The organism is Leisingera sp. G5_S3_59_S7, assembly GCF_054968485.1.
Genome location: NZ_JBQKUH010000031.1, coordinates 1 through 51,760, shown reverse-complemented (window position 1 = coordinate 51,760; position 51,760 = coordinate 1). Strand labels below are relative to the sequence as shown.

The window sequence follows — 51,760 nt, the reverse complement described above, 5'->3', positions numbered from 1 at the left end:
GGTTCATCCTTGGCGCGGCGCAGGCGAATCACAATTAGCACGGCGCTTCAGGGCGCTTATCTCACTCAATCACGGATCCGCGCGGCGCGGTGCTGCGCCCGACTATGCAGGGCATCTGTGACGCCCGGAATTGGCGGGAGTGCCCCACGCTGCGTTACTGTTCGGCGTTGAAGACAAACAGCGTCTCGCCGTTGATCCGGTAGCCGTTGATCAGCTCCTTCGCCTTGTCAGAGACCAGCCAGCCCTCCAGCTGCATCGCCAGACCGTTCTTCACGTGGCCGTGCTTTTCCGGGTTCACCGGGATGTAGGCATACTGGTTGAAAAGCACCGGATCCCCGGCAAACAGCAGCCCCAGCCCGGCTTTGTTGCCGAAGTTCAGCCAACTGGCGCGGTCCGACATGATATAGGCGTCCATACCCGCCGCCGTGTTCAGCGCAGCGCCCATGCCCGCGCCCACGGCGCGGTACCAATCCCCGAATCCATTTGGCTCCAGCCCGGCAGCGTTCCACAATGCCAGTTCTTTCTTATGGGTGCCGCTGTCATCGCCGCGGCTGACGAAAATTGCTTCGGCCCCGGCAATCCTTTGCAGGGCCGCTGCCGCGTCCTCAGAGCCGGCCACCCCGGCCGCATCGCCTTTGGGACCGATGAAGACAAAGTCATTGTACATGATCTCGCGCCGGTGGGTGCCGTTGCCGCCAGCCAAGAACTTTTCCTCAGCCTTCTTGGAATGCACCAGGATCGCGTCGACGTCGCCCGCCTCGCCCAGCCGGATCGCCTGGCCGGTGCCAACCACCAGCAGCTGCACATCCAGGCCCAAGTCCTTCTTGATCTCCGGCAGCAGGATCTCCGCCAGACCGGAATTGTGGAAGGACGTGGTAACCGCCATCTTCATCTCTTCCGCCAGAGCGGCAGAGGCCAGGGCCACAGATGCAATTGCACCAATAATCAGACGTTTCATTCGACAATATCTCCGTTCAGAAATGCACGGCCCTGCGGCGTTTGCGGCCCGGTAAAGAATGCCTCCGCCGGGCTGAATTCGTGGATGCGGCCGCCTAGGACAAAAATCACCTCATCGGCCAGCCGCCGCGCCTGCCCCATATTGTGGGTAGACATGATCAGCCGCGTACCACTCTCGGCGGCATGGGCCAGGATCTCTTCGATCTCGCGGGTGGCGCGCCCGTCCAGCGCGGCGCAGGGTTCGTCCAGGAACAGCACTTCCGGCTCGCGTACCAGGGCGCGGGCCAGGGCCAGCTTCTGCCGCTCGCCGCCCGACAGCATGGTGGCCTGGCGCTGCAGGATTCTCCCCAGGCCGACACGGGCCGCCCAGTCCGCTGCCCGCGTGCGCGCCTCGTGGCGGCCCACGCCCGTCAGCCGAAGCGGGTAGGCAATGTTCTCGATCACCGTGCGGCGCATCATCACCGGGGTTTGAAACACGAAGGCCTGCCGCTTCTGCGCCTCTTCCAGCGGGCATGCCCAGTCCAGGCTGCCGCCATTCATCCGCACAATGCCATGCAGCATTTTCAGCAGCGTGGTTTTTCCGGCCCCGTTGGGACCGATGACGATAGAGGTCCCCTGCCCGCCAAGCGTCAGATCGACCGGCCCTACCAACACCTTGCCGCGGCGGCGCACCTGAGCGCCCTGGGCCACCAGCGGGAACATCTGCATTACCAGCGCCCCTCGCTTTCGGTGCGGCCCAGCCAGTGGATTGTCAGGTTCACTGCAATCGCCAGCGCGATCAGCACAAACCCAAGCCCCAGCGCCATGGCAAATTCGCCCTTGCCGGTCTCCAGCGCAATCGCCGTGGTCAGCACCCGGGTGGCGTGGTCGATATTGCCGCCCACCACCATGATCGCGCCCACCTCACCAATTGCGCGGCCAAAGCCCGCCAGCGCCGCAGTCAGCAGCGCCCTGCGCCCGTCCCACAACAGCGCCTGGATGCGTTGGAACTGGGTGGCGTTCATCGAGATCAGAAGATCGTGGTAATCGCTCCACAACTCGCGCAAGGACTGATGCGCAACCGAGGCCACCAAGGGCACAACGATGATCACCTGCGCGATGATCATCGCCGTGGGGGTAAACAGCAGGCCGAATACGCCGAACGGACCGGCGCGGGACAGGAACACATAGACCACAAGGCCGACCACCACCGGCGGCAGCCCCATCAGAGCGTTCAGTACCGCAATCGTGGCGCGGCGCAGCCGGAACCGGCGCACCGCCAGAAAGGCCGCCAGCGGCAGCGCAATGGCACAGGCGATGGCAAGCGCGGTCAGCGTCACCCGCAAGGAGCGCAGGGTGATTTCCACCAGATCCGCGTCCAGCGTCACCAGAAGCCAAAAGGCCTGGCACAGTCCTGCCCACAGATCAGTCATGCCGCTCGCTCAACTCCGCTTCAGCCGGTCAGTCCGGTCAGTCCGGGTCTAACACCCTCTGACGAATTTCAAAATCACAGGAGGAGGCATTGGAACAGCCAAAAGCGGCAGTGCTCTGGAAAAAGACCCTATCGAACACCATATCACTAGCGTCAGTCAAAGACTTAGCACTGAAACCCCGGTTCCGGCGGGGTCATGCGGCGCAGGCGTGCAAACCCATGCCGCCTGTTAGCGCCAAATCACCGCATTTGGCCGCAAATCCCTTCACGCGCGCTTGCGTGCGCGATTTGAACGTGAAACAACCCCCGCCCAAAGTGTCACACCGGACGCAACCTTGAGGAAACGCCATGTTCGACCTGCAATCCATGCGGGATCAGCTCGCCGCCCACTATGATCTGGCCCCGAATCCGGCCCTGGCCGAACAGATGGCAGATATCTACGCCCGCATGGACCGCGTGGTGAACCCAATCGAATGGGCCACCCATGCGCCTTATGTTGCGGCGATTCTGGAGCTGAAGAAGCAGCGCAACGCGGTGATCCTGGCGCATAACTACATGACGCCGGAAATCTATCACGGGATCTCGGATGTGGTCGGTGACAGCCTGCAGCTGGCAATTGAGGCCACCCGGGTCGAGGCCGATGTGATCGTGCAGTGCGGCGTGCATTTCATGGCCGAAACCTCCAAGATCCTGAGCCCGGAAAAAACCGTGCTGATCCCCGATATGGAGGCTGGCTGTTCCCTGGCCGAAAGCATCACCGCCGAAGGCGTTGCGGAAATGCGGCGCCGCTACCCCGGCGCGCCGGTGGTCACCTATGTGAACACCACGGCTGAGGTGAAAGCCGCATCCGACATCTGCTGCACGTCCTCCAACGCGGCGCAGATCGTTGCGGCGATGGAAGAAGACACCATCATCATGACGCCGGACCAGTATCTGGCCCAGAACATTGCCCAGCAGGTTCCGGAAAAGAACATCGTCTGGTGGGAGGGCTCCTGCATCGTGCATGAGCAGTACACCGCCAAGGATCTGCGCGACTTCCGCGAATGGAACCCGGGCACCCGGCTGATTGCGCATCCCGAATGCCCGCCAGATGTGGTGGCCGAGGCCGATTTCTCCGGCTCGACCAGCGGTATCGTCAAATACGTGACCGACGAAAAGCCGGAAAAGGCTCTGCTGATCACCGAATGCTCGATGGCGTCGAACATCGCCGATCAGCTGCCTGAGGTGGAATTCGTCGGCCCATGCAACATGTGCCCCTACATGAAGAAGATCACGCTGGAGAAAGTCCTGTGGTCGCTGCACACGATGACCGAGCCGGTCGAGGTTGATCCCGAAGTGGCCGAAAAGGCCCGCGTCGCGGTGCAGCGGATGATCGACCTTTCGCAGAAACTGGGCATCTGATCCGTGGTCGAAACCGGCCGCATCGTCATTGCCGGCGCAGGCCTGGGCGCGCTGTACGCTGCTCTTGAGCTGGCCCCCAGGCCGGTCCTGGTGATCTCCCCCGAAACCCTGGGTGAAGGCGCAAGCTCGGCCTGGGCCCAGGGCGGCGTTGCGGCTGCCATGGCCAATCACGACACGCCGGAAGCGCACGCCGCGGATACTCTGCAGGCGGGCGCTGGCACCGTCGACCCCGAGGTCGCCGCCATGGTCACCCGCGTGGCCCGCGAGCATATCGTCGACCTGACCGAGCTTGGCACTCCCTTCGACCGTGACGCCGAAGGCAACTATGTCATGAGCCGCGAGGCCGCCCATTCCGCTGCCCGCGTGGTTCGGGTAAAGGGCGATCAGGCCGGCGATCAGATCATGCGGACGCTGATTGCCGCGGTCCGCGCTGCGCCCTCCGTGCAGGTTCTGGAAAACACCCAGGCCGTGCGGCTGGAGACCGAGGACGGCACTGTCACCGGCATCTGGATCTCCCGCGCTGACACGCCGTCAGCGCCGGTGCTGATCAAGGCGCCGGGCGTGCTGCTGGCGGGCGGCGGCTCCGGCGGGCTTTATGCCCACACCACCAACCCGCCCCGCATCCGCGGCCAGGTGATCGGCTTTGCTGCCCGCGCAGGCGCCCGCATTGCCGATCCGGAATTCGTGCAGTTCCACCCCACTGCCTTTGACATAGGCGAGGACCCTGCCCCGCTGGCCACAGAGGCCCTGCGCGGCGAAGGCGCGGTGCTGATCAATGCGGACGGCGAGCGCTTCATGCTGGCAGCTCACCCCGATGCGGAGCTTGCCCCCCGTGACATTGTCGCCCGGGCAATCTTTGCCGAGACCCAAGCAGGCCGCCGGCCGATGCTCGACACACGTGCAGCGCTGGGGTCCGAGGTGCTGACCCGCTTCCCAACCGTGGCCGAAACCTGCGCCCGCGCGGGCATCGACCCGGTGCAAGAGCCGATCCCCGTGGCCGTCGCCGCCCATTACCACATGGGCGGGGTCGATGCGAACATGAATGGCCGCACCAGCCTGGCAAATCTCTGGGTCTGCGGCGAGGCGTCCTCCACCGGCCTGCATGGCGCCAACCGGCTCGCCTCCAACGGATTGCTGGAAGCGCTGGTCTATGCCCGCAACGCGGCGCAGGACATGTCCGCCCCGCAAACCCCGGAACACGCAGAACAGGTCCGCCTCAGCTTCCCCGCCGGCGGGCAAGAGCTTGACCGGGAGGCGGTGAACACCCTGCGGAAGACCATGACTGCCCATACCGGCGTGCGCCGCACCGCTGCAGGTCTGAAACAGGCGCTCTCCACCATAGCCCGGCTTGAGGCCGAACAGTCTGCGGACGAAAACTTCCTCAATATGTGCGCCACCGCCACGCTGATCGCTGCCGCGGCGCTGAGGCGAGAGGAAAGCCGCGGCGGCCATTTCCGCGACGACTTTCCCATGGCGGACCCGGCACAGGCCCACCGCACCCGCATCACCCTGGACGAGGCCCTGGCCATCCGCGCCGGGGCCGTGAAGGAACTGACATGAGCACCCACTTCGCCACCCTGCCCGACCTGATCCTGGAACCGATGGTGCGCGCCGCCCTGATGGAGGACCTGGGCCAGAACGGCGATATCACCACCCGTGCGGTGATCCCGGCCTCGGCAACCTACGCCGCCCGGCTGAACGCCCGCGAGGACGGTGTTGTGTCGGGAATGCAGATTGCCCGCATCGCCTTTCACCTGGTGGATGCCGGACTGAAGGTGGAAACGCTGCTCCCCGATGGCAGCCCTTGCAAAAAGGGCGACACGCTGATGACTGTCGAAGGCTCTGCCGCCTCGATCCTGTCGGGCGAGCGCGTCGCGCTGAACTTTGCCGGCCGCCTGACCGGCATCGCCACGCTGACCTCCGCCTTCGCCGCGGAAACCCAAGGCACCTCCACCCGCATCACCTGCACCCGCAAGACCACCCCGGGCCTGCGCATTGCCGAGAAACAGGCGGTGCTGCACGGAGGCGGGTACAATCACCGTTTCGGCCTGTCGGATGCGATCCTGATCAAGGACAACCACATCGCCGCTGCCGGCGGTGTAAAAGCGGTGCTGGAAGCCGCCAAGGCCAGCGTCAGCCACATGATGAAAGTGGAAATAGAAGTCGACACCCTGGACCAGCTGGCCGAGGTGATCGCCACCGGCGGGGCAGACGTTGTCCTGCTCGACAACATGGATACCCCCACTCTCGCCAAGGCAGTGGAGATATCCAAGGGTCATGTGGTGACCGAGGCCTCCGGCAACATGCGGCTGGAACGCATTGCGGAAGTGGCAGCAACCGGCGTCGACTACATCTCGTCCGGTGCGCTTACCCATTCGGCGCGCACGCTGGATCTGGGCCTCGACTTCTGATTTCCCCGGTCAGCTGGCAGCGGCTGGCGGGCCTTCGCTTGCCAGCTCTGGTCTGTCTCTCTAATCCGACTGGCGCAACTGACGGGCCGCTTCAAGCTTGTCCTGCCGCAGCGCCTCGGGCGACAGCATCAGCACTGAACCGCCTTCAACCTGGCGCACCTCGAACCCTTTGCGGCCCTGCAACCCGGCGCGCAGTTCGTCCGGCAGCGCTGCGCAATCCTCAGGACGGCTCTCGCACATCACGATCTCGCGCCCGGTCAGATGATGCAGGCGGAATGCAACCGAATGGTGCTTTTGCAGATCCGATTTCCGGGTCGCCTCCAGCGACAGATAGGTGCCGGTGACGTAAACCGGACCCTGCCCTTCTGCCAGCTCCGCGGCCATGACCTGGCTCACCCTGTGCCATTCAGTGAGAACCCGGTGCGTCAGGCCGCCAAAAATCACATAAACCGCGGTCACGGCAAACAGCAGGTTCCGGCTCAGCCGGGCCCCGCCGCTGTCGCGCAGTGCAATGGCGAACAGCCCGATGAAAACAGCGCCAAAGATCCACAGAAACCCGCCAGAGCGCACCGGCATGTCAATACCGCTGCGGATCACTTGCACGCAGATCAGCGCCACCCCCATGGCAGCGCCGGACAGCAGGTAGAGCGCCCGCCATTTATCCTGCCGCAGCACAACCCAGACCGCGCAGGCCAAAAGCACGGCCTGCATGAGCGCCAGAACCCAGTTGTTATAAGCACCCTTCTGCGCCAGGCTGGCCAGGAACTGCCAGGCCAGTTTGGAATTTTCGAGCGCCGACGCCAGATCCCGCGCCGGGCTGGGATTGCGCCATTCCGCCATCGGCACGCCGAACACCCCATGCACGGCATAGTTCAGCGAATAGATCGCCAGCATGCCGAGCGCGAAACTGGCAATGAACAGCGCCAGCAGCCCCGCCAGGTCCCGGGCCGATCGCGCGACGCCGGCGCGGGTCAGGCTCAGCCCCAGGATCAGGAACGGATAGGTCGTGTAGGCCATTAGCGAGACCGGAACAAAAATCAGCATCAGCCAGCGGCAGGCCCGCTCGCTCAGCCTTGTGGTCAGCCAGGCATAAAGCGCGACAATGGCCAGCCCCGGGATCAGCGTGTTGAACCACAATGAGATCAGCACCCAAGGCAAGCCGAGACCTGCGATCAGCGCAACCATCACCCGCTGCCAAGTCTCTGCCTCGCGCCCAAAAGCGTTGTGGACCAGGCAGCCAAGATAGACGGCCCATAACAGCTGATAGACCAGGTAATTCAGCCATGCCGGCGTCACGTATCCGCGCAGATGCCAAAGGTAATTGATCCAGCGCCCCTCAGTCAGGGTCTTTGAGTAAAACAGCGATGGGTCTGACAGCAGCGCCGGGTAGTCATCATGCCGGATCATCGGGTCCGGCAGCTGGAACAGCGCCGTCAGCAGCAGCATCGCAAAGATTGCAGCCACCGTGACCGGCAGCTGCGGCAGGGCGCGCCGCTGCGCAGCGCTGCTGCCGGCCGAGACCAAGGTCATCCTGCGGTCTCCTGCAGGCGGCGGGCGCGGCGGGCCAGTACAGCGGCCTGGATCTGGGCAATCTTAGTCACCATCGGCCGCGGCATCAGCGACACGATTCCGCGCCGCATCCGCCAGCTCAGGCTACCAGCCAGCGGCACCTTCTGACCGGCCGGAACTGCCGCGGCCAGCACCTCTTGCGGCAAACCTTGCCGGCCTGCTTCATTGGCATAAAGCACAGTGTTGTAGCGGTACCAGGGCGCGACGCCTTGCATGTGTCTCAGCCGGGGGCGGGCAAAATCGAAGGCGGTGAAACCGCGCGCCGCAAACATCTCCTGCCAGAAGGACAGCGGCTTCTCATTGATATGAAACTCGCCCCCCTGTCCTGGTACCGCGGCGGAAAACAGCACCCGGTCGGCATGGCGGGTCAGGCTGTCGACCAGCTTCTCCGAAGCCGCTTCAGGCAGGTGCTCGCCCACCTCAAGGCTTTGCGCCAGGTCAAACTTGCGGCCCAGGTCAAAGGTTTTGGTCAGGTCTGCTGCGTGGAACTGCTGGCGCGGGATCGCCAGCTGATCACGATCCACATAATCGCCGTCAACGCCGGCGACATCGGTCACACCGGCCTTGATCCATTCGCTCAGCCACACACCGCGGCCGCTGCCCAGGTCCAGCACGCTGCCCGCCTGCAGTTGCGGCTGCACCACAGAGATCATCGCCTGCGCCGAAGACCGCGCGCCCCGCTCGATATAATCGTAAAATTCGTTGGAATAGATATGAGACATGATTGCTCCGAACTTTAGTCAGCCAGCCGCGGCATACACCCAGAGGCGGAAGATGATGAAATTCTGTACCGGCAAGATCACCGTGACGGCAGCGGCGGACAGCCAGTCCGCCCAGCCCAGCGCAGGGCCGAACACGCCGGTGATCAGCGCCGAGACGGCAAAACCCGCGGCAATGGTGCAGGCAAACCGCGCCATCTGGTCCGGCAGGCCCAGCGGGCGGCGGAAGGTCCACCAGGTTTGCAGCACATATTGCACCGCAACCGCGCCAGCAAAGGCCAGGGCATTGGCCGGCGCCTGCGCCATGCCCGCCGTCAGCAGTGCGGTGTAGGCCAGCACATAAAGCCCCGCGACCGTCGCACCGACGACGGAAAAGCGCAGGATTTGCCCGGTGTCCGCCATACTCACGACGCTTCCTTGCGCAGCGGTGCGGGCTCGATCTGCACCGGCTCTGCAGCTTTGCCTTCGCCGGTTTCCTCTGACAGAAAGTACATCGGGCGCTGCTTGCTCTCCATATAGAGCCGCCCGATATATTCCCCCATGATCCCCAGCGTCAGCAGCTGGATCCCCGAGAAGAAGGAAATCGCCAGCAGCATCGAAGCCCAGCCGGGTGCGGTGTTGTAAAGGACCAGCGACAAGAACACGTAGACCGCCATCAGAAAGGTCACATAGAGGCTCAGAAACGCCAGCCGCGTCGCCATCTTCAGCGGTTTGGTGGAAAAGCCGGTCAGCGCATCCGTTGCAAAGCGCAGCATCGCCCGGAACGGGTACTTTGTTTCGCCCGCAACCCGCGCATCGCGCACATACTCCAGCCCGATCTGCTTGAACCCCGCCCAGGCGAACATGCCGCGGATGAACCGCGCCCGCTCCGGCATCGCCAGCACCGCATCCAGCGCGCGGCGGCTGACCAGGCGGAAGTCGCCGGTGTCCTTGGGAATATCCACATCCGACAGCGTGTTCAGGAAGCGGTAGAACAGATAGGCGGTGGCCTTCTTGAACAGGGTTTCCCCCTGCCGTTCGGCCCGGCGCCCGTAGACCACGTCATAGCCGCGGTCCATCATCATCATCATGTCCGGCAGGATCTCCGGCGGGTCCTGCAGGTCGGCGTCCAGCATAAAAATGCGCGCGCCGCGCGCCGCCTCCAGTCCCGCGGTCAGCGCCACCTGGTGGCCGCGGTTGGCCGACAGCCGTATTCCCCGCACCACCGGGTATTTGGCATGGGCGGCCTCGATCGCCGCCCAGGTACCGTCGCTGGAGCCGTCATCCGCCAGGATGATCTCGGCGTCCTGCGCCCATGGTTCTATGGCCTGCACCAGCCGTTCCACCAGCAGCGGAACCGACTCTTCTTCATTGTAGCAGGGCACAACAACGGAAAGCTGCACTTTCTCGCCCTCATGTCTGTTTGTTAACCGCTCGTTAACCGCGATACTGGCCGATCCGGCGCGGACAGGGCAACGGCGGCCTGCTGAGAGTTAAATTTGCAATCAAATGGTTAAGGGCCTGTGTGCTTTGGGTAACGCACTTTGGCGAAACCAAGGCAAATGCGGACGAATTGCCTAAAATCCGCCGACATCCCGCCCCGGTTTACAGCACGCCGCGGGGAATCGTTTCCCGCCACTCCTTGGTCAGCACCACATCCCGGTCCGCGCTCTCATAAGCGGTCACCTTGCGCCAGAGATAGAAATTCTCCCGGTCGCAGGTCATCTTGTTCTCAGTGTCAATCGCAACCTGCCAGCCCCCGCGCTCGAACTCGAAGATCCAGTCACTGGCAAAAGCTGCCGTGGCCGGGTCATCCGGATGCACCTCGTAGTGCATGGTCACATGGCTGCCCGCGCACATCCCGTGATAGGGATCCACCGCCTTGCCGTAATCGTCAAAGGTATCCAGCACCAGCGCGCCGTCCTCCCGCGTCCAGGTTCTGGAGGTGCCGCCTGGCGGGCGCAGCTGCTCTGCCTGCAGCACCGGATATTCCCGCGGCGCTCCGGGGTTCTGCGGTTCGACCTCCTGGTCCGCTTTGCGCTCCGGCAGTATCAGGGCGCAGCCCTCCAGATGCAAAGTCACCTCCGCCGCCTCCGGCGCGGGCCAGACAATCGGCCAGTAGGACGCTGACAGCGCCAGCCGCAGCACATGCCCCGGCTTCAGGCGGTGCGCGCATTCATTCAGCTCAATCTCCGCCTCATAGCGCTGCCCAGGCACCAGCTTTTGCGGCGCTTCAAACCCGTTGCGGCAGGTCAGATTCAGCGGCCGGAAAGTGATCCGCTGCGACACGCCCTCGGGTGAAACATCGCACAACCGCGCCACAAGCTGCGCCACCGGCTTGTCGGCGCTGAACGCCACCTTGACCCGCGGCCTGCCCAGCAGTTCCAGCGGGTCCGTCAGAGGCACGGTATCGAAACAGGCGGACAGCCTGTCATCTTCCCTCTGATCGCCCGCCAGCTCATTATCGAACCGCATCCCCGGGCAGAAATAGCCGGAGGCCTGTCCGACCGTCGCGGGATTGCTGACCACGGTGACACCTCTGCCCGGCTGATCCGCCAGCCCGCCCTGCGCCACATGCATCACCCGGTCCCGCACATTCGGCGAGGGCCACTCAGCCTCTGCCACCCATCGGCCCTGGCGCGGCTTGTTCTGCATGGTTGGGTTGAAGTGCTCCTGCATGAAAACGCGGTAATCCGGCAAGGCTTCGGCGCCGGTCTCTTTGCCCTTCAGCCACTTGCCGAACCAGCGCAGTACCTCGCCATGGAAATCCGCCGGATCCAGCTTGGCGACATGGGCATAGCGGTGTTCCCAAGGGCCGATCATGGCCTTGGCGGGCACAGTCAGATTGGCCGCCAGCGCAGACGGTGCGTTCACATAGGCGTCGGCCCAGCCGGTGATCGCCAGCACCGGCGCCTGGATCGCCGACCAGTCCTCGCAGACCGAGCCGTGTTTCCAGAAATCCCCGCGTGTCTGCCGCCGCAGCCATTCGGCAGCCATGAAAGGCATACCCTCGATCCGCTTGATCCAGTCCTCGCGCCAGTCCGGCCGGTGCTGCGGGTCCGCGGGGCGCGACTGATAGGCGAACATCTGGCTGCCCCAGTTGGCGTTGTCGCTCAGCAGACAGCCGCCCATGTAATGGATGTCATCGGCGTAGCGGTCCACGGTCGAGGCCACCGAGACCACCGCTTTCAGCGCCTCCGGACGGCGGAAGGCCAGTTGCAGCCCGTTAAAGCCGCCCCAGGAAATACCGATCATGCCGATATTGCCGTTGCACCACTCCTGCGAGGCGATCCAGGCCAGCACCGCCTCGCCGTCGCTCAGCTCCTTTTCAGAATATTCATCGTCAAACACGCCCTCGCTGTCACCGGTGCCTGCAATGTCCACCCGGATACAGGCGTATCCTTCGGCGGCAAAGACCGGATGCGTGGTCTCGTCCCGGGGCGCGGTGCCGTCGCGCTTGCGGTAGGGAAGATACTCCAGGATCGCCGGAAACGGCCCCGCGCCCTCCGGCATCCAGGTCCGCGCGGACAGCCTGCGGCCGTCTGGCAAGGTGATCCAAGTGTTCTCGATGATGCGGTAAGCGCCGGGCATGGGCATGTTCCTGTTGTTAGTTTAGCTTCAGCCACACCCAGCAACCTCTCCAGATCACCCGCTCATGAAAAGGGCGCACTTGTGAGCGGATGTAAGCGAATTGACGCAGGTTAGGTCCAGGTTGAGACGACCTGCCCGGCACACCTCTGCCTTTTGGGAAATTTTAACCGCCACAGCCGCATGCACACGGCGGCGCAGGACGGAGCCGGTTTGCCGCCGCAGACGCCTAGGGCGCGGTTACTTCGGCAGCTTCGGCGCCGACTTTTCCAAGGCCAGTTCCGCGTCCGAGAACTTCCACGGACCCCGCACTCCCTTCACTCCTTCAGGAGCGATCTGCATCTCCCGGTGCTTGATTTGCGGATCCTCGAAGGCCTGTCCGATGGTGTTGATCGGTCCCGCAGGCACCGTCGCCGCCTCCAGCGCCGCCAGCAAATCCGCCTGGGTCCACTCTGCCAGAACTTGCTCCAGAATTGCCGTCAGCGCCTTGCGGTTGGCGACCCGCAGCTGGTTGGTCTGGAAGCGCGCATCCGCCTTGGACTGCGCCAGACCCAGCACATCGCACAAACGCTGGAACTGCCCGTCATTGCCCACCGCCAGGATCACATGGCCGTCCTTCACCGCCATCACCTGGTAAGGCGCGATGTTCGGGTGGTCATTCCCCAAACGCATGGGGCTATCGCCGGTCGCCAGGTAGTTCATCGCCTGGTTCGCCAGCAGGGCCGTTGCGCAATCCAGCAGCGACATGTCCAGATGCTGGCCGCGCCCGGTCCGGTGGCGCTGCTCCACCGCTGCCAGAATGCCGATGGTGCCATAAAGCCCGGTGACGATATCAGTGATCGCCACACCGACCTTTTGCGGCTGGCCATCCTGCGCTCCAGTGATCGACATCAGCCCGGACATGCCCTGCAACAGAAAGTCGTACCCCGCCCGCCTGGCATAAGGCCCGTCCTGACCAAAGCCGGTCACTGAACAGTAGATCAGCCGCGGATTGATCTTGCTAAGGCTGTCATAGTCCAGCCCGTATTTCTTCAGCCCGCCGACCTTGAAGTTTTCGATCAGGATGTCTGCATCCTTGATCAGCTCAATGACCCGCTGCTTGCCTTCTTCCGTGCGGAAGTCAGCGGTTACGCAGCCCTTGCCGCGGTTGGCGGCATAATAGTAGGCGGCCGTCCTGTCGCCATCGCGCTCGATGAACGGAGGCCCCCACTTGCGGGTATCGTCACCCTCCGGGCTTTCCACCTTTACCACTTCGGCGCCCAGGTCCGCCAGCGACTGGCCGATCCAGGGCCCGGCCAGGATGCGCGCAAGTTCAACCACCTTGAGGCCTGCAAGCGGGGTCATGGGCACTCCTCCCTGTTGGTGCCTTCGTCTTTGCCGGTATGCTTAGCCGCTGCGCCGCTCTCCTGCAAGATTTGATCAAATCCAGGTCCGGCGAAAACGCCCAAGGCTGAAAGCCTGCCCCGGAAAATTTCCCGATGGCACCGGCTGCAACAATATGTTAGCGATAACTCAACTTTAACCGGCCATGTGCCAGCTGAGGCAATTGAATTGCCCCGTCCCAGGCGGCACAATGGCCCGGCCTCTGGCCCCAATGGAACAGCGATGTAAAATCAATGGTTTCCCGCGTCATACCCGTCCAGCCTTTTGACCTCGTGCTGTTTGGCGCGACCGGCGACCTGGCCCGGCGCAAAATCCTGCCGGCCTTGTTCCACCGCTTCCAGATAGGCCAGTTCGACAGCAACTGCCGGATCATCGGCAGTTCGCGCAGCGACCTGACAACGGAGGAGTTCCGCAGCCAGACCGCTGATGCCATCCGCGACTTCGGCCAGGACGTGGAGACCACGCCGGAAGAGATTGCCGGTTTCACCGCGCTTCTGGACTATGTCGCGGTAGATGCGCGCGGCGATAACGGCTGGGCCGAAATCCACGGAAAACTGCGCGACGATGCCGTCCGCGCTTTCTATCTTTCCGTGGGCCCATCCCTGTTTCCCGACATTGCCCGCCGCCTCAGCGAAACCGGGATTGCCACGCCCGAAAGCCGTATCGTGCTGGAAAAACCCTTTGGCCATAACCTCGCCTCGGCCCAGGCGCTGAACGCGGCGCTGCGGGAGCACTTCGAGGAGCAGCAGATCTACCGGATCGACCACTACCTCGGCAAAGAGACGGTGCAGAACCTGATGGCGCTGCGCTTTGCCAACTCGCTGTTTGAACCGCTCTGGAACTCCTCCCATATCGACCATGTGCAGATCACAGTGGCCGAAAGCATCGGCATTGAGGGGCGCGAGGAATATTATGACAAATCCGGCGCCATGCGGGACATGGTGCAGAACCACCTGGTGCAGCTCCTGTGCCTGACCGCGATGGAGCCGCCCGCCCATTTTGCGCCCAATGCAGTGCGCGACGAGAAGGTCAAAGTGATCGAAGCGCTGCGCCCGGTGCCGCAGCCCAGCATCGCCCGCGGCCAGTACAGGGGCAAAACCGGTGACGGTTACCGCGATCACGCAGGCAACGCGCAAAGCCGCACCGAAAGCTATATCGCGCTCAAGGTCGAAGTGGCGAACTGGCGGTGGGCCGGCACGCCGTTCTACCTGCGCACCGGCAAACGGCTGCGCGACCGGGTGAGCGAAATTGCGGTCTATTTCCGCGACCCGCCGCACAATATCTTCGAAGGCTCCGGCCCTGTGCACGGCAACGTCCTGGTGATCCGTCTGCAGCCCGACGAAGGCATAACTCTGAAGACCACCATCAAGGATCCTGGCCCCGGCGGCATGCGCCTCACGGGCGCCAACCTCGACATGACCTTTGCTGATGAGCTGCCGGAGTCGGGCCGTCCGCAGGACGCCTATGAGCGGCTGATCATGGATGTGATCCGGGGCAACCAGACCCTGTTTATGCGCGGCGACGAGGTTGAGGCCGCATGGGCCTGGGCCGATCCGATCATTGCCGGCTGGGAAGACACCGGCGAGGCCCCTCAGCCCTACGACAGCGGCAGCGCCGGACCCGACGACTCTCTCCTGCTGATCCACCGCGACGGCCGCCGCTGGCGCAGTATCGGAACCTAAGACAGCCGCCCTCCCCTTTGCCCCCGCAGTTTGCTACAAAGGCCCCACATGAGCTTGAATTCCACACTGGCCGCCGTCACTGACCGCATCATCGCCCGCAGCGAACCCACCCGTGCAGCCTATCTGGAGCGGATGCGCGCGGCCCGCGGCAAGGGACCTGCGCGAGCGCATCTGTCCTGCTCCGGCCAGGCCCATGCCTATGCTGCCACCGGACCGGACCAGCAGACGCTGGCGGAGGCGTCCAAGGGGCATCTGGGGATTGTCTCGGCCTACAACGACATGCTGTCGGCGCATCAGCCCTTTGAAACCTACCCGGTTCTGATCCGCGACGCCGTGCGCAAGGCCGGCGGTACCGCGCAGGTGGCGGGCGGCGTGCCCGCGATGTGCGACGGGGTCACGCAGGGCGAGGCCGGCATGGAGCTCAGCCTGTTCTCCCGCGATACCATCGCCATGGCCACCGGCGTCGCGATGAGCCACAACGTCTTTGACGCCGCCGTCTATCTCGGCGTCTGCGACAAGATCGTGCCGGGGCTGGTGATCGGGGCGCAGGCCTTTGGCCATATCCCGGCAGTGTTCCTGCCGGCAGGCCCGATGACCAGCGGCCTGGCCAATGACGAGAAAGCCCATATCCGCCAGAAATTCGCCGCGGGCGAAATTGGCCGCGAGGAGCTGTTGAAGGCCGAAATGGCCGCCTACCACGGCCCCGGCACCTGCACCTTTTATGGCACCGCCAACACCAACCAGATGCTGATGGAGTTCATGGGGCTGCACTTGCCCGGGTCGTCCTTCGTGAATCCCGGCACCCCGCTGCGCGAGGCGCTGACGGTGGAGGGCGCCAAACGCGCCCTGTCGCTCAGCGCGCTGGGGAACAACTACACCCCGGTTTGCGACGTGCTGGACGAGAAAGCCTTCGCCAACGGCATTGTCGGGCTGATGGCCACCGGCGGCTCGACCAATCTGCTGATCCACTTGATCGCCATGGCGCGGGCGGGCGGCATCCTGCTGGACTGGCAGGACTTTGCAGAGCTCTCCGACGCGGTGCCGCTGCTGGCCCGGGTCTACCCCAACGGCTTGGCCGACGTGAACCATTTCCACGCCGCCGGCGGCCTGGGGTATATGATCGGCGAGCTTTTGCAGGCGGGTCTTTTGCACCCGGACACCCGGACAGTCGCCGGCGAAGGGCTGGAGCTTTATACGCAGGAACCCTTCCTGACGGAAGACGGCCTCACCTTCCGTCCCGGCCCGGGGCAAAGCCTGAACGATGCGATTCTGCGCCCCGCCGATGCTCCGTTCCAGAAATCGGGCGGGCTGAAGCGGCTGACCGGCAACCTGGGCACCGCGGTCATCAAGGTTTCGGCAGTGGCGAAGGAGCACCACGTGGTCCAAGCCCCCGCCCGCGTTTTCCACGACCAGGAGGAGGCCAAGACGGCCTTCAAGGCGGGCGAGCTGACCGGCGATGTGATCGTTGTGGTGCGTTTCCAGGGCCCCAAGGCCAACGGCATGCCGGAACTGCACAGCCTCACCCCTTTCCTTGGCATCATGCAGGGCCGCGGCCAGAAGGTAGCCCTGGTGACCGATGGCCGCATGTCGGGCGCGTCCGGCAAGGTGCCCGCCGCGATCCACGTGGTGCCGGAGGCCCTGGATGGCGGGCCTGTTTCCCGGATCCAGGATGGCGACCTGGTGCGGCTGGATGCGGTCAAGGGCACATTGGAAGTCCTCACCGAAGGCGCGCTGGAACGCGAGCCCGCCACCGCCGACCTCAGCGCCCACCAGCACGGCACAGGCCGTGAGCTGTTTTCCCTGTTCCGCCGCTCGGTCGCTTCGGCCGACGAAGGCGCCAGTGTGTTTGGAGTGTAACTCATGCGGATAACCCCACAGGACGCCAGCCTGCGCACCTGCGAGATTTGCGCCCTGGCGCCGGTGATGCCGGTACTGGTGGTGGAGGACGCGGCCCACGGCCGTCCGCTGGCCGAGGCGCTGGTGGCCGGCGGCCTGCCCGCGCTGGAGGTCACCCTGCGCACCGGTGCCGCGCTGGACGTGATCAGCGAGATGGCCCAGGTAAAGGGCGGCGTGGTCGGGGCGGGAACGCTGATCACCCCCAAGGACGCCGAAGCCGCCAAGGAGGCTGGCGCTCAGTTTGGCGTTTCTCCCGGTGCTACGGACTATCTGCTGGACGCCTGCGAATCCATCGGCCTGCCGCTCCTGCCCGGCGCCGCCACTGCAACCGAAGCGATGCGGCTGCTGGCCCGCGGCTATGGGATGCTGAAGTTCTTTCCAGCTGAGGCCTCCGGCGGTGCTCCGGCGCTGAAAGCCATTGGCGCGCCGCTGCCGCAGATCTCCTTCTGCCCCACCGGCGGCATCAGCCCTGCCAACGCCGAAAGCTACCTGAGCCTGCCCAATGTGGTCTGCGCCGGCGGCAGCTGGGTGGCCCCCGCCGATCTGGTTCAGGCCGGTGACTGGGGCGCCATCGAAGCACTGGCGCGCGATGCCAGCAAGCTGGGCAAGGATTGAGCCAACGCAAAATCACTCTGGTATTTCCGCGCGCCACGGCGGGTTTGCTCCGGCCCGCGAGACCGAAACCGCGGCCGCCCTCACGGCGAATTGCAGGCAAGCCTTGAGATCCGGTCCGGTGATTTCCCCTGCCGCCGCGGCTTTCAGCACCCCCCGCTCCTGCGCCATGGCAAGAAAGCCCGCGTTGAAGGTGTCACCTGCTCCGACCGTGTCAGCGACGGTTACCGGCACGGCCTCTGCCTTCACGCTCTGACCGTCCGGCAGATAGGCCTCCGCCCCCGCGGCGCCGCGAGTCAGCAATACCATCTTGGGTCCGGCAGCGAACAAGCTGCGCAGTCTCGTACCCGTGTCCCCGCAGGGATTGAGCCAGATAAGGTCCTCCTCCGAGACCTTCACGATATCTGCGAGCGTCATCATTTTCAGCAGCCGCGCGCAGTAGGCCGCCTCATCCCTAGCAAATCCGGCGCGCACGTTCGGGTCCAGCATCACGGGCCGGCGGCCAGCCTCGCGCTGCGCCAGCGCCAGATAGGCGTCTGCGGCTGGCGGATTGCACAGGCTGATGCCGCCAAGCAGCAACGCAGCCACGCTGTCCGGTAAATCCGGCAGCTCCTGCGGAGTGAGCGACGAGCCGGCAGAACCGGTGTCATAGAAACTGTAGCTGGCGTCCCCGTCCGTCAGGTGGACAAAGGCAAGGGTGCAGGGCCGCGGGCTGGTGACGGCAAGGGAGGTGTCCACACCAGCCTCCGCTAGTGCCTGAGCCAACTGTTGCCCGAACACATCCGAGGACAGCCCGGTGAACAGCCCTGCCGAGACTCCGAGGCGGCCCAGCGCCAGCGCGGTGTTGAACGACGCGCCGCCGCCATGCGGAACATATGCCGCCTGGCCTGCAGCGGTTTCGCCGGGGATCATGTCGATCAGCGCTTCACCGCAGCAAAGGATCATGGCGCAGCCCTGCCTTCGCCGAAGCCGAGCGCGTTCTGATAGGCAAACAGCGCGGGCAGTCCGCCGGTGTGCAGCAGCAGCACCTTCTGCCCCTTGCTGATGGCGCCCTCTTCCAGCAGCCCCAGCAGCCCGGAAAAGGTTTTGGCGGAATAGACCGGATCCAGCAGGATACCCTCAACCACGGCCATGCGCTGGAGCGCGGCGCGGGTCGCGGGGTCTGCGCGGCCATAGCCGGGCGCCAAAGCACCGTCCCAAGTGAGAATTTCGCCGCCGGCAAAGGGCCGCGGGATGCCCATCAGCCTGGCAAGTTCTGCGGTAACCTGCTCCAGCCGCGCCTTTTGATGGCGGGCATCGCGGCGCACGCAGATGCCAAAGACCGGCGCGGTGATACCGGCCAGGCGCACACCGGTCAGGAACCCGCCATGGGTGGCCCCGCTGCCCGAGGGCACCACGGCGGCATCAAAGCAGCCGATCTGCGCCGCCAGCTCTGCCCCGCCCTGCACATACCCCAGCGCGCCCAGCGGCGGATGACCGGGGCCTAGCGGTATGACATAAGGCGTGCGGCCTGCTGCGCGCAATTCCGCTGCCCGCGCCGCCAAAGCGGCATCGGCGCCGGCTTCGTCTTCTCCCTCCGGGTAGCTCATGGTCTCCGCGCCCAGAATATCCGAAAGGAAAACATTGCCCGAGCTGTAGTGGAGCGGGTCCATGCCCGGCACCCGCTCCTCGCGCTGCAGCACCGCCTGCATCCCGTATTTCGAGGCCGCTGCGGCGGCGGTGCGGGCAAAGTTCGACTGCACCGCGCCGGTGATCAGGATGGTATCCGCACGGGCCGCACGCGCCGCGCCGATGTAGAACTCCAGCTGCCGGGTCTTGTTGCCACCAAAGCTGAGCCCGGTGAGGTCATCACGCTTGATCCAGAGGTCTAGCTCCAGCTCCTCCGACAGGCGGTCCAGCCGCTCCAGCGGTGTCGGTTGGGACAGCAGCTTGGCGCGCGGGAACGCGGAAAGGAGCGTGTCGATGCGGGACATTGCAGTCTCTTTCTTTCTGATCGGGCAGCGGCACCAGCCTGCTTGGGCCGCACCACGTTGCAGCAGTATGCGCAACCGGGCAAGGCCCCGCATGGCGACGGTTGCTTTTCGAGCCGCGCACCCCCATGTCCCTGCAAAGCACCGGAAATCCAAGGAAACGCGCCATGACAGAGACCACACACAGCCCCGCCCTGCGGGTCGACATCATCTCCGACGTGGTCTGCCCCTGGTGCGCGGTCGGCTACAACCAGCTGGCCTTTGCCGCCCGCCGCGCCGGTGTGGCATTGGACGTCCACTGGCAGCCGTTTGAGTTGAACCCGGATATGGCGCCAGAAGGCGAGGACCTGCGCGAGCATCTGGCCGCGAAATACGGCAGCACCGCAGAGCAATCGGCCCAGGTGCGGGCGCAGCTGACGGAAATGGGCGAGGCTCTGGGCTTCACCTTCCGTTTCTTCGACGGCATGCGGATCTACAACACCTTTCAGGCGCATCAGATGATCGAATGGGCCGAAGAGCACGGCAAGGGCCATGAAATTAAACAGGCGCTGCTGAGCGCGTACTTTACTGATGGCAAGAATGTCTCGGACCCGGAGGTGCTGGTGGAGACAGCCGAAAGCCTGGGCCTTGATGGTACCGGTGCACGTGCGGCGCTGGAGAGCGGCAAACACGCGGACAACGTGCGCCAGCGCGAGGCATTCTGGGTGCAGCAAGGCATCCGCGGCGTGCCTGCGATGGTGTTCAATGGCCGCCACCTGGTGACCGGTGCGCAGGGGGTGGAGACCTACGCCAGCATTCTGGAACAGTTGGGCGCAGCCGAAGGTGAGTTCCGCTAAACGCGGCGCCCGGCCTATTGGCCGGGCGGTTATTCAATCGCTCCGGGCAGCTTATGCCGGCGGCAGGCATTGGGTAATCGCGGCCTCCAGCTTGTCCACCACCTCGGTGATCTGTTCCTCAGTGATGATAAAGGGCGGCGCCAGCAGGATGTGGTCGCCGTTCTGGCCGTCGCGGGTGCCCGACATCGGGTAACAGATCAGTCCGGCCTGAAAGGCCGCCTTCTTGATCCGCCCGGCCAATCCCAGGGCCGGATCAAACGGCTCCTTGGTGTCCCGGTCGGCCACCAGCTCCACCCCGCGGAACAGCCCGCGGCCGCGGATGTCGCCCACATTGGGATGCTGACCGAAACGGTCCTCCAGCGCTGCCTGCAGCTTCTCTCCTATTTCCGCACAGCGTTGAACCAGGCCGCGCTCCAGCATCGCCTTGACCACGGCGAGGCCCGCTGCAGTGGCCACCGGGTGGCCGATATAAGTGTGGCCGTGCTGGAAGAAACCGGACCCATGCTCGATCGCCTCATAGATCTGGCGGGTGCAGAGCATCGCCCCGATCGGCTGGTAGCCTGCGCCTAAGCCCTTGGCGATGCAGAGGATATCTGGCGCCACGCCGTCCGCCTCGCAGGCGAACAGATGACCGGTGCGGCCCATGCCGCACATCACCTCGTCCAGTATCAGCAGCACGCCGTACTGATCGCAAATCTCGCGGATACGCTTGAAGTAGCCCTCAACCGCAGGCACCGCGCCGGAAGTGGCACCAACAACCGGTTCGGCCATGAAAGCCATCACCGTATCGGGGCCAAGCCGCAGGATTTCCGCCTCCAGCTCGTTCGCCACCCGCTGGCCGTAGTCATAGCTGCTCTCACCCTCGGCCCGGCCAACATATTCGTAACAGGGCGAGATGTGGGAAATGTCGATCAGCAGCGGCGCAAATTGCGTGCGGCGCCACTCGTTGCCGCCCGCTGCCAGCGCGCCGAGCGTGTTGCCGTGGTAGCTCTGCTTTCGGGCGATGATATGGCGGCGCTGCGGCTCGCCGCGCTCCAGGTGGTACTGGCGGGCAAGTTTGATCGCGGCCTCGGTGGCCTCCGACCCGCCGGAGACGAAATAGACCCGGTCAATATCCCCCGGCGCGTTGGCGACCAGCAAGTCCGCAAGCTCTTCCGCCGGTTCCGAGGTGAGGAAGCCTGTATGGGCAAAGGCCAGTTTACCGACCTGCTCCTGCACCGCCTTGATCACATCGGCGTCGGAGTGGCCAAGGCAGGACACCGCGGCGCCACCCGACCCGTCAAAATAACTCTTGCCGTCCGCGTCGATCAGATAGCAGCCGTCACCGGCAACTGCGGTGGGCAGGCTCGCCTTGGTGTGGCGGGGAAAAACATGGCTCATGATCTGCACTCCTTGAGCGTATGGCCCTGGGCCTTTGCGGCCTGAACGAAGGCGGCAACCGAGGCCGCATTGTCTGCCAGCAGCCCGCCATCCTGTGTTTCGATGTTATTCTCAAACCCGATTCGCGCATCCCCTCCTGCGGCTACCGCTGCCAGCAGACAGCTTTGCTCATGGCGGCCAAAGGCACAAACGGCCCAGTTAAGGTGCAGATCCGCTGCGGCGCTCCGGAAGACGGCAAGCCCCTCGGGCCGCGCTAGAACTGGCGGATTGTACTGGCCCAGAACAAAGATCGCATCGCGCATGCCGCCCGGAACGGTGCCGTCCTGATACCAGATGCGCAGCTGGGCGATGCAGTCCGGACCATACAGGATATGCTGCACCTGCGTGCCTGCTTCCGCACACAGAGCATAGGCGCGCGCCGCCAAGTCCGCGTCCCGCGCCATTTCCCGAACCGAGACGGAGGCCGCGTCTGGGCGCAGCGACTGCAGACAGGCGAATTGGGCCGCCACATCGTAAAGACCCGCGCTTTCCGTGGTGATCTGCACCGCCATTTCCGGCGCGCTTTCCCGCACCGCGTCAAGGGCTTCGCGGTAGCGGCCCGAATCCAGCGAATGCCGCCCGTCATCGTCGCGCACATGAAGGTGCAGCGCATGGGCTCCTGCGGCAAAACAGGCCGCTGAGGTTTCAGCCGTCTGCTGCGGTGTCACCGGTAGCTGCGGATGTTCTCCGCGCCCCCGCCGGGCCCCGTTGGGCGCCACCATTAATCTGTATTCCGCCACCGGTATCCTCCCTTGCCGCCCGATCCGGGACGACTCGCGTCCGGGCTGGCTGCAGCATGGCCTGTCGACACATACGCTCTCAATATGGCGCTATCAGAACATTTGTTTTACCCCTCCGCTCCGGCGGACAGCCGCCGCGGCGCACCGGCCTGCCGTCTCTGGACTTAAGCAAGCAAATGCTCTGGCCCTAACGAATTCCGCGAAACTGACGTTTCTGGTACATAATACGCCTTAAAGCCCAGGTAGGGTGCCGGGCAGCCTGATTCACTTCCAACGCCGAAAGGACATGTCATGGACGGCACGTTCAACGAAAACGATCTCTCCCGCGTGGTGGAGGCCGACAAGGCCCACATGTGGCACCACCTGTTCCAGCACAAGGCGCTGGAAAGCGCCGACCCGCGCATCATTGTCGAGGGCAAGGGCATGCGCGTCTGGGATCAGAACGGCAAGGAGTTTCTGGATGCAGTCTCCGGCGGTGTTTGGACCGTCAACGTCGGCTATGGCCGCGAAAGCGTCTGCAAGGCCGTTTACGACCAGCTGATGAAGGTCTGCTACTTCGCCAACTCCGCCGGTTCCATCCCCGGCGCGCTGTTTGCCGAAAAGCTGATCGAGAAGATGCCGGGCATGACCCGGGTCTACTACACCAACTCCGGATCCGAGGCCAACGAGAAGGCCTTCAAGATGATCCGCCAGATCGCCCACAAGAAATACGGCGGCAAAAAGACCAAGATCCTGTACCGCGACCGCGACTATCACGGCTCCACCCTGGCGACCATGTCGGCGGGCGGCCAGGACGAGCGCAACGCGCAGTACGGCCCCTTTGCGCCGGACTTTGTCCGCGTGCCGCACTGCATGGAATACCGCAAGCATGAACTGGGCCTGGAGCACTTGTCCGGCCGCGAGTTCGGCATCGCCGCGGCGGACGCGATCGAGGAAGTGATCCTGCGCGAAGGCCCGGAAACTGTCGGCGCCCTGTGCCTGGAGCCGGTGACCGCAGGCGGCGGTGTGATCGAGGCGCCCGAGGGCTACTGGGAGCGTGTGCAGGAGATCTGCAAGAAGCACGACGTGCTCCTGCACATCGACGAAGTGGTCTGCGGCGTCGGCCGTACCGGCAGTTGGTTCGGCTACCAGCAGTACGGTATCAAGCCCGATTTCGTGACCATGGCCAAGGGCGTCGCCTCCGGCTATGCGGCGATTGCCTGCATGGTCACCACCGAGGAAGTCTTTGAAATGTTCAAGGACGACGCGGGCGATCCGATGAACTACTTCCGCGACATCTCCACCTTCGGCGGCTGCACCGCAGGCCCGGCGGCGGCGCTCGAAAACATGCGCATCATCGAGGAAGAAGGCCTGCTGGAAAACACCGTGGCCATGGGCGAGCGGATGCTGAACAACCTGCGCGCGCTGCAGGAAAAGCACGCTGTGATCGGCGATGTGCGCGGCAAGGGCCTGTTCCTGGGAGCCGAGCTGGTCGCAGACCGTGACAGCAAGGAGCCGGTGGACGAGAAGCTGGCCCAGCAGGTGGTCGCGGAATGCGGCGCACAGGGCGTGATCATCGGTGTGACCAACCGCTCATTGCCGGGCCGCAACAACACCCTGTGCTTCAGCCCGGCGCTGATCGCCACTGCCGACGACATCGACCAGATCTGCGACGCGGTCGACAAGGCCCTGACCAAAGTATTCGGCTGACACCTCTCCCTGTTGGACGATTTGACTGCGCCCCGGACTTTCCGGGGCGCTTTTTTGTCAGAAGGCACCCCCGTTTAGGCCAGCCGCACGGCCACTCCGCCGTCCACCGCCAACGGCGCCCCGGTCACAAAGCTGGCGCGGTCCGACAAAAGGAACAGCGCCGCCTGGGCGATTTCCTTCGGAGCGGCCATCCGTTTCATCGGGTGCAGCCTGGCGATCATACGGTGGGCCTCAGGATCGTCGCCTGCCATTGCTGTTTTGGTTCCGCCCGGCAGCAGGGCATTCACCCGGATGCCGTCTGCCGCAAGGTCTGAGGCGAGCGATTGGACCAGCCCGGCCAGCCCGGCCTTTGACGCTGCATAAGCCCCCATGCCCGGCATTCCGCCGTTGCTGATACCGACAAAGGATCCGGTAAAGACCAGCGATCCGCCGCCCCGCTCTTTCAGGGCCGGAATTTGCGCCCTGGCACAGTAGAAAGCGCCAGTCAGATTGGTTGCAATCACTGCACTCCAATTGGCGGCGTCCATTTGCTCCACCGGCACCGTTTCGCCCATCATACCCGCGTTGTTGAAAGCACCGTCCAGCCCGCCAAACTCTTCGGCCGCTAGCGCCACCAACGCCTGTGAATAGGCCTCGCTGGTGACATCACCAGCCAGAAAGGCTGCTTTGCCGCCGCTTTGCCTGATCTGCCCCGCAAGGGTTTCCAGTTCAGCCTGCCGCCGGGCCCCTAGCACGACATTGGCCCCATCTTCTGCAAACAGCAGCGCCGCGGCGGCGCCGATGCCGCTACTGGCGCCGGTAATGATCAGTGTCTTGTTCTGAAGTTCCATCGTCATAGCCTCCTTTGATTGGATGGCATTGAACAAAGCGCCGCGCACTCCTCCGCTCGACCCGTTTCCTGCGCTTGCCGCTTCGGGCAGGCCCTTTACCGCAAGAAACGGGTCAAACACTGGAAACGAACAGCTGTCGGGGTCAAGGAGGCCGCAGGTTCCGCCGTCAGGCGCCAGGCTTCGCCTGTTTGCGAGCGAAACGTCCCCCGGACCGTTTCCGGGAAGCCCGCTCATCCTTGACGCGCCTTCAAAACACAATCGGGATTGGCATCTGAGGGGCAGTCCTGCGTTTCAGAGCCTTCTCGGCAAAACAGACGGCGCCGCGCGTCAGCGCGGCGCCGGGCCCAACGGGAGCGGGGCATTCTTCGATTGATATCTGACGGGCGGGAGCCCCCGCCGCCAAACAGCTTCAGATCAGCTGAAAAAGATTGCCCGACAGGATCGCACCGCTCACCCCCAATCCCAGATAGGCGGCAAAGACCCGCGGCTTGACCAGCGACCAGACCGCAGCCATGGCAGGAATTGAGCTGACCGCCCCGGCCACCATGAAGGCCATGGCCGCGCCTGCGCTCATACCCTGCTCCATCAGCCCCGCCAGCAGCGGCGGCGCGACATAGGAGTTGAGGTAAGCCGGCATTCCCACCAGCGCCGCGGTGGCGATCGGCAGCACACCCTCGCCGCCCACCAGACCGGCGATCACACCGGCCGGCACGTAGTGGACCAGAAGCGATTCCAGCACATAGGCCAGCGCCAGCCATTTCAGCAGGAAAAGACCGTTGGAGACGAACTCCTCGCGGAACTTCACCCTGCGCCCGTCCTCGTTCCAGAAGCGCCAGTTCGGCTTGGCGTCCGGCTTGGGCCCGCCGCAGCCGCAGCAGCTTTGGCTTTGCTGCTTGCGCAGCGGGTTTGCAAAGGCCCCCCGCCCCCGCAGCAGTTTGATGGCAAAGCCGCCGAACAGCCCCAGGGCCACCGCCGCCACCGCCTTGCCAATGGCAAAGGGCCAGCCCAGCGCGCCCGCGGTAATCAGCAGTGTCGGCGGGTCAATGAGCGGCGAGGACAGCCAGAACGCCATCACCGCCGAAAGCGGCGCGCCGAGCGCCAGAAGGCCGGCAATGAACGGAATCACCTCGCAGGAGCAGAATGGCGCCAGCCCGCCGAACAGCGCCGCCAGCAGGATCATGCGCGTCTCCCGCCCCTCGAAGGCGCGCGCTACCATCGCCTCGGCCCCCGTCGCCTTGAGATAGGCCAGCAGCAGGACCGCAAACAGGATGTACCGCGCGGTGCTGCCCAGTGCGGACAGGGTGAACTCAACGACAGAGCGGAAACTGCCCGGATCAAGAACCGCTGCACCCGCCAGCAGGGCAACGCTCAGCGCCCAGGGTGTTTTCAGACAGCTGCCAAGCGTTTTCGCCTTGCCGGGGTTTTGTGCCAGTTCAACCATGGTTTGCCGCCTTCTTGCCCGCATCCGCGCAGCATTCGCTGAGGATGAAACCGGCCAATGCCTCCAGCCGGGAAAATTCGGCCCGGTTGATTGTCGACCGCCCCACCCGCTCCTGCGCTACCACACCGGCACCGGTGAGGAATTTCAAATGATGCGCCAGGGTTGAGGGCGCGATGCCGGTGCGCTCCTGGATGTCCCCGACCGTCAGCCCGGCCTCGCCCGCCCGGATCAGGCAGCGCAGCACCTGCAGCCGCGCCTCCGATCCCATCGCGGCAAAGCCCTGTGCGGCTTCTTCCCATTGCATGACGTCAACTCCACTTGATTCGACAAAACTAGTTTTATGGTTTCTTTGGTCGCCTTTCAAGAGCGCTGCGTTTTGCCCGAACCAATATCTGCCAGCCGCCGGTTGCGGCCCGGCTTTTGAAACCAGAGCAAGGCGCAGATTCCTCCAAACTGGCCCTAAGTCCAGATTGCGCAGCGTTTAAGTCCACCCTAAGGTGGCGCGCATGGCCATCTCCGTTGACACGTTCTTTCTGAACCCGGACGCCCAGGGCACCCTGCAGGCGCAGATCCAGGAAATGATTGCTGAGGGCATTCTGTCCGGCCGGTTCCGGGTCGGGGAGAAGCTGCCGTCCTCGCGCAAGCTGGCGGCGCATCTTGGCATCAGCCGGATCACCGTGACGCTGGCCTATACAGAACTTCTGGCCAATGACTACCTCACCTCGCGCGGGCGGTCGGGGTATTTCGTGTCAGAAAACGCCCCGGTGCCGCCCTCCTATACGCCGCAGCAGAAGGCCGGCGATGCGATGGACTGGGACAAGGTGCTGGCGCGCAGCTTTACCGGCGGCGACACACCGCGCAAACCCCAGGACTGGCGCGACTACCGCTATCCGTTCATTTACGGGCAGGCGGATGCGTCGCTGTTCGACCACGCCAACTGGCGGCTGTGCGCACTCAGGGCGCTGGGGCAGAAAGATTTCGCGGCGCTTGCCAACGACTACTTCGACCAGGATGACCCGCTCTTGATCGAATACATCGCCCGCCACACGCTGCCGCGGCGCGGCATCACCGCGCGGCCGGAAGAGATCCTGATCACGCTCGGGGCCCAGAATGCGCTGTGGATCACCTCCCAGCTGCTGCTGAACCGCAAGCGCCGCGCCACGGTGGAGGACCCGGCCTATTACACCCTGCGCGACCAAGTGGTGCAGACCCGCTGCCAACTGGATTGCATCCCGGTGGATGAGGGGGGCCTGCCGCCCGAAATGATACCGGAAGGCACTGATGTGATCTTCTGTACCCCCAGTCATCAGAGCCCGACCACCTTCACCATGCCGATGGAGCGCCGCAAAGAGCTGCTTCGGCGGGCCAGCAGCATCGACGCAGTGATTGTCGAGGATGACTACGAGTTTGAAATGTCGTTCCTTGGCGCCCCCTCGCCGTCGCTGAAATCGCTCGATACCGAGGGCCGGGTGATCTATGCCGGCAGCTTTTCCAAGTCGCTGTTTCCCGGGCTGCGCCTGGGCTATCTGGTTGGATCGGAACCGTTTATCCGCCAGGCAAGGGCCTTGCGCGCAAGCGTACTGCGGCATCCCCCGGGCCACGTTCAGCGCACGGTGGCCTATTTCCTGTCGCTGGGCCATTATGATGCACAGATCCGCCGGACCGCCAAGGTGCTGCATGACCGCCGCGCGGTGATCGAGGACGCCATCCGCAAGCACGGGCTGGAGATTGCAGGCGTCGGCGGCTATGGCGGCTCCGCCCTGTGGATGCGCGCGCCGGAGACGGCGGATACTTCGGCTGTAGCCCAGCGGCTGAAGGAAAAGAGTGTTCTCATCGAACCCGGCGCGCCGTTCTTTGCGGCAGGGAACCGCAAGCAGAACTACTACCGGCTGGGGTATTCCTCAATCCCCGCCACCCGGATCGAACCTGGTCTCGCGCTGCTTGCCCAGGCGCTGAAGCAGGGCTGAGCCCCGCACGCGTCCGGGCGGCTTTCGCGCCCGCGCAGGCACCGGCGGTGCCACAGGCTGGCGGTCTTGGGTCCGGCGCCGCGCTTGACGGCACGGCGCGGGCCGGCCGAATTGCGCGGACAGGGGTGGATTGCAGCACCCGGCGCCGCGGGTGCCCGCCGCCCGGCACGGGCGGCGCCGGGCCCAACGGGCACAGCTCATCCTGCGGATGAGCGAAGCCGGGCGGTAGAGCCCCACTGGTCTTAACCGGCCGGAAAAACTGGCCCTAACCCGGCCCTCCGCCGCCCCCTAAACCAGAGTCAATTCCCGGCCTCCGCGCCCGGAGGAATTCCGCGTCTCACTCAGGAGAACCCGCCATGAAAATGACCACCGAAGAAGCCTTTGTCAAAACGCTGCAGATGCATGGCATCCAGCACGCGTTCGGCATCATCGGCTCTGCAATGATGCCGATTTCGGACATCTTCCCCGCCGCAGGCATCACTTTCTGGGACTGTGCCCACGAAGGCTCCGGCGGCATGATGGCTGACGGCTACACCCGCGCCACTGGCAAGATGTCGATGATGATCGCCCAGAACGGCCCCGGCATCACCAACTTTGTGACCGCCGTCAAAACCGCCTACTGGAATCACACCCCGCTGCTGCTGGTCACCCCGCAGGCGGCCAACAAGACCATCGGCCAGGGCGGCTTCCAGGAAATGGAGCAGATGCGCATGTTCGCCGACTGCGTCTGCTACCAGGAAGAAGTGCGCGACCCGTCCCGCGTAGCCGAAGTTCTGAACCGGGTGATCATGAACGCCAAGCGCGCCTCCGCGCCGGCCCAGCTGAACATCCCGCGGGACATGTGGACCCAGGTGATCGACATCGAACTGCCCGCCATCGTCGAGTTCGAACGCCCCTCCGGCGGCGAGACCGCCGTTGCCGAAGCGGCCAAACTGCTCTCTGAGGCCAGGAACCCGGTGATCCTGAACGGTGCCGGCGTTGTTCTGTCCAAAGGCGGCATTGAAGCGTCCAAGGATTTGGCCGAGCGCCTGGACGCCCCGGTTTGCGTTGGCTACCAGCACAATGACGCCTTCCCCGGCTCGCACCCGCTGTTTGCAGGCCCGCTGGGCTATAACGGCTCCAAGGCCGGCATGGAGCTGATCAAGGACGCCGATGTGGTGCTGTGCCTCGGCACCCGCCTGAATCCGTTCTCCACCCTGCCGGGCTACGGCATGGAGTACTGGCCGGCCAACGCCAAAATCATCCAGGTCGACATCAACCCGGACCGCATCGGCCTGACCAAGAAAGTTTCCGTCGGCATCATCGGCGACGCCGCCAAGGTGGCGCAGGGCATCCTGGCACAGCTGTCTGATACCGCAGGCGACGAGGGCCGCGCCGAGCGCAAGAACCGGATCGCCGAAACCAAATCCCGCTGGGCGCAGCAACTGACCGAGATGACCCACGAGGACGACGACCCGGGCACCACCTGGAACGAGCGCGCCCGTGCAGACAAGCCGGACTGGATGAGCCCCCGTATGGCATGGCGCGCCATTCAAGCGGCGCTGCCGAAAGAGGCGATCATCTCCTCCGACATCGGCAACAACTGCGCCATCGGCAACGCCTACCCGTCTTTCGAGGCAGGCCGCAAGTACCTGGCCCCCGGCCTGTTCGGCCCCTGCGGCTATGGCCTGCCGGCGGTTGTCGGCGCCAAGATCGGCAACCCGGACACCCCGGTCGTGGGCTTCTCCGGCGACGGCGCATTCGGCATCGCGGTGAACGAGCTGACCGCCATCGGCCGCGGCGAGTGGCCCGCCGTCACTCAGATCGTTTTCCGCAACTACCAGTGGGGCGCGGAAAAGCGGAACTCCACCCTGTGGTTCGATGACAACTTTGTCGGCACCGAGCTGGATCAGCAGGTCTCCTATGCTGGTATCGCCCAGGCCTGCGGCCTTAAGGGCGTGGTTGCCCGCACCATGGACGAACTGACCTCGGCGCTGGCGCAGGCAATCGAAGACCAGAAGAACGGCACCACCACCCTGATCGAAGCGATGATCAACCAGGAGCTGGGCGAGCCGTTCCGCCGGGACGCCATGAAGAAGCCGGTCCGCGTGGCAGGCATCGACAAGGCGGACATGCGCGAACAGCAGGTCTGACGCACGTGCCCCTGCCCTTTGACCTCTCGATGGGCCAGGGGGCCTACCTGGCCGCCGCGTTGTTCGCGGCGGCCTTGATCCGGGGCTTTTCCGGCTTCGGGTTCTCCGCCATCTTCATCATCCTGGCGGCGCTGACCACCAATCCGCTGCCGCTGATCCCGGTGGTGTTTTCCTGCGAAATCGCCATGACTGCCTTTCAGGCCAAAGGTATCCGCCCGCATATCGACTGGCACAGGGCCATTGCCCTGCTGGGCGGGGCCGCCATCGCCACCGTTCCCGCCATCGCCATCATGGCGCGGCTGGGCGAACAGGAAGCGCGGCTGGCGATCTCCAGCCTGATCCTGGTGCTGAGCCTGGTGCTGCTGAGCGGCTGGCAGCTGGCGCGCCCGGTCGGGCGCAACGGCAATGTGGGCGTGGGAGCCATTGCAGGCATCGCCAACAGCGCCGGTGTCGGCGGCCTGCCGGTGGCGGCCTTCCTGACCGCGCAACCGGTGCCGCCCGCGGTGTTCCGCGCCACTATGATCGTGTTCCTGACCGGCATCGACGTGATGGCGCTGCCAGTGATGGCCGCAAACGGGCTGGTCGGGCCGGAAACCCTGACCGGCATCCTGCTGGCCTTTCCCATTCTGGGCCTCGGCATCTGGGCCGGGTCTCATGGCTTCCAGGCAGTCTCCCAAAGGCTGTTCCGCCGCGCGGTGGTGCTGATGCTGACCGCGCTGTCGCTGCTCAATATCGCACGGCTGGCGTTCTGACCGCCCGCCCTGTCCCGAAACCGCTGTTACAGGACGCACGCCCGTGACCCACACTATGTCCCCGCTCGAACTGCTGCAGGCCGCCCCCCCGGCCGTCCGCCCCGTCGTCGCGCTGAGCGAAGGCACCGACCCCCGCGTCGTGGCGGGCGCTCTGGCAGCGCATCAGGCCGGTATCGCCGATGTGATCCTGGTCGGCCCGCAAGCAGAGGTCGAAGCCGCCCTGCAAGCCGAAGGCGCAACCACCGGCGGGGGCGTGGCAATCCACGACCCGGCAACATCCGGGCTGACCGAAGCTTTCGCAGCCGAGTATCATGAGCTTCGCAAGCACAAGGGCACCGATGCGGCCACAGCCCGCGCCGCAGCCGAGACCCCGCTGGTCTATGCCACCATGCTGGTGCGCCTGGGCCATGCCACCGGCACCGTCGGGGGCGCTGTTCACACCACCGGCGACGTGGTGCGCAGCGCCATTCAGGTGATCGGCATGGCGCCGGATGCGGGCATGGTCTCGTCGTTCTTCCTGATGTACCCGCCCGGAGGCGCGCCGGTAGGCTCCCGGGCCATGCTCTATTCCGATTGCGGCCTGGTCATCGACCCGACCCCTGCCGAGATGGTTTCCATCGCTGCCGCCTCAGCCCAATCGGCCCGCGCGTTGCTGCGGGTGGACCCGAAACTCGCTTTCCTCAGCTTTTCCACGACCGGCAGCGCAAAACACCCGGCGGTGGACAAGGTAACCCAAGCGCTGAACCTGTTCCGGGCAGCGCACCCGGAACTGCCGGCCGACGGAGAGCTGCAATTCGACGCAGCCTTTGTCCCCGCGGTCGGGGAGCGCAAATCGCCCGGTTCCAGCGTTGCAGGCCAGGCAAACGTGATGATTTTCCCCAATCTGGATGCGGGCAACATCGGCTACAAGATCACCCAGCGGCTGGGCGGCTATTCCGCCATCGGCCCGGTCCTGCAGGGGCTGGCCAAACCGGCCAACGACCTGTCACGCGGCTGCACTGCCGAGGACGTCACCCAGATTATCGCCGTCACCATTCTGCAGGCGAACCCGTAAATCCATCCTTTGGGCGCTGCGCACTCTTGACCACAGGCCAGAATGTGCAACCCATGGGTCAATCAGGAAAGTTTCCCGCCATGTCCGTTCTGGCACAGATAACATCTCTGCAATCGGGTGAATTGCAAAACAAACTCCGCCAGCTGCTGCCAGGTATTGCGGTGTCGGCCCTCGTTGCGATCACCGCGCAGTTCCTTGCGGAGCATTACGCAACGCCCGCCATGCTGCTGGCGCTGCTGCTGGGTATTGCTGTCAGCTTTTTGGGCGAAGAAGGCAAGACCGTGCCGGGCATCGCCTTTTCCGCCCGCTCGCTGCTGCGGCTGGGGGTGGCCCTGCTGGGCGTGCGGGTGTCGATGGTGCTGATGATGGGGCTTGGCTGGGACCTGATCGCGCTGGTGGTCGGCGGCGTCATCGCTACCATTGCCTTCGGCCTGACCGTGGCGCGGTTCTTTGGCCACAAGTGGCGCTTTGCCTTTCTGACCGCGGGCTCCGTGGCGATCTGCGGCGCTTCGGCGGCAATGGCGATCAGCGCCATCCTGCCGCGCGACGAGCGTTCCGAAGAACGCCTGATCTTTACCGTGATGGGCGTGACGGTGCTGTCGACGGTGGCGATGATCGCCTATCCGATCCTGGTCAACCTGCTGGAGCTGAATTCCATCCAGGCCGGCGTGTTTCTGGGCGGCACCATTCACGACGTGGCGCAGGTGGTCGGCGCAGGCTTCTCGATCTCCGAACAGACCGGCGACACAGCCACCCTGGTCAAGCTGATGCGGGTGGCCATGCTGGCCCCCATCGTGCTGGCGGCCTCGCTGATGATCCGCTCCTTTGCCGAGCTGCCCAGCGACGGCAAGCGCCCGCCAATTCTGCCGGGCTTTGTGATTGCATTTCTGGTGCTGGCCGGGGTCAACTCCTTTGGACTGATCCCGCCGGCCGTTACCGAATTCCTCAGCCACGCGTCGCGCTGGCTGCTGCTCACCGCAATCGCCGCGGTGGGGATGAAAACAAATCTGAAACAGGTCCTGGCCGTAGGAGGCGCGGCCATTGCCCTGATCATCGTTGAAACTCTGTTCATTGCCGGGCTGATCCTGGCGGGGATTGAGCTGTTGACCTGATTGGGGAGACCAGAAGGGAGGCCAGATGACATTCCAGCAACCCCGGGTGGACACGTCCCCCCCTGTATCCGACGAGGTGCGGAAAACCACCTGCTACATGTGCGCATGCCGCTGCGGCATCAACGTGCACATGAAGGATGGCAAGGTCGCCTACATCGAGGGCAACCGCGACCACCCGGTGAACAAGGGTGTGTTGTGCGCCAAGGGTTCGGCGGGGATCATGCAGGTAAACGCGCCGTCACGGCTGCGCGCCCCGCTCAAACGGGTGGGGCCGCGCGGGTCGGGAGAGTTCCGGGAGATTTCCTGGGACGAGGCGATCAGCACCGCTGTCGGCTGGCTGAACGAGCTGCACGAGACCGCGCCGCAGAAACTGGCCTTTTTCACCGGACGTGACCAGAGCCAAAGCTTCACCAGCTTCTGGGCCCAGAATTTCGGCACCCCGAACTATGCGGCGCACGGCGGCTTCTGCTCGGTCAACATGGCGACCGCCGGCATCTACACCATGGGCGGCGCGTTCTGGGAATTCGGCCAGCCCGACTGGGAGCACACCAAGCTGTTCATGCTGTTCGGCGTGGCCGAGGATCATGACTCCAACCCGATCAAGATGGGCATCGGCAAGATCAAGAAGCGCGGTGCGCGGGTGATCGGCGTGAACCCGATCCGCTCCGGCTATAACGCGGTGGCGGACGACTGGGTCGGCATTACCCCGGGCACCGACGGACTGTTCATCCTGTCGCTGATCCACGTTCTGATGAAGGCGGGGAAGATCGACCTCGATTACCTCAGCCGCTACACCAACGCGCCAGTGCTGATCAACGCCTCCGAAGGTCCGGAGAAGGGTCTGTTCCTGCGCGATGACGACGGCAAGATGCTGGTGATCGACCGCAACACCGGCAAGCTCACCCCCTTTGACCAGCCCGGCGTGCGCCCGGACCTGACCGCGGTCCACGAACGCGATGGCGTCACCCACCGCCCGGTCTTCCACCTGATGGCAGAAAGCTACCTGTCGCCGGACTACGCGCCGGAGGCGATTGCGGAGAAATGCGGCATCCCGGCCAAGCGCATCCGCGCCATTGCCGGCGAGCTGGCCCGCGTCGCCTTTGACGAGGCGTTTGAGCTGGACGTTGAATGGACCGACTTCCGGGGCGAGACACACACAAAGATGACCGGCCGCCCGGTGTCGATGCACGCGATGCGCGGGGTGTCGGCGCATGCCAACGGCTTCCAGACCTGCCGCGCATTGCATGTGCTGCAGATCCTCTTGGGCACCGTCGAGGTGCCCGGCGGTTTCCGCTTCAAACCGCCCTATCCCAAACCGGTTGAGGCCCACCCCACCCCGCACGGCGACCGCCGCCCCGGACGCCCGCTGGATGGCCCTCACCTGGGCTTCCCGCGCGGCCCCGACGACCTGCTGCTGGACGAAAACGGCAAGCCGCAGCGCATCGACAAGGCGTTCACATGGGAAAACCCGATGTCGGCCCACGGGCTGATGCACATGGTGATCTCCAACGCCCATGCGGGCGATCCCTACAAGATCGACACGCTGTTCATGTACATGGCCAACATGTCGTGGAACTCCTCGATGAATACCAAGGGCGTGATGGAGATGCTGAGCGCCCGCAACGATGACGGCGGCTACATGATCCCGCACATCATCTACTCCGATGCCTATTCGTCGGAAATGGTGGCCTATGCGGATCTGATCCTGCCTGACACCACCTATCTGGAGAGACACGACTGCATTTCATTGCTGGACCGTCCCATCTGCGAAGCGGATGCGGCGGCCGATGCGATCCGGTGGCCGGTGATCGAGCCGGACCGGGAAGTGCGCGGCTTCCAGTCTGTGCTGATCGAACTCGCCAACCGGATGAGCCTGCCGGGCTTCACCAACGATGACGGCACCCCCAAGTGGAAGGATTACGCCGACTACATCGTCAACCACGAGCGCAAGCCCGGCATCGGCCCGCTGGCCGGTTTCCGCGGTAAGGATGGCGACAAGGAAGGCCGAGGCGAAGTGAACCCGGACCAGCTGAACCGCTATATCGAAAACGGCGGCTTCTATGTGGCGCATATCCCGGAAGGCGCGGACTACTACAAGCCCTGGAACGCGGCCTATCAGGACTGGGCGGTCGGCATCGGGCTTTATGACAGCCCGCAGCCCTACCTGTTCCAGCTTTATGTAGAGCCAATGCGCAAGTTCCAGCTGGCCGCCGAAGGCCACGGCGAGCGCCAGCCGCCGGATCATCTGCGCCAGCGGCTGAAGACGGTGATGGACCCGCTGCCGATCTGGTACGAGACCGACCAGCAGGGCAACGAGGGCTTTACCGTCAACGCGCTGACCCAGCGCCCGATGGCGATGTACCACTCCTGGGGCACACAGAACGCCTGGCTGCGCCAGCTGCACGGCCGCAATCCGCTATACGTCCCGACCAAACTGATGCGCGAGCACGGGCTGCAGGACGGCGACTGGGCCAAGGTTTCCTCGCCGCACGGCGAGATCACCGTGCCGGTGATGGAGATGGCCGCACTGAACGACAACACCGTCTGGACCTGGAACGCCATCGGCAAGCGCAAGGGCGCCTGGGCGCTGGAAGAGGACGCGCCGGAGGCCACTAAGGGCTTCCTGCTCAATCACCTGATCCACGAGCTGCTGCCACCCAAGGGCGACGGTATGCGATGGGCCAACTCGGACCCGATCACCGGCCAAGCGGCCTGGTTCGACCTCAAGGTCAAAATCGAAAAGGCCGCCGCCCCGGACGGCCTGCAGGAAAGCCAGCCCGCCTTCCCGGCGCAGAAGTCGCCAGTTGGAACCGGCCCGGAAGAACTGAAATGGAAGGTCGGCAAATGACGGTGCAAAATTTTTCCGCAAAATTTTGCCAAGACTTTTCAGAAGAGTCTTGGTTCGCAACCCAGCGACGGAGGTGCCCGGTATGACTGAACTTCCCGCCACGACCGAGCGTAAGATGGGACTGGTCATTGACCTAGACACATGCGTCGGCTGCCATGCCTGCGTGATCTCCTGCAAGGGCTGGAACACCGAAAACTACGGCGCCCCCCTCAGCGATCAGGACCCCTACGGCAGCGATCCCTCGGGCACTTTCCTGAACCGGGTGCACTCTTACGAAGTGCAGCCAGAGCAGGGCCACGCCCAGCTGATCCATTTTCCCAAGTCCTGCCTGCACTGTGAGGACGCTCCCTGCGTCACGGTCTGCCCCACTGGTGCCAGCTACAAGCGTGTCGAGGACGGTATTGTGCTGGTGAACGAGGACCACTGCATCGGCTGCGGCCTCTGCGCTTGGTCCTGCCCCTATGGCGCGCGGGAATTGGATCTGGCGGAGGGAGTCATGAAGAAATGCACCCTTTGCGTTGACAGGATCTATAACGAGAACCTGCCGGAGGCGGACCGCACCCCCTCCTGCGTGCGGACCTGCCCCGCAGGCGCGCGCCACTTCGGCGACCTGGGCGATCCGGACAGCGACGTCTCCAAGCTGGTGGCAGAGCGTGGCGGCATGGACCTGATGCCGGAAATGGGCACCAAACCGGTGAACAAATACCTGCCGCCGCGGCCCAAGGACCGGATCGAGGATCAGATCGACATCCTCGCCCCGCTGCTCGCGCCGGTTGCCGAAGAGCCGCAGGGCTTCCTCGGTTGGCTGGACAAGGCGCTCGACAAACTCCCGGGCCAATCTTCAGGGGGAACGAACTGATGCATCCCGCGCCATCCGTTATCCTGTTCACCACACTGTCTGGCCTGGGCTTTGGCCTGTTGTTTTTCCTCGGCCTCGGCCAGCCTGCGGCGACCGGCGCCGTCGCCTTCGTGTTCTACGCCATCGCGTATGCACTGGCCGTGGGCGGGCTGCTGGCCTCCACCTTTCACCTGGGCCGCCCCGAGCGCGCCTGGAGGGCCCTTACCCAGTGGAGAACCAGCTGGCTGTCCCGCGAAGGCATTTGCGCTGTTGCTGCGCTGCTGGTGATGGGGCTCTACGCGCTGGGGGCGGTGTTTCTGGACAGCCACTGGACGCTTTTGGGCTGGCTCGGAGCGGCACTCAGCCTTGCCACCGTCTTCACCACCTCGATGATCTACACGCAGCTTAAGACCATCCCGCGCTGGAACATGGAGCTGACGCCTGCGGTGTTCCTGACCTTCAGCCTGGCCGGCGGCGCGCTGCTGGCCGGGGCCGAAGGTTTGGCGCCTTGGCTGCTGGCCATCGCAGGCGCCGTGCAACTGGCCTACTGGGCCAAGGGCGACAAAGCGCTGGAACACTCCGGCACCAATCTGGGCACTGCGACCGGCCTGGGGGATCGCGGCTCCGTGCGGGCCTTTGAGCCGCCGCACACAGGCTCCAACTACCTGTTGCGCGAGTTTGTGCATGTGGTGGGCCGCAAGCATGCGCAGAAGCTGCGGATCATTGCCTTTGTCCTCGGTTTTGCGCTGCCACTGCTCTTGATCCTGACGCCAGTGCAGGGCTTTGCGATCAAACATCTGCTTGCCGCCCTTGCGGTGCTCTCCCATCTCGCAGGCGTCGCCGTCTCGCGCTGGCTGTTCTTTGCCCAGGCCGAACATGTGGTCGGGCTTTACTACGGCAAACGCTGACAGCAACCGGGGCGCCTTCACCCGGCGTCCCGCGTTTCTTTCAGCATTTTTTCCGGCAGCATGTCACAAACCGCCCTGCTGCCTCGTCCTGTTCCTGAAGCCATCAGAAAGGAACAGATTGATGACCCAACGCCTTGACCATTTCGCCGCCGCGCCTGACCTGTTTCAGCCAATGCTGGAGCAGGAAAAACTGTTCAAGGACAGCGGGCTGGAACACAGCCTGGTGGAGCTGGTGAAACTGCGCGCCTCGCAGATCAACGGCTGCGCCTTCTGCATCCACATGCACAGCCAGGACCTGCGCGCCCATGGTGAAAGCGAGGACCGGATGCAGCTGCTGAACGCCTGGCGCGAGTCCAGCCTCTACTCGAACCGCGAGCGGGCCGCGCTCGCCTGGACCGAGGCTCTGACCCGGGTGGAAACCAGCGGTGCGCCGGACGCGGATTACGAGGCCGTTGCGCAGCTGTTCTCCCCGCGCGAGCAGGTGGTGCTGACGCTGCTGATCAGCGCCATCAACGCCTGGAACCGGATTGCAATCGGCTTCCGCACCCCGCATCCTGCCGCGCAGGAGGCCAACGCCGCGTGACTGCACCTGCACCACATGACGGAACCGATGCGTTCCTGACCGCGCGGCCGCGACTTTTCGCGGCCGCCTACCGGATGCTGGGCACCGTCAGCGACGCCGAGGACATCCTGCAGGACGCCTACCTGCGCTGGCAGGCGGCACCCCAAGCCGAGGTGCAGGACCCAACCGGCTATCTGATGCGGATCACCACCCGGCTGTGTCTGGACCAGCTGAAATCGGCCCGCGCCAGGCGCGAGACCTATCCCGGCGAATGGCTGCCCGAACCCTTGCTGACCGATGACCCGGCAGAGCATCTGGACCACGACGTCTCCGTTGCGCTGCTGCTGGCGCTGGAGACCCTGTCGCCGCTGGAGCGCGCCGCCTTTTTGCTGCATGACATCTTCGACAACTCCTATGCAGATGTTTCCGCCGCGCTCAACCGGTCTTCCGCAGCCTGCCGCCAGCTGACGGCACGCGCCCGGCGCAAGGTGCAGCAGCTGCGGCCGCAGGCGCCTGTAGACCCGGATGAGGGGCGGGATCTGGCCGAGGCGTTTTTCCGCGCGTCGAAAACGGGCGACACCGCGGCGCTGACGCAGATGCTGGCGCAGGATGTGCAGCTGGTCTCGGACGGCGGCGGCAAGGCGATGGCCACGCTGAACCCGATTTACGGGCTGGAGCGCGTGCTGCGGCTGTGCGAAGGTCTGGCCCGCAAGGCCGGGCGCGTTCTGCCGGAGCACTGGCGGCTGTGCCAGCTGAACGGCCTGCCCGCCATCTTGAGCCGGGAACCCGACGGCATCCTCCAGGCCATGGCGCTGGAAGTCCGAGATGGGCGGATTGCCCGCATCTACGTGATCCGCAACCCGGACAAGATGCGGCATCTGGCCGACACTCTGATTTAGGCAGGAGCGGCCAGCCCCTCTTGCCCCTGGAGGAGCAATTCACCCCGGGATATTTTCAGCCAGATGAACAGGGGACCCTGGAAGGGAAGCGGGCGGCGCTAAGTGAGGAGGCCGCCCGGTATTGTCAGAATGGATGCGGTGTCAGAGCAGGCCGGCGTGGACCATGGCCGCATCTATCGCTGCCTTGGTGCTGTCCTCCAGGGTGGTCAGCGGCGAGCGGACCTCTTCGCTGCACATGCCGAGTTTGGACAAGCCGTACTTGGCACCGGCCAGGCCGGGCTCGATAAAGATCGCCTCATGCAACGGCATCAGCTTGTCCTGATACTCCAGTGCTTTGGCATAGTCGCCTGCCAGGGTGGCTGCCTGGAATTCGGCGCAAAGCTTCGGCGCAACATTGGCGGTCACCGAGATGCAGCCGACGCCGCCATGGGCGTTGAAGCCCAGTGCGGTGGCATCCTCGCCGGACAGCTGGATGAAGTCCGCACCGCAGGACGCGCGCTGCTGGCTGACGCGGGCCAGATCGCCGGTTGCGTCCTTCACACCCGCGATGCGCGGCAGCTTCGCCAGCTCGCCCATGGTCGCAGGTGTCATGTCGACAACCGACCGGCCGGGGATGTTGTAGATGATGATCGGGATCCCGGCACAGTCATGCGCAGCAGTGAAATGCTGCACCATGCCGCGCTGGGTCGGCTTATTGTAATACGGCGTCACAACCAGGGCCGCATCGGCGCCGACCTTTTCGGCAAATTCCACAAATCGAATCATCTCGACGGTGTTGTTGGAGCCAGCCCCGGCGATCACCGGCACCTGGCCTGCCGCTGCCTTGACCACTTCGGCAATGACGGTCTCGTGCTCCTCGTGGGTCAGCGTCGGGCTTTCGCCGGTGGTGCCGACCGGCACCAGGGCGCTGGAGCCTTCGGCAATCTGCCATTCCACCAAGCGTTTGAGCGCATCCAGATCCAGCTCGCCGTTCGAAAACGGGGTGACGAGTGCTGGCATAGAGCCTTTGAACATGGGCACGCTCCCTTTGCTGCAGGTGCAGGCGGCAATCCGCCGCCGTCAAGATACGGAATGCCGGGGATTTGAGTTGATACCGGCACGCCAATGAGTAACGTTCAAGCCTCTATCCCCGGACTGCTGGAAAATGCAAGAGATGACACGCATCCTGGCCCTTATTCTGCTGATATCCGCAGCCCTGCCCGGGTCGCCGGCGCAGGCGCGCGATCTGGGCGCCGCGCTGGAGCTGATGCGGGCGGAGAAATGGTACAAGGCCGCTCGCGAGGCCGGGGCGCAGCAAACTGTTGCCCGCGATATAATCGAGTGGCACCGCCTGCGCGCCGGGCTGGGGTCGGCAGGCGATGTGATGGCGTTTCTGCAGCGGCGCCCGGACTGGCCGGGGCTGGCCTATCTGCGGCGCCAGAACGAGGATGTGATTGCCGCCACCGGCCGCGAAACCATTCTGGTGTTCTATGAAAATGAGTGGCCCAAAACCGCCGAAGGCGCGCTGAGCCTCGGCAAGGCTCTGATTGACCGCGGGCAGCGCGGCGATGGCGAGGCGGAGATCGTGCTAGCCTGGCGTACCATGGCAATGGGAAGTGCCATCCAGAAGCTGTTTATGCGCGACTTCGCCAAGCTGCTGAAACCGCACCACACCGCGCGGCTGGATCGGCTGTTGTGGGAGAACCACCTGGTCAGCGCCAAACGGATGCTGCCGCTGGTGCCCGAGGGTGAGCGCAAGCTGGCCGAAGCGCGCATCGCCTTGCAGGAGCGCGCGCCGGGCGTGGACGCGCTGATCGAGGCGGTTCCGGACCGGCTGAAGGGGGCGGCGGGACTTGCCTACGACCGTTTTGCCTGGCGTGACCGCAAGCGGCTGCAGGACGGCGCCATCGCGATGATGATGGACCGCAGCACCAGCGCCGAAAACCTGGGTGAACCCGGTAAATGGCTACGCCGCCGCCGCGATCTGGCCCGGCAGCTGATGCGCGACGGCGAACATGAACGTGCTTACCAGCTGGCCGCCTACCACTTCTCGACCCCCGCGGACGGCTATGGATACTCCGATTGCGAATGGCTGGCTGGCTACATCGCATTGCAAAAACTGCGCGACCCGGAACTGGCCGCGGTGCATTTTCAGCGCTTCCTGGCGTCGGTGGAAACCCCGATCTCGATCGGCCGCGGCGGCTATTGGCTGGGCCGTGCATACGCTGCTCTGGGTCAGGCCGACAAGGCGCATGAGGCCTATGCGGCAGCCGCAGAATACCAGACCTCCTTCTACGGGCTGCTGGCGGCCGAGCAACTGGGCCGCCCCTTCGACCCGGCTCTGGTGAAACCGGCACCGCTGCCGGACTGGCGGACGGCGGATTTCATGAAGTCCACCGTTGCCGAGGCCGGTTTGTTGCTGCTGAAAGCAGGCGATCTGGCGCTGGCCGAGCGCTTCCTGACCCATCTCGTCGAGGACCTGCCGCCGGTACAGGCCCGCCAGCTGGGACAGATGGCAGTGGAGCTGAACCAGCCGCACCTGGCGGTCATGATCTCCAAACGCGCCGCCCGCAGCGGGGTGGAGCTGGAGGGCGCCTATTACCCGCTGCATCCAGTTGCCAAGCGGCAGCTGCCGATGGCGGAGGAAATGACCCTGGCCATCGCCCGGCGCGAAAGCGAATTCGATCCGGCAGTGATCAGCCATGCCGGGGCGCGCGGTCTTATGCAGGTGATGCCGGCCACCGCGAAGCTGGTCGCGACTGAGCTGGGCATCCTGGCAGGCCATAAGACTTCCCGCCTGACGGCGGAGTGGGATTACAACGCCAAGCTGGGGGCGAACTACCTGGCCGGGCTGGCGGGCAAGTTCCGCGGCAACGTGGTGATGATGGCGGCGGGCTACAACGCCGGGCCGCACCGCCCTGCGACCTGGATGGAGCGCTATGGCGACCCGCGCGACGGCGACCCGGACATTGTCGACTGGATTGAGCACATCCCCTTCAACGAGACCCGCAATTATGTGATGCGGGTCACCGAAAGCTTGCCTGTTTACCGGGCCAGGCTTGGCAAGGAGCCGCTGCCGGTGCCCTTTTCCAAGGAGCTCATGGGCTCAACGCTTCACGCGTTCGCGCCATAGGGTGAACAGCCCTGCTGCGATGATAACCCCCGCACCGATGGCCACATTGGTGCGGATCACCTCGCCGAACACCGCCATGCCCAGCATCGCCGCCCAGATCAGGTGGAAATAGGCAAAGGGCTGCACTGCGCTGGCCTCGGCCATCTCGTAGCATTTGATCAGCAGCCAGTGTCCGGTCACGCCGGAAACGCAAAGCAGAGCCATCCAGATCCAGTCCTGCTGGGTCATCGGCTCCCAGAACCAGATGCCGATGGCAGTCATGAAGACCATGCCGGCAACCCCGGTCCAGAAGAAGCTGGTGGCTGTGCTGTCCTTGCGCGCGGCATAGCGGGTCACCAGCCCGTAGACCGCAAACATCAGCGCCGAGATGAAGGGGATCACCGCCGCCGGGTTGAACACACCCATGCCCGGTTGCAGGATGATCAGAACACCGATCAGGCCAACTCCGATAGCCGCCCAGCGCCGCCAGCCGACGCTCTCGCCCAGCACCGGGCCGCTAAGCGCGGCCACCAGCAGCGGATAGCAGATGAACACCGCCTGGCTCTCGATCAGGCCCAGCACGGTAAACCCATAGACCGCCACGCAGATTTCCCCAACCAGCAGCACGCCGCGGAAGATTTGCAGCCTCAGCTGATCAGTACGGGCTGCCTCTTTGATCCCGCCTTTGGCCCGTGCCGCAAGGAACACGACAAAGGCGGCAAAAAACCAGTAGCGCACCATCACCACCATGTAGGTGTTGTAGGTGCCCGCCAGGTGGCGCGAGATACCGTCCTGCAGGGCAAAGACAATGGTGGCGCTGATCATCAGCAGGATGCCCAGCGGCACGTTGTTCTGCTGAACCCGGGGCTGGGGCAGGCTTTTGGCCTGTGGAACCATGCTCATCGCAGTACCGCCTTTGTCATATGCCGCTTGCGCCCGTAGCCGGGAATGCGGGTCACGTCGAATCCTGCCGCCTCCAGCCCGCGGCGCACAAAGCCCGCCGCGGTGTAGGTCGCGGTCGTTCCGCCCGGCGCAGTATGCGCAGCCACCTGGGCCATCAGGGCTTCCTCCCACAACTCGGGATTCTTGGCTGGCGAAAACCCGTCCAGAAACCAGGCATCCGCCTGCCCTGTCCACTCCGCCAGCGACATCCGTGCGTCGCCCTTAACCACCTCCAATTGCAGGCTGCCAAGGTCGCAAGCTCCGGCCCCTTGCCATTTGTCAAGGAACCGTTCCGTCCAGGGCGCAAGGGCGGGAAAGGTCTCCAGCGCCTTGCCCATGTCTGCGGGCGCCATCGGGAAGGCTTCGAAACTGGTGAACCGCAACACCCCCTCCTGCCCCGCTGCCTCCCAGGCGCGCCAGGCTGCCAGCATGTTAAGGCCGGTGCCGAAGCCCAGCTCGGCAATCCGGAACCCCGGCTCAAATCGCCCGGGCAGATCGTTGCCCGCCAGGAACACATGCTCCGTCTCCGCCAGACCGTCCTGGATCGAGAAATAGGGATCATCGAACTGATCCGACACCGGAACAGTGCCATCGCGCCAGCTGAGGCGGGCCTGCTGGTCTGCCATGCTATAATCCCCTAAGTGGTTGTCCGGAACGGCGCGACACTGGCGAAAGGAATACCAAATGGCAATGGCAGATGTAACGGTGCGCGGGGCGGGCATCTTCGGCCTGTCAATCGCCTGGCTCTGCGCCCGGCATGGTGCGCAAGTTCAGGTAGTGGATCCATACGGAGCAGGCGCCGGCTCCAGCGGCGGGCTGGTCGGCGCGCTGGCGCCGCATGTGCCGGAAAACTGGAATGCCAAGAAACAGTTCCAGCTGGAAAGCCTGCTGATGGCCGAAAGCTTCTGGGAGGAGGTCGAGGCGACCGGCGGTGTTTCCCCCGGCTACGGCCGCACCGGACGGCTGCAGCCGATCAACGACGAACGCACGCTGGAACTGGCCCGCCTGCGCGAACAAACCGCCCGCGATTTCTGGAAGGACGAGGCCGAATGGCGCGTCTGCGAGGCCGCGTCCCTGGGCCCTTGGGTGCCGCCCAGTGCCACCGGCTATGTCGTCCACGACACCCTCAGCGCCCGCATGCACCCCCGCCGCGCCTGCGCCGCGCTGGTCTCTGCGCTGGCGGTGATGGGGGTAGAGGTGCAACAGGAAGCCCCGGATCAGGGCAAGGTGGTGCACGCCAAGGGGTATGCCGGCCTGCTGGAGCTGAACGAGGCCTTCGGCAAAACCATGGGCGGCGGCGTCAAGGGCCAGGCCACGCTGCTGCGCTTTCACGAGGGTGAGGTGCCGCAGCTTTATGCCGACGGCCTGCACATCATCCCGCATGCGGACGGCACCCTTGCCATCGGCTCAACCTCCGAGCGCGAGTTCGAGGATGGCAAAGCCACCGACTCCCAGCTCGACGACGTGATCGAGCGCGCCCGCGCCGCGGTGCCGGTGCTGCACGGGGCCGAGGTGATCGAACGCTGGGCCGGTGTGCGCCCCCGCGCCAAGTCCCGCGCCCCGATGCTCGGCGCCTGGCCTGGCCGCGACGGCCATTACATCGCCAATGGCGGTTTCAAGATCGGCTTTGGAATGGCACCCAAGGCGGCTCATGTAATGGCGGACCTGCTGCTGGAGGGGAAGGACGGCATTCCCGAGGGCTTCCGGGTCGAAGACAACCTCTGACCCCGCACCTCTTCCGCCGTTTGACGGGTCAAGGGCGGCGCCAGCCGCCACGCGGCATACCCTTTAGGCGGGGAAGGGTTTCTGACAATTGAAATTGCGCCTTCAGAGACAGTATTGCCGCGCAAGCGCGTCTCAGCAGAAAAAAGCGCCGCGCAGCGGCGCCACGCCCAAGCCCCTAATCTGCCCTTCCAGGGCAGCTTGGGGCGCGGGAGCCCCTGATTCACTCCATCGGCGCGGCCACGGCGCTCATGCACTGCCGTCCGTCCGGCCCGCGCACCCACAGGTCCCGGCCCTTGCGGCACAGCGTTGCGTTCTCGAAGTGCATCAGCGGCGAGGACGCCCGGAAGGAAAACTCCGCGAGCGGCCCCATCAGCTCCTCCGCCAGCAGCATCAGGTGCTGGGCCAGCAAGGGGCCGTGCACCACCAGCCCTTCGTACCCCTCAACATCACGGGCGTAATCCAGGTCATAGTGGATCCGGTGCCCGTTGAAGGTCAGCGCCGAGTAGCGGAACAGCAGGGTCGAGCTGAACGGCACCTCCCGCGCTTCCGTCTCATCGGTCCGCGCCACTGGAGGCACCGGTTCCGGTGCAGCGGCGTCCGGGTCTTCGCGGTAAACCAGGTCATGCCACTCTGTGAGGCAGAGCCTTCCCTCCTGACGGATCTCATGGCGCAGCCTCACCAGCCCCAAGGGACCGGTGCGGCCCGCCTTTTGCTCCGCCTTTTCCAGCACAGAGGACTTCTCTGCCGCGATTCCGGCCAGTAGGGGCTTCTCGAACCGCAGCCGCCCGCCAGCCCACATCCGGCGCGGCAGGCCCATGTCCGGGATCAGCCCGGCACCGCCCACCTTGGGATGGCCATCGCGGCCCAGCCCCTCCGGCGGCAGCGGTGTCCAGAAGTAGAGCTGGTGAAAGAACGGCGGCAACTCGCTGCCTGCCGCTATGTCCGGGGCCAGCCCCAGCGCAGCCTGAAAAGCGGCGGCCCGGGCCGGATCCAGCATGTCGGTCAGATTCCGCGCGGGAGCGGCGGCGGTTTCGCTAGTCATACCGCCACCTTAGCCGCAGCCCGCTTCGAGGCAAGCTCAGCGGACCAGTTCGGCCCGCAGCTTTTCCATCAGCTTGGTCAGCGTCGCCTCATATTGCGCGCTGGTCAGCCGGCCGGTTTCATCGAACTCCTTGCTGGAGCCTGCCAAATGCACCCCCGGACCCGACAGCACCCGCGACTGGAACGGCACCAGGAAACCGCGCAGCAGCGCCTGCGCCTGCTCGCCGCCGGCCCGGCCGGCTGCGGCCGACATCACCGCAACAGGTTTGTCTGCCCAGGGGTTGCCCTCGGTGCGGCTCACCCAGTCGAGCGCGTTTTTCAGCACACCGGACGGCCCCTTGTTGTATTCCGGGGTGGAGATTGCCACCGCGTCCGCGGCTGCAATCTGATCCGCCAGCTTCTGCACGGCGGGTGGGATGCCGTCCGCTGCCTCTGCGTCGCCGTCATACAGCGGCAGGTTCAGATCCGCCTCAACCACCGATGCGGGCCCGAACACTCGAACTGCCTCCGCCAGCAGCTTGCGGTTGGTGGCCTCGCGGCGCAGCGATCCGGAAATGGTGAGCAATACGGGGTCAGCCATGGGGGATTCCTTCTGTTCGCGTCTCTGTTGTGCCCATCATGTATGAAGCGGCCCCCGGCAGAAAACAGCAATCGCCGCGCAGGCAATGTGCGGCGTTACATTAACCGGCCTGGCCGCACCCACGAAAACAGCCCGCCCCGCAGGGGGACGGGCTGCACATTTTGCCTGCAGGTGCCGGATCAGGCTGCCTGCGGGATCACCACAACTTCGACGCGGCGGTTGCGGGCCTTGCCCTCCGGCGTCAGGTTGGACGCCACCGGCTGCGACTCGCCGCGGCCGATGATCCGCATCCGGTGATAGGGCACGCCGCCGGCTTGGATGTGGCTGGCCACCGCATTGGCGCGGCGCTCCGAGAGGCCCTGGTTGTATCCGGCATCGCCATCGCTGTCGGTGTGGCCGATCACCTGAATGGTGCTGTTGGGGTAGCGCACCAGACTGTCGGCCACCCGGCGCAGGTCGGCCTGCACCGCCGGCGCAACCGAGGCGCTGTCGGTGGCGAAGGTCAGATCGTTCGGGAAGGACAGGATCAGGCGGTCGCCGGTGTTGACGATGGTGATCGAGTCATTGGCCAGGGTCTGGCGCAGCTCGCGCTCCTGCGCGTCCAGCTGGTTGCCGATCACACTGCCGGCAGCTGCACCAACCAAAGCACCGGTTGCTGCCCCAAGGCCACGGTCGGAGTCATTGGCGATCGCACCGACGCCCGCACCGATGATGCCGCCCAGGACTGCGCCCTTCTGGGTGTTGCTGCCCGGCGTGCCGACGGTTGCGGGATCGGTACAGGCGCTCAGGCCCAGTGCTGCGGCGACAATACCAGCCGTGGTGAGTTTCATCTGCATCATCAAATTGCCTTCTGCTTTCTAAGGTCCGGGGAAGCCCGGAGGTCCGCTCGAATATCATGCCGGCACCGCGCCTACTCAAGAGACGGTCTTGCAGTTTCGGCGAAATACCGCGCAAAATCCGCGCAAACACCGCATTTTATGGTGCAAAAGCAAAGTCCCAGCCCTCCTGCTCCATCCACAGTTTGCGCAAGGCGCCGGCTTCTGGCGCGAACCCGTCCTCCAGCATGTCCGCTGCAAGCATCCGGTCAGTGCGGAAGTGGCGGAACCCGCCGCGCAGTTCGCACCACGCCGCCAGCATGGTGCAGTCGATATGATAGATCAGCGCCAGCGGCCGCAGGGTGCGGCAGCTCTCGCCGCTCTCCGGGCTGAGATAGGTAAGCTGCAGCTTGCGGCTTTCCCGCACGGCCTGGCGCAGCAGCGCCTTGGAGACGCAGCCCTGCTCCGGGTCGTCCAGCGGCGCCCCCCAGGGGGCTACCTGCAGCCAGTCGGCAGTGGCATGCACATCCTTGATCTTGTGGCTTACCCGCGCGGCCGCCTTCTGCAGGGCGCCGTCGCCGGTGCGCATCAGCATCGCCAAACCGACGTGCAGCGCCTCCAGCTCCTCCTCGTCGAAATTCAGCGGCGGCAGGTCATACCCCTTGCGCAGCATGTAGCCGATCCCGGCCTCGCCCTCCACCGGCGTGCGCATCGCCTGAAGTGCGGCGATATCGCGGTAGATCGTGCGTTTGCTGACCTCCAGCGTCTCGGCAAGATCCTCTGCCCGCACCGGGGCCGCGGCGGTGCGCAGAATCTGGATGATTTCAAACAGGCGGCCAGTGCGGGGCATGGGCAGTCTCCAGTGACAGTCTGCTGACACCCTAACACATGCCACTGACAACAGCCTGTCAGCAGTGCTCTGGTTTTCTGGCCTCCTCAAGAAGGAGAAACGCCATGCTGAGTTATGACTGGATCGTGCTGATCACCCTGGGACTGGACCGCTGGGAAAACCAGCGCCGCCCATTGGCCACGCATGAAATTGAGCTTGAAGCAGCGCGCAGCCGTCACGAGGCGCAACAGGCGTCCAGGCCCGCCCGCCCCGGGCTGCTGCAACGCCTGTTCAGCCGGCGGCGCGCACTTCTTGCGCCGGACTCTCCTCGTCCCGGGCGGCCTCATAAGCGAGCATCGCGCGTTTGACCGGCAGGCCCCAGTGGTAGCCGCCCAGCGCCCCGGACTTGCGCAGGGCACGGTGGCAGGGGATCAGCCAGCTGACCGGGTTGCGCCCCACTGCGGTGCCGACAGCCCGAACCGCGCGCGGAGAGCCGATCGCCTGGGCCAGTTCGGAATAGGTGGTGACATGGCCCGAGGGGACGCGCAACAGCGCCTCCCAAACCTTGATCTGCAACGGCGCGCCGATCATGTGCAGCGCGGTCTCACCCTTCTGGGCAAAGGCCGCCTCTGCCAGCGGTCGCAGGGCCGCTGGGTCCTCGACGAATTCCGCCTGCGGCCAGCGGGCGCGCATGTCGGCCATGGCGGGCTCCGCCCCGGTTTCGGCGGCAAAGGCCAGCCCGCAGATACCCTTTTCGGTGCCCATTACCAGGGCCAGGCCAAAGGGGCTGTCGAACCATCCCCAGAAGATCCGCAGGCCGTCACCTTTGCGGGCATATTCGCCAGGGCTCATCGCCTCCCAGCGCAGGAAAAGGTCGTGCAGCCGCCCGGATCCCGACAGCCCCACCGCGTGCGAAGCCTGCAGTGTGGTGAACCGGTCGCGCAGCAGCGCCTTGGCGTGGCCCAGCCGCAGATACTGCTGGTATCGCTTGGGCGACACGCCTACCCAGGCCGAGAACAGCCGCTGGAAATGCGCCGGGCTCATGTCCATGCGGGCGGCCAGCTGTTCCAGCGTCAGATCCTCGCCGCCATCGTCGATCAACTCAATCGCCCGCCGCATGACGCCGTAGTGATACGTGCTTTCCCGTGCTTCGATATTCATCGCTGTGTCCTTCGGCTGTCTTGCAAGCCAAGTTACCCCGCGCAGGCCCGCCATTCGACCCGGAACATGCGAAATATGACGTTCGGCGCAACGGCTTTGCGCAGGCAGGCAGGCCGGAGCGCCACCGTGAAACGCCCGGCAACCGGGTTGCGGGGTGCAAAATAAATTGCGCTTTAAGGTCTGACCTGTACATATGGCGCGCGATGGCCAAGCAACTCGATTATCATACCCTCCGCGAGATCTTCACGCGGTTCCAGGCAGCTGAACCGGAACCCAAGGGCGAGCTGGAGCATGTCAACGCCTACACGCTGGTGGTGGCGGTGGCGCTTTCTGCGCAGGCAACCGATGCCGGCGTGAACAAGGCAACCCAAGAGCTGTTCAAGATCGCGGACACCCCGCAGAAAATGCTGGATCTGGGCGAGGAGCGCCTGATCGAGCATATCAAAACCATCGGCCTTTACCGCAACAAGGCCAAGAACGTGATCAAGCTGTCCCGGATCCTGGTCGAAGACTACGGCGGCGAGGTGCCCAACTCCCGCGCCGCGCTGCAGTCGCTGCCCGGCGTCGGCCGCAAGACCGCTAATGTCGTTCTGAATATGTGGTGGCATTACCCGGCCCAGGCAGTCGATACTCATATCTTTCGGGTCGGCAACCGCTCCGGCATCTGCCCGGGCAAAGATGTCGATGCCGTGGAACGCGCCATCGAGGACAATATCCCCGTGGACTTCCAGCAGCACGCCCATCATTGGCTGATCCTGCACGGCCGCTACCACTGCAAGGCGCGCAAGCCGATGTGCGGAAGCTGCCTCATCCGCGACCTCTGCATGTATGAGGACAAGAACCTTTGAGGCGCAGCCTCTCAGCCATTCCCCGGCCGGGCCGGCACCTGATTGATCCCGGCCATAGCGATTATCGAAACAGACACGCCGGCCCCGGACCCGGCACAAACATCCCCGAGGAGGGCAGTTCATGACCAAAACCTATCATCTCGTCGGTATCGGCAACGCTGTCGTCGACGTGATTGCGCAGTGCGAGGACAGCTTCCTGGCCGAGCAGGGCATCGAAAAAGGCATCATGCAGCTGATCGAACGCGACCGCTGCGAGGATCTTTATGCAGCGATGGGCAACCGGGTGCTGACCCCCGGCGGCTCGGTGGCCAACACCATCGCGGGCGCCGGCGCGCTGGGGCTGGACGCCGCATTTATTGGCCGGGTCCGCGACGATGCGCTTGGGAAGTTCTACGCAGATGCGATGAACAACGAGGGCGTGGACTTCGTGAACCCGCCGGTCACCGATGGTGAGCTGCCGACTTCACGGTCGATGATCTTTGTCTCGCCCGACGGGGAGCGGTCGATGAACACTTACCTGGGTATTTCCTCAGAAGTGAGTTCGGCAGACGTGCCGCAGGACGTGGCCGGCAACGCGCAGATCATGTTCCTCGAGGGCTACCTGTTCGACAAGGACAAGGGCAAGACCGCCTTTCTGGAGGCCGCCCGCGACTGCCGCGAGGGCGGCGGCAAGGTTGGCATCTCGATTTCCGACCCGTTCTGCGTCGAACGCCACCGGGCCGACTTCCTCAACCTCATCGGCAACGAGCTGGATTTCGTAATCGGCAACCAGGACGAAATCTGCGCCCTGTTCGAAAACAGCGACCTGGAAGACGCAATGGCCAAAACCGCGGCGATCTGCCCGCTGGTGGTCTGCACCCGCTCCGGCGACGGGGTCACGGTGCTGAACGAAGGTGTGCGCATCGACGTGCCGGTCGAGACGATTGTGCCAGTGGATGCCACCGGCGCAGGCGACCAGTTTGCCGCCGGGTTCCTGTTCGGCATGGCCACCGGCCGGAGCATGGAAATCTGCGCCCGGATGGGCTGCATCTGCGCGGGCGAGGTGATCCGCCACATCGGCCCGCGCCCGGAAACCCACGTGCTGCACCTGCTGGAAGAGGCCGGTCTGGTCTAAGGGCGGCGC

Annotated in this window: 46 protein-coding genes; 22 read left to right on the top strand and 24 right to left on the bottom strand. The window is 64.7% G+C overall.

Going from position 1 to position 51,760, the window contains the following annotated elements; translation table 11 throughout:
- Positions 1 to 154 precede the first annotated feature (154 nt).
- The 3 genes from ACTRWG_RS14355 to ACTRWG_RS14345 are packed head-to-tail and all read right to left on the bottom strand — an operon-like array spanning position 155 to position 2,369.
- Positions 155 to 958 carry an ABC transporter substrate-binding protein gene (locus ACTRWG_RS14355; protein ID WP_027235350.1) on the bottom strand — a complete coding sequence of 268 codons (804 nt, stop codon included), beginning with the start codon at positions 956 to 958 and terminating at the stop codon, positions 155 to 157.
- Complete coding sequence (locus ACTRWG_RS14350; protein ID WP_027235351.1) at positions 955 to 1,665, bottom strand: ATP-binding cassette domain-containing protein; 711 nt, start codon at positions 1,663 to 1,665, stop codon at positions 955 to 957. The genes ACTRWG_RS14355 and ACTRWG_RS14350 overlap by 4 nt, the downstream gene beginning before the upstream one ends.
- Positions 1,665 to 2,369: an ABC transporter permease gene (locus ACTRWG_RS14345; RefSeq protein ID WP_027235352.1), complete on the bottom strand. Its 705-nt coding sequence runs from the start codon at positions 2,367 to 2,369 to the stop codon at positions 1,665 to 1,667. The genes ACTRWG_RS14350 and ACTRWG_RS14345 overlap by 1 nt, the downstream gene beginning before the upstream one ends.
- Positions 2,370 to 2,716: 347 nt before the next feature.
- Between ACTRWG_RS14345 and nadA the strand changes: the two genes are divergently transcribed.
- The 3 genes from nadA to nadC are packed head-to-tail and all read left to right on the top strand — an operon-like array spanning position 2,717 to position 6,180.
- On the top strand, positions 2,717 to 3,769 hold the full coding sequence (gene nadA / locus ACTRWG_RS14340) for a quinolinate synthase NadA (RefSeq protein ID WP_027235353.1): 1,053 nt from the start codon (positions 2,717 to 2,719) through the stop codon (positions 3,767 to 3,769).
- A 3-nt stretch (positions 3,770 to 3,772) separates the two neighbouring features.
- Entirely contained in the window at positions 3,773 to 5,329 is a 1,557-nt protein-coding gene (locus ACTRWG_RS14335; RefSeq protein ID WP_027235354.1) for an L-aspartate oxidase, read from the top strand.
- Entirely contained in the window at positions 5,326 to 6,180 is an 855-nt protein-coding gene (gene nadC / locus ACTRWG_RS14330) for a carboxylating nicotinate-nucleotide diphosphorylase (protein WP_027235355.1), read from the top strand. The genes ACTRWG_RS14335 and nadC overlap by 4 nt, the downstream gene beginning before the upstream one ends.
- A gap of 60 nt (positions 6,181 to 6,240) precedes the next feature.
- Here nadC and ACTRWG_RS14325 read toward each other — a convergent pair whose 3' ends face one another.
- The 6 genes from ACTRWG_RS14325 to ACTRWG_RS14300 form a co-directional block, all read right to left on the bottom strand.
- Positions 6,241 to 7,710 carry a hypothetical protein gene (locus ACTRWG_RS14325; protein WP_027235356.1) on the bottom strand — a complete coding sequence of 490 codons (1,470 nt, stop codon included), beginning with the start codon at positions 7,708 to 7,710 and terminating at the stop codon, positions 6,241 to 6,243.
- Positions 7,707 to 8,471 (bottom strand): class I SAM-dependent methyltransferase, encoded by a 765-nt coding sequence (locus ACTRWG_RS14320; RefSeq protein ID WP_027235357.1) that lies wholly within the window; start codon positions 8,469 to 8,471, stop codon positions 7,707 to 7,709. Before ACTRWG_RS14320 ends, ACTRWG_RS14325 begins: the two co-directional genes overlap by 4 nt.
- Before the next feature lie 18 nt (positions 8,472 to 8,489).
- Entirely contained in the window at positions 8,490 to 8,870 is a 381-nt protein-coding gene (locus tag ACTRWG_RS14315) for a GtrA family protein (protein ID WP_027235358.1), read from the bottom strand.
- 2 nt (positions 8,871 to 8,872) lie between these two features.
- Positions 8,873 to 9,850, bottom strand: a complete 978-nt coding sequence (locus tag ACTRWG_RS14310) for a glycosyltransferase family 2 protein (protein ID WP_036797233.1) — start codon at positions 9,848 to 9,850, stop codon at positions 8,873 to 8,875.
- A 202-nt stretch (positions 9,851 to 10,052) separates the two neighbouring features.
- Positions 10,053 to 12,038 (bottom strand): CocE/NonD family hydrolase, encoded by a 1,986-nt coding sequence (locus ACTRWG_RS14305; protein WP_462829485.1) that lies wholly within the window; start codon positions 12,036 to 12,038, stop codon positions 10,053 to 10,055.
- A 237-nt stretch (positions 12,039 to 12,275) separates the two neighbouring features.
- Positions 12,276 to 13,379, bottom strand: a complete 1,104-nt coding sequence (locus ACTRWG_RS14300) for a CaiB/BaiF CoA transferase family protein (protein ID WP_260029526.1) — start codon at positions 13,377 to 13,379, stop codon at positions 12,276 to 12,278.
- Between the two features lie 272 nt (positions 13,380 to 13,651).
- Here ACTRWG_RS14300 and zwf point away from each other — a divergent pair, with 272 nt between their 5' ends.
- The 3 genes from zwf to eda are packed head-to-tail and all read left to right on the top strand — an operon-like array spanning position 13,652 to position 17,611.
- Positions 13,652 to 15,100, top strand: coding sequence for a glucose-6-phosphate dehydrogenase (zwf, locus tag ACTRWG_RS14295; protein ID WP_462829484.1), 1,449 nt, complete (start codon positions 13,652 to 13,654; stop codon positions 15,098 to 15,100).
- Positions 15,101 to 15,148: 48 nt separating this feature from the next.
- Positions 15,149 to 16,957: a phosphogluconate dehydratase gene (gene edd / locus ACTRWG_RS14290; RefSeq protein ID WP_027235363.1), complete on the top strand. Its 1,809-nt coding sequence runs from the start codon at positions 15,149 to 15,151 to the stop codon at positions 16,955 to 16,957.
- A 3-nt stretch (positions 16,958 to 16,960) separates the two neighbouring features.
- On the top strand, positions 16,961 to 17,611 hold the full coding sequence (eda, locus tag ACTRWG_RS14285) for a bifunctional 4-hydroxy-2-oxoglutarate aldolase/2-dehydro-3-deoxy-phosphogluconate aldolase (RefSeq protein WP_027235364.1): 651 nt from the start codon (positions 16,961 to 16,963) through the stop codon (positions 17,609 to 17,611).
- Between the two features lie 12 nt (positions 17,612 to 17,623).
- Here the strand turns inward: eda and ACTRWG_RS14280 are convergent, their stop codons facing one another.
- Together ACTRWG_RS14280 and ACTRWG_RS14275 are read right to left on the bottom strand one after the other, a co-directional pair.
- The gene (locus ACTRWG_RS14280) at positions 17,624 to 18,553 is read right to left on the bottom strand and encodes a carbohydrate kinase family protein (RefSeq protein ID WP_027235365.1); all 930 of its coding nucleotides are present in this window, start codon (positions 18,551 to 18,553) and stop codon (positions 17,624 to 17,626) included.
- On the bottom strand, positions 18,550 to 19,581 hold the full coding sequence (locus ACTRWG_RS14275) for a D-cysteine desulfhydrase family protein (RefSeq protein ID WP_027235366.1): 1,032 nt from the start codon (positions 19,579 to 19,581) through the stop codon (positions 18,550 to 18,552). The genes ACTRWG_RS14280 and ACTRWG_RS14275 overlap by 4 nt, the downstream gene beginning before the upstream one ends.
- A 164-nt stretch (positions 19,582 to 19,745) precedes the next feature.
- Here ACTRWG_RS14275 and ACTRWG_RS14270 point away from each other — a divergent pair, with 164 nt between their 5' ends.
- Positions 19,746 to 20,414, top strand: coding sequence for a DsbA family oxidoreductase (locus ACTRWG_RS14270; protein WP_462829483.1), 669 nt, complete (start codon positions 19,746 to 19,748; stop codon positions 20,412 to 20,414).
- 51 nt (positions 20,415 to 20,465) lie between these two features.
- On the opposite strand, the gene ACTRWG_RS14265 is transcribed toward ACTRWG_RS14270, so the two are convergent.
- Together ACTRWG_RS14265 and ACTRWG_RS14260 are read right to left on the bottom strand one after the other, a co-directional pair.
- Positions 20,466 to 21,794: an aspartate aminotransferase family protein gene (locus tag ACTRWG_RS14265; RefSeq protein ID WP_027235368.1), complete on the bottom strand. Its 1,329-nt coding sequence runs from the start codon at positions 21,792 to 21,794 to the stop codon at positions 20,466 to 20,468.
- The gene (locus tag ACTRWG_RS14260; protein WP_027235369.1) at positions 21,791 to 22,573 is read right to left on the bottom strand and encodes a beta-keto acid cleavage family enzyme; all 783 of its coding nucleotides are present in this window, start codon (positions 22,571 to 22,573) and stop codon (positions 21,791 to 21,793) included. The genes ACTRWG_RS14265 and ACTRWG_RS14260 overlap by 4 nt, the downstream gene beginning before the upstream one ends.
- Positions 22,574 to 22,864: 291 nt before the next feature.
- Here ACTRWG_RS14260 and ACTRWG_RS14255 point away from each other — a divergent pair, with 291 nt between their 5' ends.
- Positions 22,865 to 24,262 carry an aminotransferase family protein gene (locus tag ACTRWG_RS14255; RefSeq protein WP_027235370.1) on the top strand — a complete coding sequence of 466 codons (1,398 nt, stop codon included), beginning with the start codon at positions 22,865 to 22,867 and terminating at the stop codon, positions 24,260 to 24,262.
- A gap of 74 nt (positions 24,263 to 24,336) precedes the next feature.
- Here the strand turns inward: ACTRWG_RS14255 and ACTRWG_RS14250 are convergent, their stop codons facing one another.
- The 3 genes from ACTRWG_RS14250 to ACTRWG_RS14240 all read right to left on the bottom strand — a co-directional run bounded on the left by ACTRWG_RS14250 (position 24,337) and on the right by ACTRWG_RS14240 (position 26,837).
- Positions 24,337 to 25,092 (bottom strand): SDR family oxidoreductase, encoded by a 756-nt coding sequence (locus tag ACTRWG_RS14250; protein ID WP_027235371.1) that lies wholly within the window; start codon positions 25,090 to 25,092, stop codon positions 24,337 to 24,339.
- A 409-nt stretch (positions 25,093 to 25,501) separates the two neighbouring features.
- Positions 25,502 to 26,533 carry a permease gene (locus ACTRWG_RS14245; RefSeq protein WP_027235372.1) on the bottom strand — a complete coding sequence of 344 codons (1,032 nt, stop codon included), beginning with the start codon at positions 26,531 to 26,533 and terminating at the stop codon, positions 25,502 to 25,504.
- Complete coding sequence (locus ACTRWG_RS14240) at positions 26,526 to 26,837, bottom strand: ArsR/SmtB family transcription factor (protein WP_027235373.1); 312 nt, start codon at positions 26,835 to 26,837, stop codon at positions 26,526 to 26,528. Before ACTRWG_RS14240 ends, ACTRWG_RS14245 begins: the two co-directional genes overlap by 8 nt.
- Before the next feature lie 202 nt (positions 26,838 to 27,039).
- On the opposite strand from ACTRWG_RS14240, the gene pdxR reads away from it, so the two are divergent.
- The 10 genes from pdxR (at position 27,040) to ACTRWG_RS14190 (ending at position 39,605) form a co-directional block, all read left to right on the top strand.
- Entirely contained in the window at positions 27,040 to 28,500 is a 1,461-nt protein-coding gene (pdxR, locus tag ACTRWG_RS14235; protein WP_027235374.1) for a MocR-like pyridoxine biosynthesis transcription factor PdxR, read from the top strand.
- Between the two features lie 356 nt (positions 28,501 to 28,856).
- Positions 28,857 to 30,632: a sulfoacetaldehyde acetyltransferase gene (gene xsc / locus ACTRWG_RS14230; RefSeq protein WP_027235375.1), complete on the top strand. Its 1,776-nt coding sequence runs from the start codon at positions 28,857 to 28,859 to the stop codon at positions 30,630 to 30,632.
- A 5-nt stretch (positions 30,633 to 30,637) separates the two neighbouring features.
- Positions 30,638 to 31,384, top strand: coding sequence for a TSUP family transporter (locus ACTRWG_RS14225; RefSeq protein ID WP_027235376.1), 747 nt, complete (start codon positions 30,638 to 30,640; stop codon positions 31,382 to 31,384).
- Between the two features lie 55 nt (positions 31,385 to 31,439).
- The gene (gene pta, locus ACTRWG_RS14220; RefSeq protein ID WP_027235377.1) at positions 31,440 to 32,438 is read left to right on the top strand and encodes a phosphate acetyltransferase; all 999 of its coding nucleotides are present in this window, start codon (positions 31,440 to 31,442) and stop codon (positions 32,436 to 32,438) included.
- Between the two features lie 80 nt (positions 32,439 to 32,518).
- Positions 32,519 to 33,550: a YeiH family protein gene (locus ACTRWG_RS14215; RefSeq protein WP_027235378.1), complete on the top strand. Its 1,032-nt coding sequence runs from the start codon at positions 32,519 to 32,521 to the stop codon at positions 33,548 to 33,550.
- Positions 33,551 to 33,575: 25 nt separating this feature from the next.
- The gene (locus ACTRWG_RS14210; protein WP_027235379.1) at positions 33,576 to 36,398 is read left to right on the top strand and encodes a molybdopterin oxidoreductase family protein; all 2,823 of its coding nucleotides are present in this window, start codon (positions 33,576 to 33,578) and stop codon (positions 36,396 to 36,398) included.
- Between the two features lie 82 nt (positions 36,399 to 36,480).
- On the top strand, positions 36,481 to 37,257 hold the full coding sequence (locus tag ACTRWG_RS14205) for a 4Fe-4S dicluster domain-containing protein (protein ID WP_027235380.1): 777 nt from the start codon (positions 36,481 to 36,483) through the stop codon (positions 37,255 to 37,257).
- Entirely contained in the window at positions 37,257 to 38,144 is an 888-nt protein-coding gene (locus ACTRWG_RS14200; RefSeq protein ID WP_027235381.1) for a dimethyl sulfoxide reductase anchor subunit family protein, read from the top strand. The genes ACTRWG_RS14205 and ACTRWG_RS14200 overlap by 1 nt, the downstream gene beginning before the upstream one ends.
- 121 nt (positions 38,145 to 38,265) lie before the next feature.
- Entirely contained in the window at positions 38,266 to 38,727 is a 462-nt protein-coding gene (locus ACTRWG_RS14195; RefSeq protein ID WP_027235382.1) for a carboxymuconolactone decarboxylase family protein, read from the top strand.
- On the top strand, positions 38,724 to 39,605 hold the full coding sequence (locus tag ACTRWG_RS14190) for a sigma-70 family RNA polymerase sigma factor (protein WP_027235383.1): 882 nt from the start codon (positions 38,724 to 38,726) through the stop codon (positions 39,603 to 39,605). The genes ACTRWG_RS14195 and ACTRWG_RS14190 overlap by 4 nt, the downstream gene beginning before the upstream one ends.
- A 141-nt stretch (positions 39,606 to 39,746) precedes the next feature.
- On the opposite strand, the gene dapA is transcribed toward ACTRWG_RS14190, so the two are convergent.
- Complete coding sequence (gene dapA / locus ACTRWG_RS14185; protein WP_462829479.1) at positions 39,747 to 40,619, bottom strand: 4-hydroxy-tetrahydrodipicolinate synthase; 873 nt, start codon at positions 40,617 to 40,619, stop codon at positions 39,747 to 39,749.
- 139 nt (positions 40,620 to 40,758) lie between these two features.
- On the opposite strand from dapA, the gene ACTRWG_RS14180 reads away from it, so the two are divergent.
- The gene (locus ACTRWG_RS14180) at positions 40,759 to 42,717 is read left to right on the top strand and encodes a lytic transglycosylase domain-containing protein (protein ID WP_462829478.1); all 1,959 of its coding nucleotides are present in this window, start codon (positions 40,759 to 40,761) and stop codon (positions 42,715 to 42,717) included.
- On the opposite strand, the gene ACTRWG_RS14175 is transcribed toward ACTRWG_RS14180, so the two are convergent.
- On the bottom strand, positions 42,691 to 43,599 hold the full coding sequence (locus ACTRWG_RS14175) for a DMT family transporter (protein WP_036797241.1): 909 nt from the start codon (positions 43,597 to 43,599) through the stop codon (positions 42,691 to 42,693). The two genes, ACTRWG_RS14180 and ACTRWG_RS14175, sit on opposite strands and share 27 nt — an antisense overlap.
- Positions 43,596 to 44,264 (bottom strand): tRNA (5-methylaminomethyl-2-thiouridine)(34)-methyltransferase MnmC2, encoded by a 669-nt coding sequence (gene mnmC2, locus ACTRWG_RS14170; RefSeq protein WP_027235387.1) that lies wholly within the window; start codon positions 44,262 to 44,264, stop codon positions 43,596 to 43,598. Before mnmC2 ends, ACTRWG_RS14175 begins: the two co-directional genes overlap by 4 nt.
- Before the next feature lie 58 nt (positions 44,265 to 44,322).
- Here mnmC2 and ACTRWG_RS14165 point away from each other — a divergent pair, with 58 nt between their 5' ends.
- Positions 44,323 to 45,363, top strand: a complete 1,041-nt coding sequence (locus tag ACTRWG_RS14165) for an NAD(P)/FAD-dependent oxidoreductase (protein ID WP_027235388.1) — start codon at positions 44,323 to 44,325, stop codon at positions 45,361 to 45,363.
- A 220-nt stretch (positions 45,364 to 45,583) separates the two neighbouring features.
- Here the strand turns inward: ACTRWG_RS14165 and ACTRWG_RS14160 are convergent, their stop codons facing one another.
- From ACTRWG_RS14160 to ACTRWG_RS14140, 5 genes are all read right to left on the bottom strand, one after another.
- Positions 45,584 to 46,405, bottom strand: a complete 822-nt coding sequence (locus ACTRWG_RS14160; RefSeq protein ID WP_027235389.1) for an HTD2 family dehydratase — start codon at positions 46,403 to 46,405, stop codon at positions 45,584 to 45,586.
- A 36-nt stretch (positions 46,406 to 46,441) separates the two neighbouring features.
- The gene (locus tag ACTRWG_RS14155) at positions 46,442 to 46,984 is read right to left on the bottom strand and encodes an NADPH-dependent FMN reductase (RefSeq protein WP_027235390.1); all 543 of its coding nucleotides are present in this window, start codon (positions 46,982 to 46,984) and stop codon (positions 46,442 to 46,444) included.
- 179 nt (positions 46,985 to 47,163) lie between these two features.
- Positions 47,164 to 47,823 carry an OmpA family protein gene (locus ACTRWG_RS14150; RefSeq protein WP_027235391.1) on the bottom strand — a complete coding sequence of 220 codons (660 nt, stop codon included), beginning with the start codon at positions 47,821 to 47,823 and terminating at the stop codon, positions 47,164 to 47,166.
- 136 nt (positions 47,824 to 47,959) lie between these two features.
- A complete protein-coding gene (locus ACTRWG_RS14145) occupies positions 47,960 to 48,649 on the bottom strand; it encodes a helix-turn-helix transcriptional regulator (RefSeq protein WP_027235392.1) in 690 nt (229 codons plus the stop codon).
- A 270-nt stretch (positions 48,650 to 48,919) separates the two neighbouring features.
- The gene (locus tag ACTRWG_RS14140; protein WP_027235393.1) at positions 48,920 to 49,789 is read right to left on the bottom strand and encodes a methylated-DNA--[protein]-cysteine S-methyltransferase; all 870 of its coding nucleotides are present in this window, start codon (positions 49,787 to 49,789) and stop codon (positions 48,920 to 48,922) included.
- A gap of 203 nt (positions 49,790 to 49,992) precedes the next feature.
- Here ACTRWG_RS14140 and nth point away from each other — a divergent pair, with 203 nt between their 5' ends.
- Both nth and ACTRWG_RS14130 read left to right on the top strand, forming a co-directional pair.
- Complete coding sequence (nth, locus tag ACTRWG_RS14135) at positions 49,993 to 50,637, top strand: endonuclease III (RefSeq protein ID WP_027235394.1); 645 nt, start codon at positions 49,993 to 49,995, stop codon at positions 50,635 to 50,637.
- 121 nt (positions 50,638 to 50,758) lie between these two features.
- The gene (locus ACTRWG_RS14130; RefSeq protein ID WP_027235395.1) at positions 50,759 to 51,751 is read left to right on the top strand and encodes an adenosine kinase; all 993 of its coding nucleotides are present in this window, start codon (positions 50,759 to 50,761) and stop codon (positions 51,749 to 51,751) included.
- The last annotated feature ends 9 nt before the right edge of the window (positions 51,752 to 51,760 follow it).

What these genes read in the sequence shown, in the direction of transcription:
- ACTRWG_RS14355 (WP_027235350.1), bottom strand. Translation starts at nt 958, where the DNA reads ATGAAACGTCTGATTATTGGTGCAATTGCATCTGTGGCCCTGGCCTCT.
- ACTRWG_RS14350 (WP_027235351.1), bottom strand. Translation starts at nt 1,665, where the DNA reads ATGCAGATGTTCCCGCTGGTGGCCCAGGGCGCTCAGGTGCGCCGCCGC.
- ACTRWG_RS14345 (WP_027235352.1), bottom strand. Translation starts at nt 2,369, where the DNA reads ATGACTGATCTGTGGGCAGGACTGTGCCAGGCCTTTTGGCTTCTGGTG.
- nadA (WP_027235353.1), top strand. Translation starts at nt 2,717, where the DNA reads ATGTTCGACCTGCAATCCATGCGGGATCAGCTCGCCGCCCACTATGAT.
- nadC (WP_027235355.1), top strand. Translation starts at nt 5,326, where the DNA reads ATGAGCACCCACTTCGCCACCCTGCCCGACCTGATCCTGGAACCGATG.
- ACTRWG_RS14325 (WP_027235356.1), bottom strand. Translation starts at nt 7,710, where the DNA reads ATGACCTTGGTCTCGGCCGGCAGCAGCGCTGCGCAGCGGCGCGCCCTG.
- ACTRWG_RS14320 (WP_027235357.1), bottom strand. Translation starts at nt 8,471, where the DNA reads ATGTCTCATATCTATTCCAACGAATTTTACGATTATATCGAGCGGGGC.
- ACTRWG_RS14315 (WP_027235358.1), bottom strand. Translation starts at nt 8,870, where the DNA reads ATGGCGGACACCGGGCAAATCCTGCGCTTTTCCGTCGTCGGTGCGACG.
- ACTRWG_RS14305 (WP_462829485.1), bottom strand. Translation starts at nt 12,038, where the DNA reads ATGCCCGGCGCTTACCGCATCATCGAGAACACTTGGATCACCTTGCCA.
- ACTRWG_RS14300 (WP_260029526.1), bottom strand. Translation starts at nt 13,379, where the DNA reads ATGACCCCGCTTGCAGGCCTCAAGGTGGTTGAACTTGCGCGCATCCTG.
- zwf (WP_462829484.1), top strand. Translation starts at nt 13,652, where the DNA reads ATGGTTTCCCGCGTCATACCCGTCCAGCCTTTTGACCTCGTGCTGTTT.
- edd (WP_027235363.1), top strand. Translation starts at nt 15,149, where the DNA reads ATGAGCTTGAATTCCACACTGGCCGCCGTCACTGACCGCATCATCGCC.
- eda (WP_027235364.1), top strand. Translation starts at nt 16,961, where the DNA reads ATGCGGATAACCCCACAGGACGCCAGCCTGCGCACCTGCGAGATTTGC.
- ACTRWG_RS14280 (WP_027235365.1), bottom strand. Translation starts at nt 18,553, where the DNA reads ATGATCCTTTGCTGCGGTGAAGCGCTGATCGACATGATCCCCGGCGAA.
- ACTRWG_RS14275 (WP_027235366.1), bottom strand. Translation starts at nt 19,581, where the DNA reads ATGTCCCGCATCGACACGCTCCTTTCCGCGTTCCCGCGCGCCAAGCTG.
- ACTRWG_RS14270 (WP_462829483.1), top strand. Translation starts at nt 19,746, where the DNA reads ATGACAGAGACCACACACAGCCCCGCCCTGCGGGTCGACATCATCTCC.
- ACTRWG_RS14265 (WP_027235368.1), bottom strand. Translation starts at nt 21,794, where the DNA reads ATGAGCCATGTTTTTCCCCGCCACACCAAGGCGAGCCTGCCCACCGCA.
- ACTRWG_RS14255 (WP_027235370.1), top strand. Translation starts at nt 22,865, where the DNA reads ATGGACGGCACGTTCAACGAAAACGATCTCTCCCGCGTGGTGGAGGCC.
- ACTRWG_RS14250 (WP_027235371.1), bottom strand. Translation starts at nt 25,092, where the DNA reads ATGGAACTTCAGAACAAGACACTGATCATTACCGGCGCCAGTAGCGGC.
- ACTRWG_RS14245 (WP_027235372.1), bottom strand. Translation starts at nt 26,533, where the DNA reads ATGGTTGAACTGGCACAAAACCCCGGCAAGGCGAAAACGCTTGGCAGC.
- ACTRWG_RS14240 (WP_027235373.1), bottom strand. Translation starts at nt 26,837, where the DNA reads ATGCAATGGGAAGAAGCCGCACAGGGCTTTGCCGCGATGGGATCGGAG.
- pdxR (WP_027235374.1), top strand. Translation starts at nt 27,040, where the DNA reads ATGGCCATCTCCGTTGACACGTTCTTTCTGAACCCGGACGCCCAGGGC.
- xsc (WP_027235375.1), top strand. Translation starts at nt 28,857, where the DNA reads ATGAAAATGACCACCGAAGAAGCCTTTGTCAAAACGCTGCAGATGCAT.
- pta (WP_027235377.1), top strand. Translation starts at nt 31,440, where the DNA reads ATGTCCCCGCTCGAACTGCTGCAGGCCGCCCCCCCGGCCGTCCGCCCC.
- ACTRWG_RS14215 (WP_027235378.1), top strand. Translation starts at nt 32,519, where the DNA reads ATGTCCGTTCTGGCACAGATAACATCTCTGCAATCGGGTGAATTGCAA.
- ACTRWG_RS14210 (WP_027235379.1), top strand. Translation starts at nt 33,576, where the DNA reads ATGACATTCCAGCAACCCCGGGTGGACACGTCCCCCCCTGTATCCGAC.
- ACTRWG_RS14205 (WP_027235380.1), top strand. Translation starts at nt 36,481, where the DNA reads ATGACTGAACTTCCCGCCACGACCGAGCGTAAGATGGGACTGGTCATT.
- ACTRWG_RS14200 (WP_027235381.1), top strand. Translation starts at nt 37,257, where the DNA reads ATGCATCCCGCGCCATCCGTTATCCTGTTCACCACACTGTCTGGCCTG.
- ACTRWG_RS14195 (WP_027235382.1), top strand. Translation starts at nt 38,266, where the DNA reads ATGACCCAACGCCTTGACCATTTCGCCGCCGCGCCTGACCTGTTTCAG.
- dapA (WP_462829479.1), bottom strand. Translation starts at nt 40,619, where the DNA reads ATGTTCAAAGGCTCTATGCCAGCACTCGTCACCCCGTTTTCGAACGGC.
- ACTRWG_RS14180 (WP_462829478.1), top strand. Translation starts at nt 40,759, where the DNA reads ATGACACGCATCCTGGCCCTTATTCTGCTGATATCCGCAGCCCTGCCC.
- ACTRWG_RS14175 (WP_036797241.1), bottom strand. Translation starts at nt 43,599, where the DNA reads ATGAGCATGGTTCCACAGGCCAAAAGCCTGCCCCAGCCCCGGGTTCAG.
- mnmC2 (WP_027235387.1), bottom strand. Translation starts at nt 44,264, where the DNA reads ATGGCAGACCAGCAGGCCCGCCTCAGCTGGCGCGATGGCACTGTTCCG.
- ACTRWG_RS14165 (WP_027235388.1), top strand. Translation starts at nt 44,323, where the DNA reads ATGGCAATGGCAGATGTAACGGTGCGCGGGGCGGGCATCTTCGGCCTG.
- ACTRWG_RS14160 (WP_027235389.1), bottom strand. Translation starts at nt 46,405, where the DNA reads ATGACTAGCGAAACCGCCGCCGCTCCCGCGCGGAATCTGACCGACATG.
- ACTRWG_RS14155 (WP_027235390.1), bottom strand. Translation starts at nt 46,984, where the DNA reads ATGGCTGACCCCGTATTGCTCACCATTTCCGGATCGCTGCGCCGCGAG.
- ACTRWG_RS14150 (WP_027235391.1), bottom strand. Translation starts at nt 47,823, where the DNA reads ATGATGCAGATGAAACTCACCACGGCTGGTATTGTCGCCGCAGCACTG.
- ACTRWG_RS14145 (WP_027235392.1), bottom strand. Translation starts at nt 48,649, where the DNA reads ATGCCCCGCACTGGCCGCCTGTTTGAAATCATCCAGATTCTGCGCACC.
- ACTRWG_RS14140 (WP_027235393.1), bottom strand. Translation starts at nt 49,789, where the DNA reads ATGAATATCGAAGCACGGGAAAGCACGTATCACTACGGCGTCATGCGG.
- nth (WP_027235394.1), top strand. Translation starts at nt 49,993, where the DNA reads ATGGCCAAGCAACTCGATTATCATACCCTCCGCGAGATCTTCACGCGG.
- ACTRWG_RS14130 (WP_027235395.1), top strand. Translation starts at nt 50,759, where the DNA reads ATGACCAAAACCTATCATCTCGTCGGTATCGGCAACGCTGTCGTCGAC.